42 protein-coding genes and 3 pseudogenes are annotated in these 47,837 nt (G+C 66.4%); 18 read left to right on the top strand and 27 right to left on the bottom strand.

Features of this window, described 5'->3' with window-relative positions:
- Positions 1-130: 130 nt before the first annotated feature.
- The gene (locus ABZS37_RS29885) at positions 131-2,509 is read right to left on the bottom strand and encodes a protein kinase (protein ID WP_355174466.1); all 2,379 of its coding nucleotides are present in this window, start codon (positions 2,507-2,509) and stop codon (positions 131-133) included.
- Between the two features lie 198 nt (positions 2,510-2,707).
- A pseudogene (locus ABZS37_RS29880) lies at positions 2,708-2,896 on the bottom strand (IS3 family transposase); the annotation flags it as partial.
- 148 nt (positions 2,897-3,044) lie between these two features.
- On the opposite strand from ABZS37_RS29880, the gene ABZS37_RS29875 reads away from it, so the two are divergent.
- The 3 genes from ABZS37_RS29875 (at position 3,045) to ABZS37_RS29865 (ending at position 4,257) form a co-directional block, all read left to right on the top strand.
- Positions 3,045-3,377: a hypothetical protein gene (locus tag ABZS37_RS29875; RefSeq protein ID WP_355174456.1), complete on the top strand. Its 333-nt coding sequence runs from the start codon at positions 3,045-3,047 to the stop codon at positions 3,375-3,377.
- Positions 3,378-3,641: 264 nt separating this feature from the next.
- Positions 3,642-3,875 (top strand): hypothetical protein, encoded by a 234-nt coding sequence (locus ABZS37_RS29870; protein WP_355174454.1) that lies wholly within the window; start codon positions 3,642-3,644, stop codon positions 3,873-3,875.
- Positions 3,876-4,065: 190 nt separating this feature from the next.
- Positions 4,066-4,257, top strand: coding sequence for a hypothetical protein (locus tag ABZS37_RS29865; RefSeq protein WP_355174452.1), 192 nt, complete (start codon positions 4,066-4,068; stop codon positions 4,255-4,257).
- Positions 4,258-4,314: 57 nt separating this feature from the next.
- Here ABZS37_RS29865 and ABZS37_RS29860 read toward each other — a convergent pair whose 3' ends face one another.
- On the bottom strand, positions 4,315-4,983 hold the full coding sequence (locus tag ABZS37_RS29860; RefSeq protein WP_355174450.1) for an HNH endonuclease family protein: 669 nt from the start codon (positions 4,981-4,983) through the stop codon (positions 4,315-4,317).
- Positions 4,984-5,380: 397 nt separating this feature from the next.
- On the opposite strand from ABZS37_RS29860, the gene ABZS37_RS29855 reads away from it, so the two are divergent.
- The 4 genes and pseudogenes from ABZS37_RS29855 (at position 5,381) to ABZS37_RS29840 (ending at position 8,574) form a co-directional block, all read left to right on the top strand.
- Entirely contained in the window at positions 5,381-6,283 is a 903-nt protein-coding gene (locus tag ABZS37_RS29855) for an ATP-dependent DNA ligase (protein WP_355174448.1), read from the top strand.
- Between the two features lie 131 nt (positions 6,284-6,414).
- A pseudogene (locus tag ABZS37_RS29850) lies at positions 6,415-6,611 on the top strand (hypothetical protein).
- Complete coding sequence (locus ABZS37_RS29845) at positions 6,608-6,898, top strand: MerR family DNA-binding protein (RefSeq protein ID WP_355174446.1); 291 nt, start codon at positions 6,608-6,610, stop codon at positions 6,896-6,898. Before ABZS37_RS29850 ends, ABZS37_RS29845 begins: the two are co-directional and overlap by 4 nt.
- Positions 6,899-7,068: 170 nt before the next feature.
- Positions 7,069-8,574 (top strand): ISL3 family transposase, encoded by a 1,506-nt coding sequence (locus tag ABZS37_RS29840; RefSeq protein ID WP_355174464.1) that lies wholly within the window; start codon positions 7,069-7,071, stop codon positions 8,572-8,574.
- A gap of 65 nt (positions 8,575-8,639) precedes the next feature.
- Here ABZS37_RS29840 and ABZS37_RS29835 read toward each other — a convergent pair whose 3' ends face one another.
- Positions 8,640-9,926 (bottom strand): IS256 family transposase, encoded by a 1,287-nt coding sequence (locus ABZS37_RS29835; RefSeq protein WP_355174444.1) that lies wholly within the window; start codon positions 9,924-9,926, stop codon positions 8,640-8,642.
- A gap of 446 nt (positions 9,927-10,372) precedes the next feature.
- On the opposite strand from ABZS37_RS29835, the gene ABZS37_RS29830 reads away from it, so the two are divergent.
- Complete coding sequence (locus tag ABZS37_RS29830) at positions 10,373-10,852, top strand: hypothetical protein (RefSeq protein WP_355174442.1); 480 nt, start codon at positions 10,373-10,375, stop codon at positions 10,850-10,852.
- 191 nt (positions 10,853-11,043) lie between these two features.
- On the opposite strand, the gene ABZS37_RS29825 is transcribed toward ABZS37_RS29830, so the two are convergent.
- From ABZS37_RS29825 to ABZS37_RS29795, 7 genes are all read right to left on the bottom strand, one after another.
- Positions 11,044-11,340 (bottom strand): hypothetical protein, encoded by a 297-nt coding sequence (locus tag ABZS37_RS29825; RefSeq protein WP_355174440.1) that lies wholly within the window; start codon positions 11,338-11,340, stop codon positions 11,044-11,046.
- 379 nt (positions 11,341-11,719) lie between these two features.
- The gene (locus tag ABZS37_RS29820) at positions 11,720-12,073 is read right to left on the bottom strand and encodes a hypothetical protein (protein WP_355174438.1); all 354 of its coding nucleotides are present in this window, start codon (positions 12,071-12,073) and stop codon (positions 11,720-11,722) included.
- Between the two features lie 614 nt (positions 12,074-12,687).
- Positions 12,688-15,975 (bottom strand): NACHT domain-containing protein, encoded by a 3,288-nt coding sequence (locus tag ABZS37_RS29815; protein ID WP_355174436.1) that lies wholly within the window; start codon positions 15,973-15,975, stop codon positions 12,688-12,690.
- 640 nt (positions 15,976-16,615) lie between these two features.
- On the bottom strand, positions 16,616-17,263 hold the full coding sequence (locus tag ABZS37_RS29810; RefSeq protein ID WP_355174434.1) for a sigma-70 family RNA polymerase sigma factor: 648 nt from the start codon (positions 17,261-17,263) through the stop codon (positions 16,616-16,618).
- A 318-nt stretch (positions 17,264-17,581) separates the two neighbouring features.
- Positions 17,582-18,391 carry a phosphotransferase gene (locus ABZS37_RS29805; protein WP_355174432.1) on the bottom strand — a complete coding sequence of 270 codons (810 nt, stop codon included), beginning with the start codon at positions 18,389-18,391 and terminating at the stop codon, positions 17,582-17,584.
- 16 nt (positions 18,392-18,407) lie between these two features.
- Complete coding sequence (locus ABZS37_RS29800; protein ID WP_355174430.1) at positions 18,408-18,884, bottom strand: hypothetical protein; 477 nt, start codon at positions 18,882-18,884, stop codon at positions 18,408-18,410.
- 56 nt (positions 18,885-18,940) lie between these two features.
- A complete protein-coding gene (locus ABZS37_RS29795; protein WP_355174428.1) occupies positions 18,941-19,894 on the bottom strand; it encodes a cupin domain-containing protein in 954 nt (317 codons plus the stop codon).
- Between the two features lie 450 nt (positions 19,895-20,344).
- On the opposite strand from ABZS37_RS29795, the gene ABZS37_RS29790 reads away from it, so the two are divergent.
- Positions 20,345-21,727 carry a helix-turn-helix transcriptional regulator gene (locus tag ABZS37_RS29790; RefSeq protein WP_355174426.1) on the top strand — a complete coding sequence of 461 codons (1,383 nt, stop codon included), beginning with the start codon at positions 20,345-20,347 and terminating at the stop codon, positions 21,725-21,727.
- Here the strand turns inward: ABZS37_RS29790 and ABZS37_RS29785 are convergent.
- The 3 genes from ABZS37_RS29785 to ABZS37_RS29775 all read right to left on the bottom strand — a co-directional run bounded on the left by ABZS37_RS29785 (position 21,700) and on the right by ABZS37_RS29775 (position 25,739).
- Positions 21,700-22,887 (bottom strand): prolyl oligopeptidase family serine peptidase, encoded by a 1,188-nt coding sequence (locus ABZS37_RS29785; RefSeq protein ID WP_355174462.1) that lies wholly within the window; start codon positions 22,885-22,887, stop codon positions 21,700-21,702. The two genes, ABZS37_RS29790 and ABZS37_RS29785, sit on opposite strands and share 28 nt — an antisense overlap.
- 898 nt (positions 22,888-23,785) lie before the next feature.
- On the bottom strand, positions 23,786-24,502 hold the full coding sequence (locus tag ABZS37_RS29780) for a creatininase family protein (protein WP_355174424.1): 717 nt from the start codon (positions 24,500-24,502) through the stop codon (positions 23,786-23,788).
- A 10-nt stretch (positions 24,503-24,512) separates the two neighbouring features.
- Positions 24,513-25,739, bottom strand: a complete 1,227-nt coding sequence (locus ABZS37_RS29775; protein ID WP_355174422.1) for a helix-turn-helix transcriptional regulator — start codon at positions 25,737-25,739, stop codon at positions 24,513-24,515.
- A gap of 280 nt (positions 25,740-26,019) precedes the next feature.
- On the opposite strand from ABZS37_RS29775, the gene ABZS37_RS29770 reads away from it, so the two are divergent.
- From ABZS37_RS29770 to ABZS37_RS29750, 5 genes are all read left to right on the top strand, one after another.
- The gene (locus ABZS37_RS29770; RefSeq protein ID WP_355174460.1) at positions 26,020-27,432 is read left to right on the top strand and encodes an APC family permease; all 1,413 of its coding nucleotides are present in this window, start codon (positions 26,020-26,022) and stop codon (positions 27,430-27,432) included.
- 5 nt (positions 27,433-27,437) lie between these two features.
- A complete protein-coding gene (locus tag ABZS37_RS29765; protein ID WP_355174420.1) occupies positions 27,438-28,442 on the top strand; it encodes an acetamidase/formamidase family protein in 1,005 nt (334 codons plus the stop codon).
- A gap of 10 nt (positions 28,443-28,452) precedes the next feature.
- Positions 28,453-29,139, top strand: a complete 687-nt coding sequence (locus ABZS37_RS29760; protein WP_355174418.1) for a GPP34 family phosphoprotein — start codon at positions 28,453-28,455, stop codon at positions 29,137-29,139.
- An 87-nt stretch (positions 29,140-29,226) separates the two neighbouring features.
- Positions 29,227-29,880 (top strand): GNAT family N-acetyltransferase, encoded by a 654-nt coding sequence (locus tag ABZS37_RS29755; protein WP_355174416.1) that lies wholly within the window; start codon positions 29,227-29,229, stop codon positions 29,878-29,880.
- A 664-nt stretch (positions 29,881-30,544) separates the two neighbouring features.
- Positions 30,545-30,760 (top strand): GntR family transcriptional regulator, encoded by a 216-nt coding sequence (locus tag ABZS37_RS29750; RefSeq protein WP_355174414.1) that lies wholly within the window; start codon positions 30,545-30,547, stop codon positions 30,758-30,760.
- A gap of 200 nt (positions 30,761-30,960) precedes the next feature.
- Here the strand turns inward: ABZS37_RS29750 and ABZS37_RS29745 are convergent, their stop codons facing one another.
- Entirely contained in the window at positions 30,961-31,293 is a 333-nt protein-coding gene (locus ABZS37_RS29745) for a hypothetical protein (RefSeq protein WP_355174412.1), read from the bottom strand.
- A gap of 117 nt (positions 31,294-31,410) precedes the next feature.
- On the opposite strand from ABZS37_RS29745, the gene ABZS37_RS29740 reads away from it, so the two are divergent.
- The 3 genes from ABZS37_RS29740 to ABZS37_RS29730 all read left to right on the top strand — a co-directional run bounded on the left by ABZS37_RS29740 (position 31,411) and on the right by ABZS37_RS29730 (position 35,307).
- Entirely contained in the window at positions 31,411-32,652 is a 1,242-nt protein-coding gene (locus ABZS37_RS29740; RefSeq protein ID WP_355174410.1) for an IS701 family transposase, read from the top strand.
- Between the two features lie 716 nt (positions 32,653-33,368).
- Positions 33,369-34,598, top strand: coding sequence for an IS110 family transposase (locus tag ABZS37_RS29735; RefSeq protein WP_355174408.1), 1,230 nt, complete (start codon positions 33,369-33,371; stop codon positions 34,596-34,598).
- Positions 34,599-34,767: 169 nt separating this feature from the next.
- Positions 34,768-35,307: a hypothetical protein gene (locus ABZS37_RS29730; protein WP_355174406.1), complete on the top strand. Its 540-nt coding sequence runs from the start codon at positions 34,768-34,770 to the stop codon at positions 35,305-35,307.
- On the opposite strand, the gene ABZS37_RS29725 is transcribed toward ABZS37_RS29730, so the two are convergent.
- Entirely contained in the window at positions 35,289-36,197 is a 909-nt protein-coding gene (locus ABZS37_RS29725; RefSeq protein WP_355174458.1) for an Hsp70 family protein, read from the bottom strand. The genes ABZS37_RS29730 and ABZS37_RS29725 overlap by 19 nt on opposite strands.
- 287 nt (positions 36,198-36,484) lie before the next feature.
- On the opposite strand from ABZS37_RS29725, the gene ABZS37_RS29720 reads away from it, so the two are divergent.
- Entirely contained in the window at positions 36,485-36,691 is a 207-nt protein-coding gene (locus ABZS37_RS29720) for a hypothetical protein (protein ID WP_355174404.1), read from the top strand.
- 561 nt (positions 36,692-37,252) lie between these two features.
- Here ABZS37_RS29720 and ABZS37_RS29715 read toward each other — a convergent pair.
- From ABZS37_RS29715 to ABZS37_RS29665, 11 genes and pseudogenes are all read right to left on the bottom strand, one after another.
- Positions 37,253-38,077: a hypothetical protein gene (locus tag ABZS37_RS29715; RefSeq protein WP_355174402.1), complete on the bottom strand. Its 825-nt coding sequence runs from the start codon at positions 38,075-38,077 to the stop codon at positions 37,253-37,255.
- A 71-nt stretch (positions 38,078-38,148) separates the two neighbouring features.
- Positions 38,149-38,631 (bottom strand): hypothetical protein, encoded by a 483-nt coding sequence (locus ABZS37_RS29710; protein WP_355174400.1) that lies wholly within the window; start codon positions 38,629-38,631, stop codon positions 38,149-38,151.
- Positions 38,625-39,524: a carbohydrate kinase gene (locus ABZS37_RS29705; protein ID WP_355174398.1), complete on the bottom strand. Its 900-nt coding sequence runs from the start codon at positions 39,522-39,524 to the stop codon at positions 38,625-38,627. Before ABZS37_RS29705 ends, ABZS37_RS29710 begins: the two co-directional genes overlap by 7 nt.
- The gene (locus ABZS37_RS29700; RefSeq protein ID WP_355174396.1) at positions 39,521-40,891 is read right to left on the bottom strand and encodes a hypothetical protein; all 1,371 of its coding nucleotides are present in this window, start codon (positions 40,889-40,891) and stop codon (positions 39,521-39,523) included. Before ABZS37_RS29700 ends, ABZS37_RS29705 begins: the two co-directional genes overlap by 4 nt.
- A gap of 37 nt (positions 40,892-40,928) precedes the next feature.
- The gene (locus ABZS37_RS29695; protein WP_355174394.1) at positions 40,929-41,936 is read right to left on the bottom strand and encodes a LacI family DNA-binding transcriptional regulator; all 1,008 of its coding nucleotides are present in this window, start codon (positions 41,934-41,936) and stop codon (positions 40,929-40,931) included.
- 11 nt (positions 41,937-41,947) lie between these two features.
- On the bottom strand, positions 41,948-42,850 hold the full coding sequence (locus ABZS37_RS29690) for a sugar phosphate isomerase/epimerase family protein (RefSeq protein ID WP_355174392.1): 903 nt from the start codon (positions 42,848-42,850) through the stop codon (positions 41,948-41,950).
- The gene (locus tag ABZS37_RS29685; protein ID WP_355174390.1) at positions 42,847-43,650 is read right to left on the bottom strand and encodes an ATP-binding cassette domain-containing protein; all 804 of its coding nucleotides are present in this window, start codon (positions 43,648-43,650) and stop codon (positions 42,847-42,849) included. The genes ABZS37_RS29690 and ABZS37_RS29685 overlap by 4 nt, the downstream gene beginning before the upstream one ends.
- Entirely contained in the window at positions 43,647-44,684 is a 1,038-nt protein-coding gene (locus ABZS37_RS29680; protein ID WP_355174388.1) for an ABC transporter permease, read from the bottom strand. The genes ABZS37_RS29685 and ABZS37_RS29680 overlap by 4 nt, the downstream gene beginning before the upstream one ends.
- Before the next feature lie 10 nt (positions 44,685-44,694).
- Positions 44,695-45,768, bottom strand: coding sequence for a substrate-binding domain-containing protein (locus ABZS37_RS29675; protein WP_355174386.1), 1,074 nt, complete (start codon positions 45,766-45,768; stop codon positions 44,695-44,697).
- Positions 45,769-46,734: 966 nt separating this feature from the next.
- Positions 46,735-47,214, bottom strand: coding sequence for a DUF2399 domain-containing protein (locus ABZS37_RS29670; protein ID WP_355174384.1), 480 nt, complete (start codon positions 47,212-47,214; stop codon positions 46,735-46,737).
- A gap of 165 nt (positions 47,215-47,379) precedes the next feature.
- Positions 47,380-47,652 (bottom strand): annotated as a pseudogene (locus tag ABZS37_RS29665) (TIGR02679 domain-containing protein); the annotation flags it as partial.
- Positions 47,653-47,837 lie beyond the last annotated feature (185 nt).

Genomic DNA, 47,837 nt, shown 5'->3' with positions numbered 1-47,837 from the left:
CGCCGGCCTGCTATCTGACCACCAACACACCGACCGGACCGAGAACGCCACCAAGCCGCTCAAGGCCCTACCAGCCGCACCTCACCGCCGATGAGCTGACTGACCCTCCCGGCAACCGTGCACCAGGTCGTTAGGTCGATTCCGACGTCGCGGCCAAAGCTGCGTCAAGCTCCGCGGCGTTTTGGAACCGATCGTCGGGTTCACGACTAGTTGCGGTGGCGATGACGTCCCGCAGGTGCGCCGACACCGGAAGCGTCGACGTGTCGATGTCCTCCTGGAGGCGCTTGCTCAGCAGCAGCGCCACGCTGGCTGATTCCCAAGGCACCTTTCCTGCCGCACAGAAATACAGCACGAGGCCCAGGGAGTAGATGTCGGAGCGGTGGTCGGAGGTCCCGCCAGCAATAGTCTCGGGGGCCATGTACATCGGTGTGCCCACGATTTGACCTGCGGCAGTGATATTGCCACGACCCTCCTGTCGTGCGATGCCGAAGTCCACGATGACCGGACCCCGGCGGGGTTCCATAACAATGTTTGATGGCTTTAGGTCGATTCGCGCAATCCGCTTCTCGTTCAGGTACGATAAGGCGCCAGCCAGACGCCGCCCAATCTGCACCACCTCGTCAGGTGGCAAGGCGCCCGATTCGGCGACGACGGATGCCAGATCAGAACCGAGCATAAGCTCCATGATGATCGCCACGCCGCCCTCGTCGATGTCGATGGCGTCGTAGGTGCGAACGATCTGCGGGTGTCGCAGCTGCGCGGCAATGTCGGCCTCGCGGCGGAACCGTACGAGGGCGCCTGGGTCGTCCCTGTCGAAGTAGCCAAGGGTTTTGACCGCGATGACCCGCTGCAACTGCCGGTCAAAACCTCGGTAGACGGTGCCCATGCCGCCGCGTCCGATGGCCTCGCGCAACTCGTATCGGTTCGCGAGAACCCGCACTGGCGGCAGGGCGGCACGTCCGGCGCCGGTAGACGTACCGCCGTCGGCCAAGGCGGAGATCTGCAGGGCCGCGCGCTCGGCTTCGTTCGCGGCGGCGAAGCCGAACAGGGCGCGCCGAATTTCGCTGGACAACTTGAAGATGGCGTCGTTTGCGTCGCCGATGATCGTTGCGGTCGCGTTAGGCCGCCGGACGTATTCGATGATCTGGTGGCGTTGCAGGTGCTCGAGCAGTCGAGCGACGCCCGGCTCCGAGATGCCGAGAGCGGGATCGAAATGCCGGGGCTCGCCCTCGGGGACCAAGTCCTTCGAGGAGAATGGTTCGCCCTCGCTGCGCAGAACCCAGTCCACAACGTAGTAGGCGCTCAGCTTGCGGCGGTCCTCGTCGATGTCGGCGCTGAACAGCTGGTCCCGCCGTTGCTGTTCTTGTTCTAGGTGCTCGCTAAGGAGCACCTCAAGATTGGCGTAGAACTGGACGCGCTTGGCGTCGTGTTCCTGCACGTGCAGCGTCGGGCCGCTCTCTGCCCAGGAGACGAACCCGTTGAACTCCTGCAACAGACGCCGCGGTATGCCCCTTGCCTTGAACTGCAGGTAGTCGCGGAACTGCTTGAGCTCCGCCGGGTACTCGGTAGTGTCGGCACGCACGACGTCGAGGAGACGGTCGACTGCCGACCAACTGCACGGCACGTACAGCCGCCATCCAAAGACACTCTCGTAGATGCTGTTGCCTCGAGCGGCGTCCCTGATGGCATGGTCGTGCAGGTCCGGCCCGGCCACAACGAGAAAGTGAACACCCGGCATGGTCAGGACGTTCTTGACGCCGCCGAGGATTTTTTCGATCACCTCGAGCCCTGCATCGGCGCTGGTCAACTTGTCAGCCTCGTCGAGCACGACAACCAGCCGTATCCGGGCCTTGGTGGGCTTGGACCACGGCCGCAGCCACCCACGCCACCTTGGCGACGGCACGGTCACGGAGCCACTGCGGTGCAGCAGTGACACAATCCTGATGATGTCGTGCTCGACATCGGTCTCCGAGTAAGCGAGAAACTGGGCTTCGGTGGCCAGGGACCGGGTGCGCTTCGCGGACGCCACAACCTTCGGCAGGGGAACCTTCACGATCCGACCGTTTGAAGCCTCGACATTGATGCCCCGCTCGGTTGCTTCCGACCGTGTCTGCTTGAACGCCAGCGACGTGCGCATGTAGGCCACCAGCAGGGACTGCTGCACGTCGGCAGGCAATCGCGACAGCAGGCCACGATCGTGGAGACTTTCGAACACACGCCGGGTCACCGCGAACAGCAGCCGATCAATGTCGGTCGACCGAGCCACGCTCAGCACCACCGGCACCACGAGATCATCTTCGTCGCCCTGCGACAACTCGCTGAGCGCGCGCAGGACCAGTGTCGTCTTGCCAACCCCGCGGAAGCCCGTGATGAGGAAAGCGCCGCCGTGGGAATGGATGATACGAGACCGCAACCCCTCCACCAGGCTCGCGTTGCCCAGCATCGGCAGAGCGTCATCGTCGCCCTGAAGCGGCTCGTGAACGAACCGGAAGGAGGTCGTAAGCGGCATGACCAGCAAGGGCCCACTCCCCGTTAGTGCGTAAGCCGCCGGATGACCTTCGCCGCCGGCACCAGCCACACGCCAACACAGCGCTGGCTCTGGCAGTACACCTCCGGCTACGGCAAGTCGTCAACGATGTGGCGCAGCTTTGACATGGCCCCGCCGCACGTGCTGTGGTGAGGTTCCCCCGGTTTGCCGGAGGGTTGGTTACCTGGCGCCGGTGGGCTCGGGCTGAACGATAGTGGTCTCGTCGTGCTGTGCATGGTGGGTGTGCCAGGCGGTTTCGTACTCGTCTGGGGATCGCCAGCCGAGGTCTTTCTGGATACGGCGGGTGTTGTACCAGCCGTCGATGTAGGTGAAGATCGCGTTTTCCGCCTCGTCGCGGGTCCGCCAGGAGTTGCGGTAGACAGCTCACACCGCGGACCCCGGCGGCGCTCTGGACGATCGCGTAGGTTCTCGCCGACCAAGCCTTCGATGACGTTCGATTGGGTGGACCCGGCCGATGAGTTTCCGAGGGTCGCGTTTGGCCACCACGTTCGGCAGGGTGACCGGAACCGGTGGATCCGCGTTCGGCGGGAACCGCCAATGCGTCATCTCCGGCCGGCCCGCCGGCAGCAACGGCGCGGGAAGCTCGAAGAGGCGGTTCGTCTACTCCGGGCCGTACTCGTCCCAGGTTTCCGTCGCCAGGAGCGACCAGCCACCTGCAGCGAGCGGCTTCACCTCGACGAACGCGCCGGACGCGCCGGACGCGATCAGCACCGCCGACCCGTTCGGCCATTTCGTCGCTGAGCACGGTCAACCAAGCGTTTCGGTCGACGCCGCGCGGCGGATGATCCCAGAAGAACGTGATGATCATGCTGTTATCCACAGGCGCTGAGTTATCCACAGATGGTGCCGCTGCGGGTTGAGCGGCTGAACTGTGCCTGCTGAGGTACTCCGCAGGGGCGACGCGACGTCGCATCGTCTGGTGAGGGAGAGCAGCCATGACTCGGGGTGGACGCAGCCGATCACGACGCACGGACTGGCAGACAGCAGCGGACGACCTCGCCGGTGTTACTGGTCTCGTCGGCGCGGTGGCGGCTCTCGTCGCGGCGGTCGCGGGGCTGCTGACGGCTGCAGCCGCGCTGCTGGTGAATCGCTGATGCCCGCGGTCGAGGCATGGCTGCTCGGCGGACCGGCCGACGGCCGCATCACTTCGATCGAGGTCGACGAGAACGGGTCCCTTCCGCAGCTCATCATCCTGCCGCAGAGCGGCGCCTACCTCGGCACCCGCGAGCACCCCAGCCCACCCGTGCAGTACCGCTATGTTCGTTGTGACGGCGAGGACGATCCGCCAACCTTCCAGTACGACGGGCCGCTCCCCCACGACGAGTGACATCGGCGCAGGCGGCCGCCAGGCCGATGGGTGTGGCCGCTTCGAACCACCGAACGGTCGACACAGCCTCATCCGGGTCAACCCGCTATCCCCCACCAACCCTGATTCGAACGTTTGTACGATGCGTTGGTGGAGGATGTGGCGGGGTCCCTGGTGGAATGGGACCTGAGGGCGTCTGGGCCGTCGGGATGTGTGGTTGACCCGGGAGGTCAGGTGGAAGGTCACCGCCCGGGCCGGCGATAGCGAGACCGGGCGGGTGCTGCGGTGGAAATTCGACACCGAGGACGAGGCCCTCGCCATGGTCAAGCGCCTCCTGGCTGCTGATGCGAGCGGCCAGTGGCGCAAGCAGCAGCCCGACAGCCAGCCGCCACAGCAGGCGTAGGGGCCGGCTTGCGGTCTGTGACCCGAGGGTGCGCGAACCGCAAGCCGGAAATCGTGGTTAGGAACTGCAGGTGTTGAGCATGCTCTGCAGGGCGGACCTCTCCGACGACTGCAGGGTCAGGCTCCAGCTGTACTTCACGGTGATCCACATTTTGCTGTAGGTGCATCGGTACGACGTCAGGGGCGGTTGCCAGGTGGAGGGGTCCTGGTCGCCCTTGGACTGGTTGACGTTGTCGGTCACTGCGATCAACTGTGGGCGGGTGAGGTCGTTGGCGAAGCTCTGCCGGCGGCTGGTCGTCCAGGAGTTGGCGCCGGAGCGCCACGCCTCGGCGAGGGGTACGACGTGGTCGATGTCGACGTCGGAGGCGGCAGTCCAGGTGGCGCCGTCGTAGGGGCTGTACCAGCGGCCGGAGGTGGCGGAGCAGGAGCTGTCGACGACGACGGAGGTGCCGTCGCGCTTGAGGACCTGCTCGCGGGTGTTGCAGCTACCGCTGATGGTGATCCAGTGCGGGAACAGGTCTCGCGAGTAGCCGTTGGTCGAGCCCTGCGCCGCCACGGTAAGGGCGTTGAGCTGCGACTGCGCCGTCGCCTTCGACGGGATCCCGGGAGGCGTGGCCGACGCGGGCTGCGCGCTGACGCCCACCAGGGCGGCAACGGCGGCGAGGATGACTCCGGCGGCGTAGCGCGTGACGTGTGGGAAACGGGCGATGACTGGGGTTACCCGCATAGGGGCCTCCTCGGCACTGGGTGGACGGCAACCGTCTCTGACGATCATGGCCATCGAAGGACGTGTTTGTGAAGGGGTGAGAAAGCAGCCACGAAACTTCAAAGCGCTTCGCTGGCCTGCGGGCACGAGCTGGGCGGACCCGGCGGACCTCGTTCTGCCCTTGCGCCCCATGCCGCCATCGAGGGTTCGGCATCTTCCAACGCCACCCCTGTGCGCCCCTCAACCATGTGAGAGGAGGTGAGTGAAATCCGGGTTCGATGTCATAAGTTGGTTCTGCGGTGACTCCAGCCCGCCGGCGTGCCGGGGCCACGACCGAACTGCGTCCGCCGCTCACGCCGATGCTGGCGACGGCCGTCGACGCTGTCCCTGAGGCCTCGGATCTGGCGTACGAGCCGAAGTGGGACGGCTGGCGGCACTCGCCTTCCGCCGGCCCGACGGCGTGTACCTGCAGTCCCGAGCCGGCCGGGATGTCAGCACCTACTTCCCCGACATCACCCGAACCGTCGCCGAGGCCGTCGGGCCGGGTGCGGTCCTCGACGGTGAGCTGGTGGTGTGGGAAGGCGAGCGAACCAACTTCGCCCATCTGCAGCGCCGAGTCACCGCTGGCGCCCAGCTCCCGGACATGGCCCGCCGCCATCCCGCGCACTACGTCGTCTTCGACCTGCTCAGCGCCCCACCCGGGCGACCACTACTGGACCGGCCCCTGCACGAACGACGTGCCCTACTCACACAACTGCTCGCCGACGCACCCGCCCAACTCACCGTGTCCCCGCAGACCACCGATCTCGACCAGGCCGCCGAATGGTTGACAACCTGGACGGCCGCGGGCATAGAGGGGGTGGTGATTAAACGGCTCGACGGGCGCTACGAACCGGGCCGGCGTGGCTGGCAAAAGGTCCGGGCATACCGCACCACCGAAGCGATCATCGGCGGCGTCACCCCCAGCATCGACAACCCTGAGACCCTGCTGCTGGGTCGCTGCGACCAGCAGGGACGGCTCCGCTACACCGGCCGAACCAGCCCCCTACGGCCGCCACAGCGCGCCGACCTGGCGGCCCTGCTCACGCCCGTCGGCCCGGAGGGGTCGCACCCGTGGCCGCAGCCTCTCCCCGCTGCGTGGACAGGGCAACTCGACCGGCCCCAACCCCTCCCGTACAGCCCCGTGCTCCCCACCATCGTCGCGGAGATCGACGTCGACACCGCCTACGAACATCACCGGTGGCGACACCACGTCCGCTATCTACGCCCCCGCCTCGACCTCACCCCCGCCGACGTGCCACCGGCCAACGGTCAACGTTGAGGCCCGGCGCGAGGACCCGCTGCCCCCGCATGTCGCAGCAGACGAAGACCCTTCCAGGTTCGCAGCCCTCACCTGCGGCAGGCTGACCGCTCCTACCACCAGTTGCACCGGAACCACGTACCGTCGCTCGAGTGGACGTGTTGCTGCGCGGCGGGCAAGTGACGGCCACGTGGTGCGCGGCGGCGGGGAGGACGTCGTGTGGCAGGCGTGCCTGTACGAGGTCACGTCCGAGGTAGCACTCCGTCACGGACGTGATCTGCAGGTGTACCGACACCGCCCCGATTCCTGCGAGCAGCACGGGCGAGGGTCCGAGGACAAATGTGAGTGACGCTATTGACCCGACGCGCGTATGGCCGTGTAGCGGCTCGCGACTTCGACGACGGGACGGTCGCGCGGTTCGACTTCATCCGCTGCGGTCGCGCCGCCGGATTCACCCTCGCCCAGATGCGCGACATCCTTGCCGTCCGCGACGCCGGCACGCCCCCTGCGGACATGTACACGAACTCCTCGCCCAACGGCTCGACGCCATCGACGCCCAGCTGGCCGACCTCACTCCCTACGCTCCACCGTGCTCATCTCCACCAGTCCGCCACCGACGCCGAACCGGACACCTGACCACCGAGCAGGGCTGCCGATACCTGTGGCCGCTCTCACGTCGAGCCTGTCCGGACGTTGACGCTTGTGGGCCTGTCTCGCTAACGGCCCTGTCTCACATTCGGTGGTGACGGAGGGTGGTGGGGTTCGTTGCCTCCTATGTGGAGAATTTCTACGGACTTGTGCAGGTGGTGTTCTCGGGGTTGTCCCCGCTGGTCATCGAGGACGTGGTCGACGAGGGTGAGCGGATTGTGCTGCGGGCCCGGACGCCGCAGGACACCGCGGTCTGTCCGGTGTGCGGGGCCTCGTCGGGACGGGTCCACGGCTATCACTGGCGGACGGTGGCGGACGTTCCGGTCGACGGGCGCCGGGTGGTGGTCCGTGTGCGGGTGCGGCGTCTGGTGTGCCCCACGCGTGGCTGCCGCCACACCTTCCGCGAGCAGGTTCCTGGGGTGCTGGAGCGATATCAGCGCCGCACGGCCCGTTTGAACAGGCAGGTCAAAGCCGTGGTCAAGGAATTGGCGGGCCGGGCAGGGTCGCGTTTGCTGGCGATACTGGCCATGGGCCTGTCCCGTCACACGGCCCTGCGCGCCCTGCTGCGCATTCCGTTGCCCACCGGGCGGACGCCTCGGGTGATCGGCGTTGACGATTTTGCTCTGCGCCGGCGGCACCGCTATGCCACGGTGGTGATCGACGCCGAGACTCATGAGCGGATCGAGGTGCTGCCCGACCGCACCGTCGACACCCTTGAAGCGTGGCTGCGCGAGCAGACCGGCATCGAGGTTGTGTGCCGCGACGGCTCGGCCACTTACGCCGAGGCCATCCGCCGCGCTCTGCCCAACGCGGTGCAGGTCGCGGACAGGTGGCACCTGTGGCACAACCTGTGCCAAGCGGTCCTGAGCGAGGTGAAGGCGCACAGCACCTGCTGGGCCCCCGTACTGGACGCGCCCATCTACGACGGGCCCCGCGCGCAGACGACCCTGCAACGCTGGCACCAGGTCCATGCCCTGCGCGGCCAGGGCGTCGGCCTGCTCGAATCCGCCCGCCGCCTGCAGTTGTCTCTGAACACCGTCAAGCGCTACGCGCGAGCCGACCGGCCCGAGCGGATGCTCCGCGTCCCCAAGTACCGTGCCAGCCTCGTCGACCCCTACCGCGAACACCTGCGCAAACGTCGGGCCGAGGACCCCGGCGTCGGCGTCAAGCACCTCTTCGAAGAGATCAAAGCCCTCGGCTTCACCGGCTGCCTCAACCTCCTACACAAATACATCAACCAAGGCCGCGCGGACGCCGACCGCAGCCACATCTCCCCACGCCGGCTCGCCCGGATGATCCTCACCAGACCCGACAACCTCAAGCCCGAGTATCGAGATCTACTGGCACGGCTCACCGCAGCCTGCCCAGAGATAACCCAACTGGCCGCCGTTATCGGGGGCTTCGCCGAACTCCTGACACCTCAGCCGGGAAACGCCGACCGGCTCTCGCACTGGATGGTCCAGGTCCGCGCGGCCGACCTACCTCATCTGCACGCCTTCACCCGCGGCCTGGAACGAGACCGCGACGCCGTGAACGCCGCGCTCACGCTTCCCTACAACAACGGCCCCACCGAAGGCGTCAACACCAAGACCAAACGGATCGCATGTCAAATGCACGGACGAGCGGGCTTCACCCTGCTTCGCCACCGCATCCTCCTCGGATAGCAGCACCCTCCGTCACCACCGAATATGAGACAGGGCCTCGCTAACGGTGTTTCCGGCGATCTTGGTTAGTAGGTTTCAGCTGCTGGGAAGCGGTCGCTGAAGGTGATGGCGAAGGCGTTCAACGCGGGTTTCCAGCGCATCGTCCATCGGGTTCGGCCTGCTCCGGTGGGGTCCAACGATCGGGTGACCAGGTACAGACACTTCAACGCGGCCAGCTCGTTCGGGAAGTGGCCGCGGGCTTTCACCGCCCGTCGGTAGCGGGCGTTGAGCGACTCGATCGCGTTCGTGGAGCAGATGACCTTGCGGATGTCGAGGTCGTAGTCGAGGAACGGGATGAACTCCGCCCACGCGTTGTCCCACAGGCGGATCACCGCCGGATACCGCCCGCCCCACTTCTCCGCTAAGTCGTCGAACGCCGCCCGGGCGGCGGTGGCGTTGACGGCGGTGTAGATCGGCTTGATGTCGTGTTTGAGCGTGTCCCAGTACTTGCGGGAGGTGAGCCGGAACGTGTTGCGGATCAGATGGATGATGCAGGTCTGCACGATCGTGGCCGGCCACACGTTCGTGACGACCTCGGGCAGACCTTTGAGGCCGTCGCAGACGAGGAAGAACACGTCCTTCACGCCCCGGTTACGCAGGTCGGTCAGCACACTCATCCAAAACTTCGCACCCTCACCACCCGTGCCAGCCCACAGCCCGAGGATGTCCTTCTCCCCGTCGAGGGTGACCCCGATCGCGGCGTAGAACGGCCGGTTCGCGACCTGACCGTCCCTGACCTTGACCACGATCGCGTCGATGAACACGGCGGCGTAAATCTCGTCAAGGGGCCGGTGGGACCAGTCGGTCATCTCCTCGATCACCTTGTCGGTGATCCGCGAGACCGTCTCCTTGCTGACCGAGGCGCCGTAGATCTCGGCGAAATGCGCTGAGATCTCGCCGGTCGTCAAACCCTTGGCATACAACGACAACACGACCTCGTCGACGCCCGACAACCGGCGCTGCCGCTTGCGGACGATCTGGGGCTCGAACGTGCCAGCCCGATCCCGCGGCACATCGATGGGCACCGGCCCGGATGCATCGGTCAGCACCGTCTTCGGCCTGGTGCCGTTGCGGATGTTGCCCGCGCCCGCGCCAGCCGGGTCGTTCTTCTCGTAGCCGAGGTGCTCGGTCATCTCCTCGTTCAGCGCGGTCTCCAGGACCGTCTTGGTCAACTGCTTCAGCAGCCCGTCAGGGCCCGTCAGTGACAGTCCCTGCTCCTTCGCGGCCCGCACCAACTCGGCTGCGGCTTTCGCCTCGGCCGACGGCTCGGGCCGCTTCTTACGTCCGGTCTGGCCGTTCAGTGTCGCGGTCATCACGGCACCCTCCTCACCAGGCACAACGCCCGGCAGGTCAGGCCGGAAACACCTTTAGATCCACAGACCCCAGCCTGCCTGACTGGAAGCTGTCCTCACGGGCGCCCTAACGGAGCAGGCTGACGCTCGACTTACATATGGGTCACTATGGTGTTTCCCCGGCGGACTGCCACCGCCAGACCTTGACCGTCGTTGTCCGTCCGCGACCGCAGGATCGGGCACGCAACGGGCACGGGGGCCGGCTCCGTCGTGACGTCTCGCTTGCAAGCCTCTCAGCGCGCCGCCGTCATGCATGGTTGCTGTCAGCGCTGCTGTCGAACGGCGTCCCGCCGCCGCCCAGAGCGACCCCCGCTGGGCCAGCCCGCTTGTGGTTGTCAGCCGTACGGGGAACCGATCAAGGCCAGCGTCGACTATGCATTCACCGCGCTCTGTGCGAGGGTGATCCGGTGTTGCCGACCTGGCTTCAGGATCTCGCCGGCCTACTCTCAGGCCTCGGGGCGCTTGCTGCTGCCTTCATAGCAGTCTTCGCCATACGTCGCCAGGAGGCAGCTAGCGAACGTGCCTTAGCGGCACAAGCGCAAGCTACCCGCGACGCCAGAGAACACGAGCGCCGGCTAGCTGCGGAAGATCGGCTATGGGCAAGGAGGGCGGATCTCTACGCCCGCACCACCCTCGCCATGCGCGAATACCTCAACCGACCGATCGATGAATTGGGCAAAGAGACGCCTCTCGCCGACGTGCCCCTCATGGCAAGCCTCGCAGGCGAGGCTGAGATCCTGGCTTCGACTCAGGCCAAAGATGAAATCAACGATTTCGTCTACGACGACCCCGGGTACGACGAGAAGGTCAACATCTGGGCTAAGTTCCAGATTCTCGCTCGCCGCGAGTTGATGGGCTCAGAAGATCCAACGCTACGGTCGGGGTGACGCCGCGGCGGCTACCAGGCCATCGGCCCCTCCCCGCAAGCGACTAGATCTGCGCATTACGAGTCGGTGGCCCGGTCCTGTTCCGCCGCCCCGTCCTCGTGCCCAACATGGTGCCCCGGTCCGCGATCGTCCGCTGATGCTCGCCGGTTTGGCTGCTCGCTTGGCTGCTCGGCGGGACCCGACGGCTCGCGCTACTTTTGGCTGAGACCGCGCAGCTTGTCCATCACCCCGCGATCTACGGTGACCAGATCGTCGGCGCGGGGACTGACACTCCTCAGCTCCGCGACCTCCGGATCAGGGGTTACGCGGATGAAGACATGGGCACCTCCGGCTCGGTTGAGCACTTCGGTCACCGCCAGGCTTCTGTCGTACCCACCGACCTTCATCGTGCCGTTCTCGTAGAGCAGCAGCCACATGCCGTTGGGTAGCACGACGCGCTGAGCCGGGTTGTGGGGTCCTTTGGCCATGTTCGCCTCTTCCTTGTACAAGCCTTGCTGCGTTATGTACATAGCTCTAGTTGCCTTGTACAACGGCGTCAACATGCATGCCAGGGGAACGCGAGGGGCCACGGAAGGGCCGTCAAGTCCCCCGTCGCGGAGCGCCGGAGGCAACACCCCTACGCAAGCTCCCCCTCGGCCGCGGGCATGACCCCCGTCGGGGGGGAAAGTGACCTGACGTAGCAGCGAGTGTGATCAAGTGCCGTACCGCGTGGTCAGACGTAGCGGTCGTGCCGCCGAGCATGATCGAGTGTCGCCCCGCGGTACGGCGTTCGCTGACGATCCGCTGACTTTCGGATGACGCGCCGCGGGCGCCCGAGGACGGCCGGCGGCCGCCCGCAGGGCAGTCCGCGAGGGCGGAGACCTCCGCCTAATCGTCGTGCACTGGCCGCAGATGCTCCGACTGTGGGTCGTAGCAGACAAGTCCATGCTCGGCGGCCAGGCGGGCGGCCTCGACCGACAACTCTCCGGCCAGTCCGTAGGGCATCGTCAGGTAGATCATCGGTCCGGAAGCATCGTCAAGCAGCGAGCCCCAACCAGAGGCTCTACCTTCGGTCAGGACGGCCCAGCGCTCAGCTAGCGCTTCGGTGTAGGCAAGAATGCCCGGAGTGGGGGCAATCTCCTCACCCTCCATGTACTCCTCGTAGAGCTGTTCGTAGACAGCGCCGCCCTCCCCATCGTGCGCAGGCTGCATGCCCTCCCACACCGCCAGGTCGTAACTCATCGCCGAAGTCTGCCAGCCCCTGACCGGGGAGACGGTCGACGGCTTGCGCCTGGTGCAGCTCCTCGCGAACCCTGGCCTTGCAAAGATCAAGACTCTTGTTGGCCAACGTCGGTCACTGCCGCTGACCTGCCCGCCGTGTTGCCTGCCGTCGGGCTCGGATCGTGCCCGTCGGTAGGCTTGGCTGTACGGATGGCTGTAAAGCCCAGCTGCCCCTCTTGCCCCCCGGTCCCGACGTCGATGCCCGGCATCAGCGTCAGGACCGCCGCACCGATTGCGGCTTGGCGAAACCCATAGGGACACCCCCGGGACGACAACTCGTCCTTGCCGGCGCTGTCGCGCCTCGGGTAAACGCCTTCGCCACCACTGCAACTTTTACCCGCCAATCACCAGCAAACCTTCCGGCTCAACCTGCAGCTCCAGCTCCAGACGTCCCCTGAAGTACTAAGTGCCGATGCGCCAGTCGCCAATAATCGACCACAAACGACACAGTTGATCACCTCGCCATCGCCCTGGGCAACCATCCCTGGCAAACGTCCTGGCTTTTGGCCACCAACTCCGGCGAATCGCAGAGCACGCCAGACCCGCATATGGTAGCCACTGATACGATTTGATCACTACTCAATATGAACGGAGGAGTATTGGCCCAATCCTTCAGCCCCGCGGATCGGCACACCAGCGGGCACCCGAACCTGCAGAAACCGAACTCCAGAGAGCGGAGTCAGGTCAATTTCAGAGTTCGCTCGAAAGCTGAGCGTTAGCTCCTTAAGAGAATTCCTTCCTCTAAGAACTGTCAAATCAGGAACACGGGCTGGACGGTAGTAGATAAGACGCAATTCGCGCACCGCATCTGCCTCCAGTAGCAATTCGAGACCGTCTACGTATTCAATTTGATTAAGGACAATATTTAGCCTCTTCTTGGTATTTGCGAGAGGAGTCAGGTCAACCTCGGGCATTTCCCGGAACACTAAAGTACTGAGTGAGTTCTTCCACTGGGCCAGAGCGGACCAGGCAGCCTTATGTACCCGACTCTCCTGAATGGTCAGGTGTGACACTTTCGGGGCAAACGATAGATAGTCGAGGTCCCCGTCTTCAACACTTGCTCGGCCAAACCCGAGAGACTCCAGCTTGGGCAGAGCAGGGATTTCTTGCACCCTCCCTAGAAAGCCTACCGATAAATCGGATATATCAGGCAGCGCTTGGAGAACCGACAACAAGTTAGTGACCCTACGTGGCCATACGTGCAGGCGCGTCAAGCGAGAAGCCCTTGCGAGAGGGAAGAGGTCTAGAGGTTCCTCTTCAAACCTGTCAATCCCATAGATCCCCAAACCTTCGATCGCACTATCAGCCAAGGCTTCTAGTGTCGATAACCCAGCTCCAACAATGTGAAGTTCAGCCAACTTCGGTAGGTCATGAATAAAGCTTAAGTCGGACCGATCGTCCTCAAGGAAGCAAGTTAAGCTACTCAGATTTCCAAGGTGCTTAAGAGCAGGAATATACCTGCGACCCACAATCTCCAGACTGCCCGCGTCAAGTGGTGACCTACTCAGCACACGCTCGGCATACTCCACTGGATCGAAGTTCGCCCAAGCCCGAAGCAGCTCTCGATTGACAGCGATTCGCCTGTCGCCGTTAAATTGACTTAAAAACGAGATAACGCTCGGATCATCCAGATCTGATACCGTCCGCACGGTGGCTGCCACCTCGGCTCCGGTCCTAGGCGAAGCTTGCCGGAGGAGATCAAACGCTATTGGCCCGAGGCGAGAAAGAGATCTCGCCGTAGCCATTGTTTTCGGCGGCAGAATCGACCTGGCTGCTTTTTCAATGGTCGACCTAGCATCCTGCGCCAAGTCAGCAGAAGTTTCCAGGCTGGCAACCGCTACCAGCTTCAGCGCGTCCGCAATTTCCTTGGGAACTTGGTCTGCTCGACCGAGTAGACCAAGCAGCAATTCACGCCGTTCCCTAGGAGAAGCATGTCCGGCGGCCAAGATAATAACGTCGCTCCATTGATCAAGGTGAGCGTGATCAACAAGAATACCGATGTCGCCAGCGTCTATAGCTTCGGCGCCTGCCAAATACTCCTGGAAAGATCGATGGACGAAGTCGATCTGCCCCTCGATGGGCTCCCTTAGGAGGCCGCTGCGTTCAAGCAAAACCTTACAGACCTTCTCCGCCCAAACGCTTGAAAGCCCTGACATCGACTTCAGCTTTACACGAATCCTATCAATAACCTGATCTTTGGTTGCGTAGGACCAGCCATTTCTGATAAGCCAGTAAGCAATACTCTGCAAGAGAATCGTTTTCTCGGTACGCGACAAGACAACGCCAGATTTAATTTGGCGCTCCCGGTCCCGTCGCTCAAGGAGCATCTGGAGCGCGATATCGTATAGCTCCATGCGATTATTTGGTAACTGCGCTCGACTGTCCTTGTTCAAGGCGCATAACAAGGCGCAAAGAAGCGGATACCCGGCGAGTTGACGCAGGTGCCGACTTCCCTGCAACGACTCCAGCAGAATTTTTTCGTATTCGTTCAGGTCGTCACACTCATCTTGACGCGTACATTGATCGCGCATCGCGTCGTGCCACCGTTTGACAAAGGTTGGAATGTCCACAGCTTCCATAGGCTCAAGCTCAGCCACTTGGAATTCGTCTCGCCCGAGCCAGTCTGCTGGTGTCGCGGCCGGACGTGTAGTGATGATGAATCGTGCGGCGGGAAAGGTAACCATAAGTTCCCTTAACCAGGTTCGAGCCTCGTCGCGCCTGCCCTCTGCGAATTCATCCACCCCATCGATTAAGACGACCGCCCGGCCTGTCCTAAGCTGTTCCTGCACCCAGCCGGTCGGCATCTCTTCTGCGATGTGCCGTCCCACGCTCTCAATGAATCGGTCGGCAGGCGGTAGCGGCTCGGACGAGTACCGACGGAGAGGAATGAAGAATGGGACCGTCGCATTCCAATCTTGCATTTCTCCGGCAAAGCCTCGTCGCGCACTTTGTACAGCTATCCATTGCAGGAGCGTGGTTTTCCCTAGACCCGCCTGCCCTCTGATAAACAAACGCTTGGACGCTGATAGTACTTCAGTAACGCGGACCGGCCCTAGCATCGACTTGGGAGCAGTGCCGGGTATTGCGCCTTCGACTCTCGTCAAGACAAAATTCCCAGACACTTTTAGGCTTAGATAGGCGATAGAGAGAGGGTAGCGGCGGGTGACATCGGAAACAGTCGCGCCATAGAACTCAATGTGATCGAGTTGATTTGCGACAAGTTGCCGATAGTCACTCTCGAAGTCGTCAACGCCACGACGGGCAGGAAGTCGTTCCAACATCTCCCGCATGTCGTCGACGATCTGCCGTTCGCGCCGAAGGATCTCCGTCAAAGCGGTAATTTCGGCTTGCGGCAGCGTTCGAACGATCTCGATTATGTACGCAGACCCCTCGCGGAGGAGTAGGTCGTACAGGCTTGAGCCAGCCTCAGATAGACCAGCAAGACTAGCCCGGTTTGGGTCCTGCCTGCGAAGCTGCTTATCTAGGTAGGCGGCATCAAGGTCGTGAGCAAACAGGTCTTCTTCTCGTATGATCTGCCGATCAAAGGTGGCGGTTACGGCCTCTATAGCTGCCACCTTCTCGTTCTCGGCAAGATCTCTGAACTCACGGTCAACGAAGGGTGCAATTCGGTCAGCCACGATTTCAGCAGTCTGGTCCCAGAGTCGCCGATACTGGCGCTTTTCTTTGGGACTCATCAGCCAATATGAACCTACGTCGAGAGCGTTGGTTGAGGCACCTTCGATGGCGTTGTTTGAACCGAGCCAGATGTTGCAGGCAGTCTTAGCTACTGCGGTTCCTAGGGTAATGGCCAGTCCTTCTAAAGCGGGCATATTGCACCTGGCTCCAATCAGCAGCTTGACCACCAACGGGCCATGGTACGCGGTATGTGGAACGGCGGTCCACATTGGAACCGCTGCCCCCTGGGGCAGGTTGGCCGGACGTCACGCAGTCTCGTCCATCCATGCATCCGAACGCATAGACGATCAGGCCCGCGACCCACCCCACCATCCTCACTGTCTGCCGCCCAGTCCGATGGCCTCGATCCCCGCGTCCACGGATCCTGGTGGTCGATCGTCCCAGACACTGTGACGTACAGAGCGCCGCTTCGAGGCTCGAAAATTTCCACGTCGCAGGTTCCACTGTCAGGTCGGGCGACCTCGATGACGTCCCCCGTCGTGGGATCAATTTGACTCCGTACCCACAGGGTAAACAGTTGATCCGGAGGTGGACCAACGATCTCAGCCAGGCCCGCCTCGATGTCGAACTTGCCTGGCAGCACCTCGATAGCTCGGTTGTAGTGCTCCGCGCGCAGGATCTCCTGAAGCCCCGCGTCTAGGTTCCAAGTTCGGTCAAGCCCTCGCTGGATCTCATCGAGAGCCGCAGTGCCAGCGGTGTCCAGCGCCTCGTCGCTCCAACGCTGCGCGGCCGACTTAGGGCCGGAGGTTCCGGGACGGTTGCTCAGTGTTCCTGCGGTTTGGTCGTTCATGTCGTTCACCCCCTCACTCACTGGTCATCCGGCCCGTGTGCCTGCATGATCGTGGCGAGTTTGCGTCTGGCCTTCCACAAGCTGCTCCGGACCGCCTCTGGCGTCACATTGAGCTCTGCGGCGATCTCGGCGGGCTCGTACTCTTCGTAGGCCCACAGGAGCATCTGCCGCTGGCGAGGCGGGAGCTGCTGCAGGGCAGCCATGAAGTCCTGCAGAGTGTCCGACGCAGCGAAGTCGGAGCCGTCCTTGCGCGGGATCCGGTCCTCAATGTCTTCCACCGGGAGCATCTCGCCCTTGGCCAGTCGCTTGACGCACAGGCGGGAGGCGGTACGCCGAGCCCAGGCCTTGGGGTGCTCGATGGTGGTCCATTTCTCGTACGCGAGGCGCATTGTCTCCTGCGCGATGTCGAAGGCGTCGGCCTCCGAGGCCCAACCGTGCAGGAGCAGCCAGCCTCCCAGGCGGGTCATGAATTCCCTGTAGAAGGCGCTGAACTCCTCACGGACCCGATCTCGCTCGCTCAGGGCCTCGGCCAGGGCGTCCAGTGGCATGTTCAAGACCGGGTCGATCTCGGCCCGGAAGGAAGCCTCGATCAGCGGGCCGTCCGGCGGCGGCGCGTTTCCTCGTTGCGTCTGCGGTTCGGTCCGCTCGGTGGTCTTGTCATCCACGGTGGTTGCCGCTCCCGGCCGCGGCGGGCACTGTCAAAGTGATGCATGATCCATCGGCGCGCTGATCCCGCAGCCGGCCGCCGCCGGGCAGCGCTTCGGCGATCGCGATCAGCGACGAGGTGCTGGATCGCGCGGTACCCGCACCGGCCCTGGCCGAGCTCGTCGCGCCCAATCCGTGGTGCGATCGCCTGTAGGTCGACGGTCGGCAGCACGCGAGGTTTCGGCTCCACTACTCAGGTAGCGGGGCCGAGGAACTTCGAAGCGCAACCTAGTGCTGGTCAACACGCCCCCGAAGACCGTGCGCTCCGACGGTCAGGGTCAGTGGTGAGAGTTAGTCCGTTGCGCGGTCTTGCCGGTTTGGCACCGATAGGCCGCCCATTGGGACGTCCAGGCCGCGAGGTCATGCATCCAAGCCGCGGTGGACCCGGCCGACTTCGACGCCCACTTCTTCGCGTTCTTCGTCGCGAAGCAGTCCAATACCTCTGGATCAGTCAGCCCCCAGGCGGGGTGCCGCGCTAGCCACTGTTCGGCCCCTTCGGGGGTGTGTCTGGCGCTGATCAGCCACTGGGTAAGCATGGCCAGCTCAACCCACGGCGCGGCCTTGGTCGCCATCGCCCAATCGACAATCCGCAGGCCGTGCGGGGTCACGATCAGGTTAGCCGGGCCGAGGTCGGTATGAACGAGCGTGTCGCCGTCCATCGTCGGATGCTCGAACCCGAGCCGCGCCTTCGGACTGAACAGCGGCACATCGGGTGCTGGTGTCTTACCTAGCATCGTCAGTGCCTCACCGAGAAGATCCAGATCAGGGCTTCCCGGGGACAGGTCAGCGTGCGGGCCGTCGCAGTGCTCGAAGCCCACCACCAGCCAACCAGCAGCCTCGAAGTGCCACTCGACAGCGGGTGAGTGAGCCCCGCTGAGGGCCTCACTCACCCGCAGCTCGAAGCGCAGTGACCGGACACCGAAGTCGGTATGGGCCGCTTTGACGAACACCTTCCCGTTCGGTCCGGTGATGGTTGCGGCTATCTCTGCGTGGTCACCGGTCGTGGCAGGAATGATGTGAGTTCCGCCGGCCCGGTCGGCTACCTCTTTGCTGACGGCCTCGGGTAGCGCGGTCCAGTCAATGCGCATCGGTCAGATGGCCCTTTCAGACTCCCGGGTTAGGCGGGCAGCAGGACTTCGCCTCGCCGTCCCAGAACTCGGGGTCGATGTAGTAGCCGGTCGCCTTCAGTGCCTGGCGGGTGTACTCCATGGAGGAGCCGTCCGCCATGCCCTCCGTCAGGATCGGCACGTGGTGCACGAAGCCTCCCGCAACCTGCTCGCAGGCGGCGTGGTAGGGCTCGGTGTGTTGCAGCGAAACGTGCCAGGCGGCGTCGACGGGCTCGGTCGGGACGACCCGATAAGACCGGCCGGCGGGCAGCAGCCGGCCGAAGTCGGGATCGTGCTGCGAGTCGGAGTGCGCCTTCAGCATGAGCAGCATCTGCCCGACGGCCCGCCGGGCGTAAGTCTTGGTGACCTCCTGCTCGGCGGCGAAGTGCAGGGCCAGCTTGTCGAAGGTCTCCGGGTCGATGAGGGTCTGGGGGTCTTTGTCGGCCTGAACCAACACTGTGGTCGCGAGGGTCACGGCTCCTCCTTGGATGTATGGATCGCCGGCGCCTGATGCGCCGGGGAAATCCCGAATCAGCGGGCCGACTGGGGGCCGGTGGGGCGGGGTCGCGGTGCGTGGGAGATGTAGTCGACGTTTGGCTCGGTGCGTGCTACCTGGAGCAACTCGACGGCCAGCGCGCTGACGTCGGCGCTAGCCAGCCACTGCGTCAGCTGGTCGCGCGCCTCGGCGACCTGTCCGGCGAAGGCAGCGGCGTCGACAACGCTGGCGGGCGGGATTACGCGCCGCAGCGGGGTTGAGGTGAGCGCGGCCTGGACCAGCTTTCCGACGATCCAGTAGCCGGTGAGCTCGCGGGCCACGAAGGTCACGTGGACGCTGTCCTCCGTCTGGCCACGAGCGTGCGGGTTGTGCATCCACCCTCGCGGCAGCACCAAGATTTGGCCGGGGACGAGGTCAAACTCGAAGTCGGGGTGCATCGATTTCATGCGGTCGATGACGCCGCTGCCCGGTGAGGTGTTAGACGCGAACTGCTCATTGTGAGGTTCATCGACTCCTGGCTCCCAGATCTGCCAGGTCTTGCGACCGGCTATCTGGTAGATCAGGCCCATGTTCTGGTCCCAGTGGTGATACAGACCCTGCCCCCCTGCCGGGGTGGCGAAGCCGGTGGCGTAGCAGCCGTAACCGGTCTCGTCCTGGATCGCGGAGCAGATCGCGTGCACCGCGGGACACCAGCGGTTCAGGTTGCGCAGTTGGACGGTGTAGCCCCGGCCGCGCCATTTCGCGATTTTGCCAGGGTCAACGTAGCCGCCCGTCGTGTATGCCCGGGGGTGGAGCGCTGCCCCGTCCTTGATTACGATGAGCTGCTCTGCGGGTGCAGTACCGGTGTCGAGGTAGCCGTTGATGAGTTCCGCGTTGACGACATTGAGGACGCTGCTGTCGTTGGGCAGCTTGTGAAGCTCCGGCTTGGTCGGCCAGGCGGTCATCATCTCCCTGACCGTGACCTCGTCGAACAACGTCGTGAGGGACATTTCATCCTCCGGGATGTGGGAGAGGTCAGGTCCGAGCTGCTGGTGGCTCCTTCAACCCACTGGCAAGTGGATGCCCCAGCCCTATGCACGGATGCCGATCCGCGTGACCGCTCGCGTAGCGGCAAGGCCGAGGATGCGGCCGACGTTTATCAAGATCACGGCGGCGGAACGGTCTCCTGCTCCACTGCAACCTCCCGCGCTCGTTCAAGTCAGGGGCGGATCTGACGAGTAGCCAGGTCCGTCTCCACACTCGCCCATCGAGTCGGTGGAGTGAATGCCAAGCATGCGGACGAAGCGGTTGTCCGCATGTGCGTCACCGATGAGCTTGGCCCGCATCTACGCATCTCAGTGTTCTTGCTTGCGCCGCGCTGAACACTGAGTGACCCTATGTGCGCGATATCCATGCGGCTCATCGCCATGGTGGTGGGATCAGCCAGAGGAGGCGGTGCTATGGGCCAGATCCCGCGAACGCTCCAGCCGTCGCTGTCTGAGCGCCATTTCTTCGGAGCCGAGCTGCGTCGGCTGCGGGAGAGGGCCAACTTCTCGCAGGCGCAACTCGGCGCGATGATTCGGTTCAGTGCCGACCTCGTGCGTCGGGTCGAGACAGCAGACCGTTTCCCCTCCCGGGAATTCGTTGAAGCCTGCGACAAGGCGTTGGCAACCGGAGGGGCGTTGATCCGCCTGCTACCGCTTGTCGAGGGAAGTCGCGCCAACGAGGGTATGCGGACGGCTTCCGCGAGCGGTCCCACCAACGCCGGAACCCTGCTGGCCCTAGCGGAGGAGGCGCCCGGGGTGGCGGACATGGTTGTCCGTGTTCCCTTCCAGCCCGGTGTTCTTGACCGCGCCGCACAGGACTGGCTGAACGCCTCAGCGGCACCACGCCTGTTCGTGGCCGGACGACTCGGCTCACCTGACCAGGTTGACGAAGAGGATCTTCATTCGGCGGAGACCGCTCTGGGGATGTTCCGGCAGTTGGACCACACCCACGGCGCTGGACGAGTCCACGCGCAGGTGCAGCGGTACGTCGAAGGCGAACTGAACCGGCTGTTGGCGAATACTCCAACCTCTGAGGCTGTTGGTCGCCATCTCTACGCGCTGGCGGCGGGATTCTTCGAGCTCTGCGGATACCAGGCGGTCGACACCGGCGCCCACGGCCTCGCCCAGCGCCGCTACCTTCGCGCTCTACGTCTGACGGAAGCTGCCGACGACCGCCTGTACGGCAGCTACCTGCTCGCCGTGAGCATCGGCCACCTCGCGCTGCACTGCGGGCACCCCGAGCCGGCACGCAGGATGGTGCTGACGGCGGTGAAAGGAAGCGAGACCCGGACGACGCCCGCTGTGGCAGCCGCTCTGCACGCGGTGGTGGCGCGCACGCACGCCCGCCTTGGACGCGAAGGCGAATGCCTGACCCGCCTCGACATCGCGGAGAAGCAACTGGCCCGCAGCAAGCCCGAGGACGAGCCTCCTTGGATCCGGTACTTCGACGCGGCATACCTCGCCGACGAGATCGCCCACTGCTTCCACGACCTGGGCCGACCGCAGCACACCCAACGGCACCTGGGCGACGCCCTTACCGTGTTGAGTCCAACGCATGTCCGGCGACTCGCCATCGACACCGCGCTCCTGGCCTCGTCGCTGGCCGCCACCGGCCGCATCGACGAAGCCTGCGCCACCGCACGCGAGGCAGTCGACTACGCCGCACGAACCACCTCACACCGCTGCCTGCAGCGCATCGTCGAGGTACAGGCTGACCTCGAGCCCTATCGGTGTGAGCCCGAGGTCCGCGAGTTCGGCGAGTATGTGCGTCACCAACTACCGCTGGCGGCTGTGTAACCCCGTTGATCGTCGGCCGCACCCGCCATCACCGAGCGGTAGTGAGCCAGCTCCGCCTCCAGCGCCGCGCCTGCTCGACGGGACGACGCCACATAGTGGCCGACATCAGCAAGAAGCAACACCTCGGGCGCCATGCCGAGAGACGCCAACTCGTCGGCGAGTTCGCGGACATCTTCGACCACGGCCACCTCGTCGGCGGTGCCATGAATGAGCAGCACCGGCTGTTGGACAGCGGCGGCATGGACCCGGCCGGCGCCCCCGCGCAGCCGCATCGCGTGCGCCCGCTGGAACCGGGGCACCGTCTGCGCCCACCGGTCAGGATCCACGATCGCCGATACGGCGGTGGCAGCGGCGAACGGGCCGTCCTGTGCCACCGCGTGCAACGCGGTGTACCCGCCGGCGCTGGCACCACGGATGAACACCTGCCCCGGCACCGCCCGCCCCGTCGACAGCAGGTGCACCGCCACAGCCGCGCAGTCATCGACATCGTCCAGGCCCCACCGGCCGTACAGCGATTCCCGGTACACCCGGCCGTACCCGGTGCTACCCAGGTAGTCGACATCCACGACGGCGAACCCGCGACTGGTGAAGAACTGCGCCTGCCAGTCCAGGCGCAGCAGGCAGGAGGCGGTAGGCCCAGGATGCGCCCGAACGATCATCGGTGCCCGCCAGTCCGCCGCCGCGCCTGTCGGCGGATACACCAGGGCAAGTACCTCCCGACCACTGGCCACTCGAACGCGCAGCTCCGTCGGCGTCGATACTCGCGCGCCGTCGAGTCCGGCATGCTCCGACCTGGCAAGCACCTCCACCTGCGGATCGGCGTCAGCCAGGTCGATCAGCGCGACCTGCGGGGCCGCGGTCGGTGACGATCCAATCAACGCCACCGTCGCCCCGCGAACAGCCAGGTACGGCTTGATCGACGTGAACGGAAGGTCGACCGGGCGGACAGTGCCGTCGGGCTCGACGATGACAAGGCGGTGTCGCGGCCCCTCCTGCACCGCCACGACGATCCGACCGCCATCGAGGAAGCCGTACGACGCGTAACCCAGCTCCCACGGCTCCGCGGCGCACTCACCCGCGATCGGCGCCACCGCCTCCACCCGGTGGCCGTCCCACCGGTAGAGGTTCCACCAGCCACTGCGGTCCGACACGAAGTACAACGCCCCGTCAGGCCCCCACCGCGGCTCCACCGCAGACTCATCCGGACCGCCGGCCAGTCTCACTGCGCCCTCGACCGAACCACGCGGCGAGTAGGAGGCCATCCACACCTCACACGTATCCCAGGGCATGTCCCGCTCGCTCCAGGCGGTCCAGGCCAACAACCCTGGACCCGGCCGAGGCGCAGCGAGGAACCCACGGGACGAGGCGAGAATCCGCACCTGCGGAGCCCCGGTGAGCGACACCGTAACGAGTTCGTCACCCTGCTCCGACTCCCGCACAGCCAACAACTCGCCGTCGCCGATCGTTAGGTCACCGAAGGATCCTTGGCTGACCAATTCGAGTTCCTCGCCGTGACGGCGCCTCCGGTAGAGACCATCTCCGCCGACGCACCACAACGTCCCCTCGACGACAGCGAACGATCCGCCCCCGTACGCGTGAAGCCCGTTTGCGATATCGAAGCCCACCGGACTGAAATCACGCTGGCCCTCGCCGGGCCGCCAACGTGTGACCGTCGCACTTCCGTCGACGTCGGGGCGAGTCTCCAGCCAGTACAGGCCGTCATCACCGGTACGCAGTTGGTCATAGCTCACGGAGGCGCGGACGGCGTCGCCCACTGACACTTCAGCGATCCTGTCCCCCAGCCTCACGGATCCTCCTCGAACAGCTTCCACGCGAGTCGGACGACGGCGGTCTCGTGAACCGGTCGCCCAGGGCGCCAGCGCCGTCAGCGGCAGGACTCGGTCCTCCGGGCCGGCGTGACGGCCTAGACGTGGCCGACTCTACGTCTGAGCACCTTGTCCCTGCCGCTGCATCACCTCGCAAACTGCCGCCGCCCGGTCGCTCTCCCGGGGGCGATGTCGATGCGAACAACAGCTCCTGTCCAGCATCATCTCCTGATCATGCTTTGGGTCTCGACAGGAGGCCGTAATGGTCAGCGAAGGAGCGAACAAGGTCTTCGAGTACGGCTTTGCCCTTGGCCGCAGTGGCCTGGGACGGCAGACCGATGACGCCGCTGGCGGTGTATCCACTCATGCCCCGCGTCAGGAGGTGACGTCGGTCGTCCGCTACGTGGTCGGCATGCTGGAAGCCATCACGCACCACCTCCGGCGCAACATGTAGGAGCAGCGAAACCTCGAGCTCGCCAGCGTGCATGTCCTGGTGGGCGGTGCTGTGCAGGCCGGCGGCCAGCCGAGCCTCGTCCCAGTCGGCCCGAGCAGGGAACAGAGTCATCCGCGATCCGGCGACGTTGGCTTCCTGAACGACGTTGGCAAGCGCGTAGTTCCCGCCGTGTCCGTTGATCACGGCGAGCTGATCGATGCCCGACTCGTGCAGGGAGGCGGCGATGTCGACGACCACGGCGGCGAGGGTGGTGGCGCTGATACTGACCGTTCCACGCCACGCCGCGTGCTCGTGGGAGCAGGAGACAGTAACGGGCGGAAGCAGGAAGAGGCGGTAGCGCTCGGCGACTGCCTTCGCGATCGCGCATGCCACGATGGTGTCCGTCAGCAGCGGCAGGTGGGTGCCGTGCTGTTCGAAACTCCCGACTGGGAGGACCGCGATGGACGCCGCTCGCTCGGACTCGTCGGTGCTTGTTGCTGTGGTGATCAGGTCCACGGGCTAATGGTTACACGCTTTCGAGAGTCGCCTGCCGATAGGCGAGCACGAAGGCCGCCGCCTCGGGAACGGCTGGCTGCTGTCGAAGGGCCACCGCCGTGGGGTTCAACCAGCGCAGAGCCCGTGCGGAGGAGGTACCAGCGGCCAAGGTAAGGGCCTTGGTGGCCTCGGTCGCAGCGCGTTCGACGTTGCCATTGTTGACGTAGGCGGTGGACAGGACCGATCGCCACAGGGCCTCGTCGACGCGCCACTGAGCTGGCCAGTGCTGGAGGAGTTGCTCGTAGAGATTGGCTGCGGCCGCCGGTTGGCCGAGCAGCAGACGGCACTGCGCTTCGTGGGCAGCCACGTACACCGGGTTGCAGTGGGCGCCAACATCGACCGGCAGCTCTGAGTCCCAGTCGGCGCTGCCCGCGACCCTCTGCGCCTTGTCAATGCTGGCTACACAGGCGCTCTGGTCACCTCCCATCGCGTAAGCCTGGGCCTGGCGGACCAGCAGAAGAGCGCGGATGCGGCCTGGTAGCCGAACCTCGTCCAGCGCCTGCCGCGCCAGGACAGCGGCCCTACGCGGGTCGAATCGCTCGAGGGCGCGTTGGCTCTGCCTCATCAGGACGTAGCTTGCCAGCACCGGCGCGTTAGCCTCGACGGCGTGTTGCTGGGCGCGTCGCAGCCATGCGTCCGCCTCAGCGGCATCGCTCTGCTCGTCGATCCAGCTGAGGAACTCGGCCCACAGTGCCTGGGCGATGAGTACGTCTCGACGGGCGGTTGAGCTGCTCCGCCGCCCGATGGTGGCTGCGGCGCTGATCTGCGCATGGGCGGTGGACGCCATCCCCGCATACCCGATGCGATTTCCGGCAGTGGCGAGGCCGACGAGTTGCTCGTGCCACGGTGGGAGCAGGTCAGTCTCCTCGGGATGATCCATGACTCCCCCGAGCAGGCCGTCCACACCGCCGGCCGAGCGGTGATCGAGGACGGTCAGCCGACGCTCGCGTTCGAGGTCTGGCAGGAAGCGGAGCAACTCACCACCCGTCTGCAGTGCGGCCTCACACGAATCGACGAGGCGGGCGGACGGCCAACGATCGGCCTTCTCCACCTTGCCGATGAGGTCCCCACTGACGTGCACCAGCCTGCCTAGAGCGCGCTGAGACAGCCCGCGGCACTCGCGCCATTGTCGCAGCACGGCACCGAACCCATGCAGCACTGATCGATGCGGGGTCAGCCGTCGTGGAACCTGAGCCACCGGTACTCCTGGATGCCGTTGCCCGTCGCTGCCGCAGTCAGACGGTCCTGACCATACGTGGTCGAACGCTACGCGGACAGTTGCATGCGGACAACGCCCTATGTCCGCATCACCGCTATCGACTCGTCTGACCCGGTGCGCAATTCTCGTTGTTGAGATACCCGTCCGGGCGCCAGGCGAACTATTCGCGGCGATTCGGGCCGACGGGCAGATGCCCTCCCTAACAGGCCAGCTGCAGAAGTCGTCAAATCAGCCAGGCGTCAACTATTTGAGGAGTCTAATGAGTCTCCAGAATGAGCTGTCCCGATATGGATATCGGCAGGAGTTGAGCCGCCAACTGCGGTTCCGGGATCTACTTGCCTACGGCTTGGTGTACATGGTGCCGATCGCGCCGATGGCGATCTTCGGCAGCGTGTACGTCGGCTCGGGCGGGATGGTGGCCCTGGCGTATGCGATCGGTGTGGTGGCACTGGTGTTCACCGCGTTCTCGTACGCGCAGATGGTGAGGGCGTTCCCGATGTCCGGCAGCGTCTACAACTACGCCGGCCGAGGAATCAGCCCACCGGTGGGCTTCCTCGCCGGCTGGGTGATCCTCCTCGACTACGTCCTGGTTCCAGGGTTGTTGTATCTGGTGGCCTCGGTGGCGATGCACGCGACGGTGCCGGCGGTGCCGGTGTGGCTGTGGCTGGTCGGGTTCGTCGCGGTCAACACGGTCGTCAACTCGGTGGGGATCCGGATGACCGCGCTCGTCACGCGGGTCATGCTCGTTGGTGAGCTGATCGTCCTGGCGGTCTTCCTGGCCATCGCCGGGTGGGCGCTGGCCACGGGTCGGGGTCGGTTCAGTTGGGAGGCGTTCTACAATTCCGACACCTTCACTTGGTCGGTTGTCGCGGGGGCGGTGTCGATCGCGGTGCTGTCGTTCCTCGGTTTTGACGGCATCAGCATGCTGGCCGAGGAGACCCGGGGCGGCGCCCGTCAGATCGGCCGGGCGATGGCCGCCGTCCTGGCGTTGGCGGGGGTGTTGTTCATCGCGCAGACGTGGCTCGCCGCGATGCTCCTCCCCGACCCGGCATCACTGCTCAGCGACGGGGATCCGAACGGCACCGCTTTCTACGACGCCGCCGCCGTGGCTGGCGGAGGGTGGCTGGCGACGGTGTGCGCGGTGGCGACGGCGATCGCGTGGGGGTTGCCGAACTCGATGGTCGCGCAGGTCGCCACGTCTCGGCTGCTGTTTGCGATGGCGCGGGACCGGCAGCTGCCGGCGTTTCTGGCGAAGGTGTCGATCCGCCGGAACGTGCCGATCAACGCGACCCTGCTCACCGGGTTCGTGTCTCTCGCCTTGGGCCTGTACATGGCCACGCGTGCGGATGGGATCACCCTGTTGTCGTCGTTGATCAATTTCGGGGCGATGGTGGCGTTCCTGGTCCTACACGTCTCCGTGGTCGTGCATCACCTCATCCGGGGTCGCAGCACCAACGTGTGGGCGCACCTGGTCATGCCGGCGGTCGGCTTCGCGATCCTCACCTGGGTGGTGATCAACGCCAACATCGCCGCGCAGCGCCTCGGCCTGGCATGGCTCACCCTCGGCATCCTCGTCCTGGCCGGCCTGTACCTGTCCGGGCGGCGACCGACGCTGTCCGGATTGGCGCCTGCGCAGCCGCAGCCGCGCCGGCCGCATGCGGAGCGGGTGTGATCGGCATGGACGGCATCGTGTACTCCCCCGGCCCCGACGAGATGGCCTACACCTTCGGCGCCCGGATGCCGGTCGCGCATGTGCGCTCGGGTGACGTGCTGCAGGTCTTCACCGAAGACTGCTTCGGCGGCCTCGTGCGCGGCCCCGGTGATCTGCCGTCGCAGGTGTGCCGCATGCCCTACCTCAACCCCGTCTCCGGGCCGTTCTTCATCGACGACGCCGAACCAGGCGACACCCTCGCCGTCCACATCGCCTCGATCGTGCCCGCCCGCACGTGGGGTGTGTCGGCCACATTCCCGCACTTCGGCGCGCTCACCTCCACCAGCCACACCCCCACGCTCCAGCCACCGCTTCAGGAGCGGGTGTGGGTGTACGGAATCGACCAGCGGGGCGGGACAGTCCGGTTCCAGGCAACAGGCAGCGACCACACGGTGGATCTGCCCTTGGACCCGATGATCGGCACGATCGGCGTCGCACCCGGCGGGTTCCAGGCGCTCTCCACCATCATCCCCGGCACCCACGGCGGGAACCTCGACACACCCGAGCTGCGCGCCGGCACCACCCTCTACCTCGGGGTGAATGTGCACGGGGCGATGCTCGCCCTCGGCGACGGCCACGCCCGCCAAGGCGAGGGCGAGGCCTGCGGAGTGGGCGTGGAGATCGCGACCACCACCACTTTGATCGTCGAGCTGCTCAAAGGCATGTCCACGCCCTGGCCCCGGGTGGAGACCGACACCTCGATCATGTCGGTCGGCTGTGCACGCCCCCTGGAGGACGCCTACCGCATCGCCCACCACGACCTCGTCGGCTGGGCCAGCACCCTCACCGGCCTGGACACCCTCGACGCCTACCAACTGGTGTCCCAGGCAGGCCGGGCGCCGATCGGCAACGTGTGCGACCCCAACTACACCGTCCTCGCCGCCGTCGACAAAACCCTCCTACCCGCCCCGCGCGCCGCGTACGACGGGGTACACCGCCGGCTGCGACAGCTCGCGGCCGGACCGCGGTAGGAACCGGTTGATGACCGCGTCGATCCCCCAACTGCCGCTACGCGACGAGCTGTTCCTCCTCGGCCACGACGACGACACCGGCCACCCCCATGTGCACCGCCGAACCCTCGCCCTCGGCATGGCCGGCGCGGTCCTGATCGACCTGTTCCTGGCCGGGCGGGTCACCCTCGACCCGAACGAGACCACCCGCCCGGCCTCCACCCCGCAGCTTCGACTGCGCATCGACCGGCCCGTCGGCGACCTGATCGCCGACACCGCGCTCGCCTCGATCCGCTACGCCCACCCCACCGGCGCCGGGGTAAAGCCCTGGCTGCGCGACTTCGCCGACGACCTCTACGAACGCACCCGCGCCGGCCTGCTCGCCGCCGGGATCCTGCACCACCACACCCGACGCCGCCTCGCCGGACTCATCCGCGCCGACACCTACCTGCCCACCGACACCAAGTGGACCGTGGTCCCCCGCGCCCGGCTGCGCTACCTCGCCGCCGGACGGGAACCACCCAATGACCGCACGGCAGCCCTCGCCGGCCTGGTCGCCGTCCTCGGCCTCACCCCACACCTCTACCTCGACGAGGACACCACCGCACTCACCGCCCACCTCACGGCAATCGCCGACCAGCACTATCGGCCCGTCCGTGACATCACGGCCGCCGTCGACGCCGTCGTCGGTGATCTCGCCACCGCCGCTTACCGCTGAATCTCACCGCCGGCGAGCAGCCCCGGCCATGTCCGCAACGCCCACGCCCACTGCCAGCCCGATCAGTACGCCCGGAGGCTCCCCACCATGCAGGACGTTCCCCGTATCCGCGCCGCCCGCTGGACAGACAACGGCCCCGTCGCCGCCCTGATCGCCGACGCACTCCACGACAGCAACGTCGCCGAATGGCTCATCCCCGACCCACGGCAACGACGCCAAATCCTCGCCGACGTCCTCGAGATCTGGGTCGAGCACGCCATGTTCTACGGCGACATCCACGTCACCGACGACCTCAGCGCCGCGACCGTCGGCTTCCACCGCTACCGCGCTATCCCACCACCGGCCAGCTACCCGGTCCGGCTCGCAGACACCGCCGGCTCCCACGCGCACCGCTTCGACATCCTCAACCAGATCCTCACCAACCAGCGACCCACCGAACCGCACTACGACCTGGCCTTCGTCGCCGTCGCAAAGCATGCCCAGCGCACCGGGCGCGGCAGCGCAATCCTCAACCACCATCGCAGCCGCCTCGACCGCATTGACCTGCCCTCCTGGACCGCGACGATCACCGAGTCCCAGCACCTGTACACCCGCTACGGATACATCTCCCGACCGGAGATCACGTTGCCCGACGGCCCGGTGATCTGCCCAATGCGCCGCAACCCCGACCGCCGCACTGACGCACGGCCGGCTACCAAGGCCCAACCAGCGATATCTCACTCACGACACCACAACGTCTAACCCTCAGCCGGAGAGCGGTCAACCGGATCGCGCCAGCAGTAACCCGACCGGGACCCCACCTCCGCCGCTGCTCCCAATCTGCTCCAGATGTAAGCTGCATATACGGCAACGCCCGTTACCGATGACTCCGGCAACGGGCTTCCGACGCCGGGTCTGGCATGGCCACTCCCCCGCGCAACCGCCGCACGTCCAAGCCGGCTTGATCGGATGGTGAGTGGTCACGGCGGGCCTTCCTGGCTGGGCCAGTGGCCGCGGCTGATCGGGATGCGGTGACGGATCCGGCATGGCAGATCGCCCCCGCAGCGGCATATGCGCCGCCAGTGTCGCCAGGACCAGACGGGCCGGTGCCGGCGAGCGAGAGTCAGCGCTACCGCCAGCACGTACTCGTCGTACGAAACTCGCTTCACCGGCTCGCCGCTCCAGCTCGTGCCATGGTCTGCCGTGCTGCCCAAGCCGAAGGGAGCACTGCCGCCTCCTTATGCCGCAGCTATCTGGAGGCGTGGATGCCCGAACGCGGGGGACGCGCCGAACATCCACGCCGGCGAGGACGGCCCACAGCGCCAACCGAGGGGATCGACCTCCTCGGCAACCTCCCATAGGTACCGTTGGGTAGTCAAGGGCTGACGTAGGTGGTCTACTCGTGTTGCCAACCGAGGAGAACCACGTGCCACCGCGTTACCGCTACGAGCAGATAGCCGACGACCTCGCCGAACGCATCAAGTCCGGCGAGTTCCAGCCCGGCTCCAAGCTGCCCAGTCGGCGTGAGCTGATCGAGCACTACAGTGTCACCGAGCCGGTGATCGACCGCGCCATGCAGGTACTACGCATCAAAGGGATGACCGAAACGCTTCCCGGCGTTGGCGTCTTCGTCGCCGAGTAAATCCCTCCGCAGGAGCCAGCCGCCGCGACCGCGATCGGTCGCTTACAGCTTCTGGGCGCTCCGTCCGGGCCGGCCCGCGTCTGTCTCCGAGCTCGGGCGGCAATCCGCGGCTGTCCGCCCACACCCATACCCCGTCTGGCCTCGTTGCTGTCGCCGTTGCTGTCGACAGCACCAGGGCAAACCGCTCAGGAGCAGAGGGGTCAGGGAAGGCTCTCTTCCTGCCCAGCCTCCAAACGGTCTGCTCGACGGTGGAGTTCCCCAGCTACGGCGTCCCAGTCGGGACCGAAGGCATGTAGATCGTTGGCCGCCACACGCAACAGCTCGACATCCTCCGGCCGTTGTAAGCAGGCCAGCCGGAACGCGAGATTTCGCGCCCAGACCGGAAGGCCTATCCAGTCCTCCTCCAGCATCACCTCCAGCATCGCCACGATCTCGTCAGCCGATGCGAAGGTCACCACCTCGACATATGCACTGGCAACTCTCTCGCTGTACCCCCGACCAGCAAGCAACCGGGCCAACTCAAGCAGCGACATATGCTCCGGTGCGAAGGGGTCGGCATCAGAGGACTGTTCGAGACGATCCCTAGTAGTGCTTTGTTAGGTCGGTGTGTCGTGGGGTCATCGGGGCGGTCTCAGTAGTTCGATGGTGCGGTGACTCCTGACGAGCTTTCGGTTGTGCGGCAACGGCTTGAGGCGTTCGCCGTGGATGTGTTCACCCCTTTGGTGCGTTCAGATCAGCGGGCCAAGGGTGAGACGTATCTGCGTGGGCTGTTGCTGGACGGGCGGCGTAAGTCGATGCAGCCGATGGCGGATCGGCTCGGGGTGGATCATCAGAGGTTGCAGCAGTTCGTGACGACCTCGACCTGGGACACCAAGGCGGTGCGGATGCGGCTTGCCCGTCGGGCCGTCGGCGTGGTCGGGCCGGTGGCGTGGGTGGTCGATGACACCGGTTTCCCGAAGGACGGCAAGGGCTCACCGGGTGTGGCCAGGCAGTACTCCGGCACGTTGGGCAAAGTCGCGAACTGCCAGATCGGGGTGAGCGTCCACGCCGTCACCGACACCGCGTCGTGTCCTCTGGACTGGCGGCTGTTCTTGCCGACGTCGTGGGACGACCAAGCCGTTGACGAGGCTGACCGCCCTGATGTGCTCGCCCGCCGGGCCCGGTGCGGGATACCTCCCGATGAGCATCACCGGCCGAAGTGGTCGCTGGTCGTGGAGATGCTCGATGATCTGGCCGAGCACGGACTACGCCCGCCGTTGCTGGCAGCCGACGCCGGTTACGGCGACAACAGCCAGTTCCGCAGCGCTCTGGACGAGCGGTCAATCAGCTACATCATGCAGGTCAAAGGCGACGCCCTCGCCCACACACCAGACGTGCAGCCGGTGGCGCGGGTGTGGTCCGGGCGGGGCCGCCCACCGACGCGCACCGACCCGCGCTACCCGAAGACCGCGCTCAGCCTGGTCGAGCACATTCGCGCCGCCGGACGCGCCGCCACGGAAACGATCACCTGGCGGGAAGGCTCGAAGGGCACGATGAGTTCCCAGTTCGTCTTCCTTCGGGTGCGTCCGGGCGGGCATCGCGTCGCCCGTGACGCCGACGGCCTCCTGCCCGAACGGTGGTTGATCGCCCAATGGCCCGACGACCAGCCTGAGCCGGTCAAGTACTGGCTGTCCAGCCTGCCTGCCACCACCGGCCTTGCCGACCTGATCCGCTACGGCAAAATCCGCTGGCGCATCGAACACGACTACCGCGAACTCAAGACCGGCCTCGGCCTGGACCACTTCGAAGGCCGCTCCTGGATCGGCTGGCACCGCCACGTCACCCTCGTCACCGCCGCGCACCTGTTCATCACCGAAATGCGCCTGGACCCAAAAGCGGCTGCGCCGGCCTGACCCTCTACACGGTCATCCGCGAGCTGCAACGCCTCCTCGCGACCTGGACCGGCGCCTGCATCACCTGCCACCAACCCGTGAAACCGTTACACCGCAACAAACGCCACAGAACCTAACAAAGCACTACTAGTAGCCCTATCCAGCAACGCCCGCAGCCAACCCGTCGTCTTCACAACTTAGAAGCTAAACGCTCCCCACGTGGCGAACCGGACACGGCACAGACGCCCGGCGACGGTTCGACGCAGATGAGTTGAAGCGGAACTTAGAGCCGCTGTCCCGCTACCCGGGGAAACAGCGCCCGACGCCGGCTCACACGCCGTCTCGGGCTGCCACCGTTGGTGGCTAGTTGACGACGTTTGACGGTGTCTAGTGCCCCGGGTGTGCCCCCGCGCCGCCGGAGGTGCCAGCCGGACAGTCATAGCCAAGCGGGTCGCATCCGCTCACTGCGCAGACTCTTCCTGTCGGCGGTCTTGTCGGGCATCGTGCCTGGTGCCGGCGATTTCGGGTCGTCGGCGCACCTGGTCTCCACCGGGCCACCGCCTCGTCCGCTCGACCCTGAGAGGTCCGGCATGAGTTCCGCGGGGCCCGGTGGTCCCAGGACACGTATGACTGGCGACAGGGCTGCGCGCCGTTGAGCGCCGATCAGTGAGCGACCGGCTTTCGTGTCCTGAGACCACCAGCTGCCCACCTGCTGCTGCAACAGCAAGGAGGACACCATGAGTGTCAAACACGACCCCTCGACGCGTCGACCAACTGCGGGCATCGACTGGGCCAGCACCGAACACGCCCTTGCAGTCGTTGACCCCGACGGTGTCGAGGTTCAACGGATGCTCGTCGAGCACACCGCTGCGGGGCTGAGGAAGCTGCTGCGCTGCCTGCAGCAGGCCGCGGTGCTCGAGGTCGGTATCGAACGCCCTGACGGACCCGTCGTCGATTCCCTTCTCGAGGCAGGACTCACGGTCTTCGTGATCGCCCCGAACCAGATCAGGCACCTGCGCCGCCGCTACGGGGCGGCCGGCAACAAGGACGACCGCTTCGACGCCTACGTCCTGGCCGACACCGTCCGCACCGATCACCACCGCCTGCGTCCCCTCACCCTCGACTCGCCCGCGACAGTCACGCTGCGGATGACCGTCCGCGCCCGCAAGGACCTCATCGCCGCCCGGATCGCGATGGCCAACCAACTCCGCGCCCACCTCGAACACGTTTTGCCCGGCGTGATCGGGCTGTTCCGCGACATCGACTCCGCCATCACCCTGAGCTTCCTCACCCGGTTCCCGACTCAGGACAAGGTCGACTGGCTGTCGCCACGCCGACTGCAGAGTTGGCTGCGCAGTGTCTCCTACCCCAACCCGGCACGAGCCGGGCTGCTGCACGCACATCTGCTCGCGGCTACCCGCGGAACCACGGGCCCTGAAGCCACCGCCCGGGCGCACGTCACCGCCGCATTGGTGGTTGGGCTTACTGCCCTGCGAGAGCAGATCAACGCCCTTGAGGAGCAGATCGAAATCCAACTGCTGCAGCATCCCGACGCGGCGGTGTTCACGTCTCTGCCCCGGGCGGGGATCGTGCGAGCGGCCCGCCTTCTGGCTGAAATCGGTGACGCCCGCGGCCGCTTCCCGACACCGGAGGCACTCACCTGCCTGGCCGGTGCCGCACCCTCGACCAGACAATCCGGGAAAGTGAAAGTCGTTGGCTTCCGATGGGCCGTCGACAAACAACTCCGTGGAGCGGTCATCGACTTCGCCGGCGACTCCCACCGCGCCAACCCCTGGGCTGCCGACCTCTATCAACGAGCCCGAGCGCGGGGCCACGACCACCCCCACGCCACCCGAATCCTCGCCCGTGCCTGGTTGCACGTTATCTGGCGCTGCTGGCAAGACGGCGTCGCCTATGACCCCACCCGCCACCGAGCTCTGCAGGCCGTCCTCGCGCCCGTCGCTTGACACAGGGCTACTCATGCCGCGATGCGCGCGTTGCGGCGTTCAGCGCCCGGGCCACGACCAGCAGGCCAGGATGAAACGAAACTGATTGGCGCGGGCGGATGTGGCTGGCATGATCATGCGACCCGGACGGCGACCGGCCCGGACGCCGCGGTTACCAAAGGTGATGCGAGTGGGACTCTTCAGACGGCGACCGTTGACTCCCGTCGGGCGGCTCATGGCCGCCGCCGGGCTGCCCACTGCGGGTGGTGAGATCCCGGTGCGGGACGTCGTCATGGACGTGGTGCAGCGTAGGAGCGGGCGGGTCAGGGCAACTCTTGCCATCGTCGAGGAGTTGCTGGTTGAGGAGGGCGACGCGTCGCGTATCGCGCTGGACTTTCTCGAGGATCTCCAGAACGCGGCGTCGCACGGGACGGAGGGACTGTTCACCACGAAGGAGCTGCTGCCGTTGCGCGGACCCCGGACGGTGGAGGGCTGGGAGACGGTGGACCGGTTCTGGGCCGCTGTCGTCGCCTGGTGCGACGAGAGCGGGGTGGAGCTGGAGTCGAGTGAGTCGCTCCGCGCCGTCGAGCATCCTGGACTGCGGTCGATCATGTGGCCCTCGTGCCGGAGCCTCGCAGACGGGCGACGGGTAGGTCTCAGCAATGTGGTGCTGTACGAGAAGGCGGTTGGCGTGCCGTTGGCCGGCTTCGGTCACCACCCGACGGCATGACCGGACGGGCGGCGGCGCGACCAGCACCCCGCCCCGCCGGAACCCGAATCATGTGCCGGGAGCCGCGATCGCGGCTCGGCCGGGCGGTAACCGGGTGTAGCCCGGGAGGCGGCCTGGCATGCGACGGCGAGGCTTGCTCGACCGACGTCGTCGACCCTTCTGACACGTCGGTCTCTGTACGCTCCGGCGTACCTACCTACGTACGGAACCCGTACGCCGACATCGCCCTCCGCCGCGTACGGGCAGGCTGTCGTGCCCACGGCGGCCCATCGGGTCTCCCACCGGCCTGACAGCGGCGCCGGCGGGTCGTTGAGTCGGCGGCTGTGAGACCCCGACGCCGCCGCCGTCGGCGGGGCAGGAAGGGCAGTCACCGCCGCCAGCGCGGCCGAAACGGCGCCATCGATCGCGGTCCCACCCGCGTCCGGATCCGACAAGGTGGCCAGCACCTCGAAACCGGCCGGACCGCGGCGCAGGACACTGACCTCCGCACCCCCACCGACGTCACAGACCGCGACGAGCGATCCCACCGGCAGCTGCGTACCCGTCGCGAGGAGGAATCCGGCCACCGCGACCGGCGCCTCCACCAGCCGGGGCTGCGGCAACCCGGCGCGGTGAGCGGCATGCCGCATCCACGTCCGCCGCCGCGGACCCCACCCGGCCGGAACCACCAGCCGCACATCCTCGACCGGGCCCCCGACGACCCGCTGCACCTCACCACCGACCCGACGCAACGGCGCGGCTACCAGGTCCAGCGGGTCGACCTGCACACCAGCGACCGTCACCGACTGCTCCGGCGACCGCCGCGGAGCGGGAACGAAACGCCCCGGATCGGCACCCGCGGCCCGCAGCGCCGCATGCCCGGTCAGAACGGTCCCGTCCGAGGCCAGCATCACGCCACTGGGGAACCCGGGCTCACCATCGAACAGCAGCGGAACCCACCGACCATCCGGCCACGCCACCACCGCCGACGTGTTCACACCTCCGCAGTCGATCGCCAACCGCGCCCCGCTCAAGCTCATAGACCACAGTCAAACACGCAAATCATGGGTCCGTCACTGACCAATTACTCAGCGCGGCTGCGGACGCGGCTCGGTGGAGACGACGGGGGCCGGTCACCGACTGGGAAGCCGCAGTGCCGCTGCCACACGATTACACGGCGCGCCCCGATGGGCTGGGCATGCTCATCGACGACCTCGGCGACCCGCGGCGGACCGCGACATCAGCCGAAGCTGCCGGCGCGGCCGGCTGGGTCCACGCCGTTGTCCTCACCCCCGGGCTGCCGACCGTCGAACAGGCGGGATTGGCGCGCCTGCCGAGACAAGCCCTCGATGCGGGACATCGTCGGCCATGGCTCAAGCAGACACTTGGCGGCGGCGCCTATTGAGGCGGTGGGGTCGCGGCGTCCCCGGTTTGCTCGCGCCACTGGCCGCCGCCGCTGGCGGTCATCAAGCGTCGGACCATCGCACGGGCGTCGTCTTCGCTGGCGAACTCCCAACGCAGTACCCGTCCGGTCTCGGAGTCGCCGGCGCGGGCGACGACATGCCAGAGGGTCTCGCGGCTGAGCCACACGTCTCGCCGGGTCAGTCGTCCCCAACCCCGTTCCACCAACGCCCGACCAACTCGACCACCATTAGGTCATCGTACATATGTACGATGACCTGGTGTGAGGTTGGCTCGGATCCGCGAACGACGGGTGGCTGCCTTCAGATGGACAACGTCATTGGCGATTGTGTTCGTAGAGGGCGGGGCCTGGATGGGTTCTCACCGGCGGGTACCACCAGGTGCAACTGTGGGGTGAGGAGTGCAGCCCGCCGCTGTGGTGCTGCGGGCCGCGGCTGAGGTGTGTCAGTAGGCGTAGGTGACGGTGAGGGTGACGTTGCTGCAGGAGTTGGCGCCGCCGCCGGGTCAGCCGGGAGGTGCCCCCCGGGGCTGCCACTGCGCTGCGTCAACTGCGGCAGCCCGGTCCACGGACGGGCTGGCACGGCCGGTCGCCGACGGGACACCGCCTGGTACATCCACTGCCCCGCCTGCGCGGACCTCGCCGCCCGGCAGATGGAGGCCCTCGATCTTCTTTCTCGCTGTTGGTGCCCCAGTTGGACCACCCGGACTCGCGGCGCTGCTGGATGCCGAAGCCGCCGGACGGCTTCGAAGTCCACCAGACCATCCCGTAACCGGTCTTGGTGTTGAGGGCCGCGCTGCGGTCCGCCGGACCGACGAAGATCGTCGACTGAACCGCCGCCGGGACGTCCACCCCGAGCGGGTCGACGGTCACCTTCCAGAAGCGATCCGCCGCGTCGGACGCGCGATGGGCCTCCGCACGGACGGCGGCCAGCTCGCTGCGGATCCGGTCGTGCGGGAGGAAGTCCTCCCACGCGCTGAACAGCCGCCAGTACCAGTCCCAGTTGGCGGCCGTGATGTCGCCGGCGATCGCGTCCCGGTACGCCCGCAACTCGGCGGGCGAGTCGTCGGAAATCTGGGCCACGATACGCCGCACCGAGCGCGCAAGAATGGCCGAGTAGGGCGCGCCCTCGCGGAAGGTCGTGGCGCCCCAGGTCGCGAACCTGTCGAACACGAGCGCGCCCACGCCTGCCTCGAACTCGTCGCCGACGGTCAGCTTGTCCACGACCGACCGGCCATCGACCTCGGTTGCGACCTCGCTCAGCCGGTAGTGGCGCTCGAACCAGGGGGTGCCAAGCGTGAACGTCCAGTCGATCGTGATCCACTTCCCATGCAGCTCCGGAAGCAGTCCGTCCGGGATGCGGACGGTCATGCGGTACATGTGCAGGAGCGGTCCGACCTCGACGGGAACGACGTCCGCGATTGCGTGCTCCGGCGGATTGATCAGCCCGTTCTCGGGGTGAAGAACGGCGCGTACACGCCGCCGATGGCATTGTCGCCGCCCGGGATCAAATCGACGCCCTGGACGCTGTCCATGAAATGGCGGATGCCCCACTTGCTGTCGGTCGTGCCGCGGGCGGTGCCGCGGCACAACTCAAGCTCGAACGCTCCGGTGTCCAGTCGCACGACCCCGTCGGCCTCGACGACCGGCCGTGCCGCGATGGCCTTGCCGGCGTCCGGCGCCGCCGCATCCGCGAACAGCCGCATCGTCTGCCGCGGGACGCCGTCCAGGTCCATGATCGCGACGCCCCGGCCCGGGTCGGCGGCGAGCAGCTGCACGGGGCGCGGAGGGCCGTCGCCGAGGGCCGCCGAGTACTCGCGGTGGCCGGTCGCGGGCAGCTCGAACGTCAGCGGCTCGGCAGTGCGGGGGCGCCCGAGCGAGCCGACGACCTCGTACTCCGCGGTCGGGCGGGGGACATTCACCATGACGGCACCTCTCCGAGGCGCGGCGGGTCGGCGCCCTCTCTCCGAACGGTGACGCCCGCGCACGCGAGCGCGGCGCCGACGGCGTCGGCGATCGTCTCCTCGTCGATCCGGAGACCGTCTCGGCCGCTCGTCGCGAGGAGCCGCCAGATCAGCGCGGCCATGAATGAGTCGCCCGCGCCGATTGTGTCGCGGACGTCAACGCGCGCCGCCGGGGCTGCGATCTCCCCGCCATCGAACACGGCGTGTGCTCCCTCCTCGCCGCAGGTCATCAAGGCCAGGCGCGCGCCGCCGGCTTGCCATGCCCGCACGGTCTCCAGGGGGTCGCGGTCCGGGTACAGCAGCTCGGCATCTTCGTCGCTCGCCTTCACGACGTCGCTCCGGGAGACATACCACTCGATCTCGGCGCGACGATCCCGGGGGTCGCCGACCACGTCGGGCCGGATATTGGGGTCGAATGAGCGGATGACTCCCGCTCCCGCGTCGTCGAACGCCCTCCGCACGCTGCTCGCGCCCGGTTCGAGCAGTGCCGCGATCGATCCGGCGTGGATCCAGCGGACGTCCCGGGCCGCCTCGCCGACCGGGGCGAGAGAGGCGTCGAGGTCGAACTCGTACTCGGCCGCACCACTCAGGTGGATGTTCGCTCGCGCCGTGCTCGTCGGGGCGTCGACCACCGACACCGCGGTCAGCTCCACGCCGCTCGCGCGCAGGTGGTCAAGGATTGCGCGTCCGTGCTCGTCGCTTCCGATCCGCGTGTGCAGCGCGGTGGGGACGCCGAGGCGTGCCACGCCGACCGCGACGTTGAGCGGGCTCCCGCCGGGGCGGTGGGACGGGTCCGCCCCGGCGGTGCGGACGATGTCGACGAGGGACTCGCCGACGACGAGCAGGTCGGTCATCGATCGGCGCCGGCTTCGAGCCGTACCGGGTTCTCGAGCGAGGCTGCCACCGTCCGCCAGGAATCGGCGAAGCGGCCGTACGCGGCGCGGATGGTTACATCCGTCGGCAGCTCCGGGCACTCGTTCTCGCCGTTCGTCCCCCAGTTGCTCCAGCCCGACTCGCGGCGCTGGACGATCTGGAACCGGCCGACCGGCTTCGACGTCCACCAGGTCATGGCGTACCCGGTGCCGGCGTTGATCGCCGCGGTCTTGCTGGAGGGGCCGACGAAGACCGTGGCCTCCTCCGTGGTGGGCACCTCGACCCCAAGGGCGGCGTCCGTCGTCTTCCACTCGCGCGCGGGCGAGTCTGCGGCACGGTGGGCCTCGGCGCGCACCTCGGACAGGTGCGCCCGGATCTCGTCGTGCGTGAGGAACGACTCCCACGCGCTGAACAGCCGCCAGTACCAGTCCCAGTTGGCGGACTCGATGTCGCCGCCGATCGCCTGGTGGTACGCGTGCAGCGACGGGGAGGACTCCTCCGAGATCCCGCTCGTGATCTGGTGGACGCGGTTCGCGAGGATGCCGGCGTAGGGGTCGCCTTCGCGATAGGTCGTGCCGGCCCAGGACGCGAAGTGGTCGAAGAGCACGTCGCCGGGGCCCGCCTCGAACTCGTCGCCGACGGTGAACTTGTTCACCGCGGCGCGGCCGTCGACCTCCGTCGCAAAGTCGGAGATGTCGTAGTGCCGCTCGAACCAGGCGGAGCCGGCCGTGAACTGCCAGTCGATCGTGAACCACTTGCTGCGCAGCTCCGGCAGGAGCCCGTCGGGGATGCGGCCGGTCAGACGGTATTTGTGCAGGAGCGGGCCGCGCTCCAGGACCTCGACGTCCGCGATGACGTGCTCGGGCGGGTTGATGAGCCCGTTCTCCGGCGTGAAGAACGGCGCGTAGAAGCCGCCGATGCAGTTGTCCCCGCCCGGGATGAGGTCGACGCCCTGCTCCTTGGCGAGCAGGTGCCGGATGCCCCACTTGGAGCTCGTCGTGCCCTTGCCCGTGCCTCGGCACAGCTCGATCTCGAAGGGGCCGGTGTCGAGGCGCACGACGGCATCCTGCTCGCGGGCGGGCACCTCGGTGATCGCGGAGCCGTCCGACTCGGGAGCCGCCGCGACCACCGTGAGGGGGAAGGGGCCAGTACCCTCCGGGATGTCGAGGATCGTGACCAGCCCGCCGGAAGCGAGCCGCTGCACCGGCGCGAGCGGACCGTCCCCGAGGCGGACGGAGATGACGGAGTCCGCATCGACCTCGTCGAGGAACACCGGCTCGCTCGCGCGGGGCGTGCCGGTTGGGTTGGTGAGTCGGTACTCGGCGAGCACCGTTGGGCCGTCGTTCAAGGTTTTCCCCTCTCGATGAGGAATTGGGATGGATGGCTCAGGTGATGCAGAGGTTGTCGGGGCACCCGCAGCTGCCTCGACGGATCAGGGCGACGGGCAGGACGACGCGCCTGGGCGGCACGTCCGAGTCGACCATCGCCATGAGGAGGTCGACCGCCTCCTGTGCGATCCGCGCGAAGGGTTGGCCGATCGTGGAGAGTCCGGGAGCAGTGAAGGCGGCTTCCGGGATTCCGTCGAAGGAGACGAGGGCGAGATCCTCAGGTACGCGCAGCCCCGCGTCCGCCGCTGCGCGGAGCACGCCGACCGCGAGCTCGTCCGCAATGGTGAAGACGGCGGACGGGCGGTCGTCCGTAGCGAGGATCTCGCGAGCGGCCGCGTACGCCGCGCTTCGGGCGATACGGACGTAACTCGTCTGGCGGACCGTGACATCGTCCCGTCCGGCCACAGCCTCGAGCGCGCCCTCCATGCGCTCGTCGGACTCGGCCGACGGGCCCACCATAACCGTGATGTTCCGGTGGCCGTGTTCGAGGAGGTGCGCCATGGCCTCGCGTCCGCCGGCCCGGTTATCCACCTCTATCGCGCTGTGCTGGTTGCCCACCGGCGATCGGTCCACGAACACGGAGGGCAGTCCCGACTCCTCGAGGAGATCGATGATGTCAGGCGACCGGCTAGAGCTGACGACGAGGATGCCGTCGACCCGTCCATTGAGGAAGGTACTGAGGTAGGCGAGTTCTCGAGCGGGATCCTCTGCGGAGTTGCCGAGCAGCAGCGTCATCCCCTGCGCATGCGCAGCCTCCTCGATGGCGCGCGCAAGCTCCGCGAAGTAAGGGTTGCTGCTGTCGGGCACCACGATCCCGAGGACCGCGGTGCGCTGCAGCTTCAGCGCGCGGGCGAGGCCGTTCGGGCGGTACCCGAGCTCGCGCACCGCAGCCACCACCTTCGCCCGCGCCTCCTCGGAGACGACCCGCGGTCCACCGTTCATGACGTAGCTAACGACGGCGGTGCTCACCCCGGCGAGACGCGCGACGTCATTTCGATTGACCACGTGAGCCCCTCTTACTGAAACCGGACGGCGGACGCGCCCTCGATCTGCGTCTGCATGTAGGTCCGGGCGTGGCGGGCCAGGTCGTCCGAGTCGCGCCACAGATTCCGCCAGATCGCGAGCGTGTTCGACAGCACGGGATCCACGACGGTCGAGGAGAAGGACTCGAACGTGATCGGCCCGGTGTAGCCAGAGCTCGCCAGTGCCGCGAAGAAGCTGCGGAAGTCGATCGTGCCCGACCCGAGATAGCCGCGGTGACTCTCCCCCACGTGCACGTAGCCCAGGCGATCGCCGCACACAGCGATGGGGGAGGCCATGTCCGGCTCCTCGATGTTCATGTGGTAGGTGTCGAGGTGGACATAGACGTTATCGCGGTCCACGGCGCCGAGGAAGTCCATCGCTTGCCGCGCTGTGTTCAGGAGGTTCGACTCGTAGCGGTTGACGACCTCGAGCCCGAGCCGGATGTCCGACGCAGCGCCCGTGTCCGCGAGGCGCTGGATGCTCTCCACGCTGTTCGCGTACGACCGCGGGGACGCGGGCCCCAGGTGCTTGCTCATGCTCCCGTAGATCACCCCACACAGGTAGTCGCCGCCGAGGTCCCGGACCACTGCGGCGGCCCGGTGCAGCAGGTCCTCGCCGCGCCGTCGGATCTCCTCGTCCTCGCTGGAGATGTCCGTGGCGGGCGAGAGCCCGAGCGAGGCGACCATCGACAGCCCGTGCCGGTCCAGGGATCTCCTCGTCGCGTCGACGTCGATCGAATAAGGATCAAGCAGCGCCAGCTCGATGAGGTCGTAGCCGGCTGCGGCCGTCCGCCGGATCGCGTCGTCGGCCGTCTCCGGCGTCCACTCGCCGGTCCAAACGAGGGCATGAATGCCGTAGCGGTGCGAGGTCGACGCGGCGAGGGAGTCAGAGGTCATGAACGAGCTTCTTTCGATAGGGCGTTGGCGCCGGCGTCGGGCGTCGGGGCGGCACCGGTCATGATCGCGACGGCCTCCGCCGGCGTGTGCGACTCGGGCGAGATCGTGGCGATCCTCCGCCCGAGGCGCTGGATGTGGATCCGGTTGGCGACCTGGAACACGTTGGGCATGTTGTGGCTGATGAGAATGACGCCCAGGCCCGCGTCGCGCAGACCCGTCACGACATCGAGCACCTGCGCCGTCTCCCGCACGCCGAGCGCAGCCGTCGGCTCGTCGAGCACGACGATGCGGCTGCCGAACGCGACGGCCCGGGCGATCGCGACCGCCTGCCGCTGGCCGCCGGACAGCGTCTCGACGACCTGGGTGATGTCCTGGAGGGTGCGGATGCCGAGCTTCGACACGTTCTCGGCCGCGAGCTGGCGCATCCGCTTGTGGTCGAGCATCCGGAGGACCCCGCCGAGCGGACCGCGGCGACGGATCTCCCGGCCGAGGAACATGTTGGAGGCGATGTCGAGGTCGGGCGCGAGTGAGAGCGTCTGGTAGACGGTCTCGATGCCTGCGGCGTGAGCGTCCTGCGGACGGCGGAAGGATACCTCGCTCCCCGCGACCTCGAGGGTCCCGACATCCGGGATCTCAGCTCCTGTCAGGCATTTGATGAGAGTCGACTTCCCGGCGCCGTTGTCGCCGATCACGGCGAGGATCTCGCCCGCGTTCAGATCCAGATCTACGCCGTCGAGGGCGACGACTGGACCGTAGGTCTTGACGAGTCCGCGCGCGCGCAGGATTTGCTCGGCGCTCATCCCTTCACCCCCGCCCGGCGGATCCACTGGTCGAGGGCGACCGCGACGAGGATCAGGATGCCGATCGCGAGCGTCTGGTACAGCACGTCCACGCGGGCGAGCGAGAGGCCGTTGCGGAAGACCGCGACGGTGATCGCCCCGAGGAACGTGCCGAGCAGGGTGCCACGGCCACCGAAGAGGCTCGTGCCGCCGATGACGACCGCGGTGATGGAGTCGAGGTTGACGTCGACGGCCGCGCTGGTCGTGGCGGCGTTGTTGCGGCCAATGAGGATCCACGCGGACAGGGTCACGAGGAAGCCCGCGACCGCGTACACGCTCATTAGCACGCGGCGGGTGTTGATGCCGGACAGCCGGGCGGCGAGGGGGTCGCTGCCGACGGCGTACAAGTGCCGGCCCCACCCGGTCTGACGCAGCACGAAGCCCATCCCGAGGTACATCAGCAGCATGAGGATCACGCCGACCGTGAAGTTGAACGGCCCGACGCTGAAAGCCGCCGCCGTCCAGAGGAGGAATCCGCCGAGCTTCTCGCCCTGGATCGCGACGCCGTTGCTCATGAGGAGCGCGAGAGCCATGAAGATGCTCAGGGTGCCGAGCGTCGTGATGAACGGTGGCAGCCGGAGCACCGAGACCAGCACACCGTTCAGGAGGCCGGCAAGGACGCCGACCAGGATGCCGATCGCGAAGGCGATGGGCCCTGGCAGGCCGGCGAGGCCCACCAGGGATCCCATTACCATCGAGACGAGGATCATCAGCGCGCCGACCGAGAGGTCGATGCCAGCGGTCAGGATGACCAGCGTCTGGGCGACCGAAAGCGACCCGACCACCGCGACCTGCAGGAGGATCAGCGAGATGTTACCCGGGCTGAGGAAGCGATCGTTCGCCAGCCCGAACGCGAGCATCGCCACGAGCAGCACGATCAACGGGCTGATCTCGGGATGCAGGTGCAGCATGCGATGCACCCTCTGGAGCGGGGTCAGCGGGCGGGTCTTGAAGGCCTCGGCCGCGGACAGTTCGGTGTTGCTTATAGTCGTCATCATCATACCCTCAGGAGGTGCAGGCCTTCATCGCCTCGGCGCCGGTGACGCTCTCGAGGCCGGCGACGGTCTGGTCGGTGACGAGCTCGACGCCGGTGTCGATGAAGCCGTCGGCGTTGTCCGTCTTGGGCTTGGCGCCGGTGCGTACGTACTCGACCGCCGCCTTGACGCCCTCGGCGCCCATCTTGCCCGGGAACTGCTGCGAGCCCGCGCCGAACTTGCCGCCGATGACCGTGTTGATGTCCTCGCACGCGCCGTTGATCGACGTCAGGAGGGCGTTGACGTTCGCCGCCTTCAGTGCCTGGTATGCGCCGAGGCCCGGTGCCGTGTTCGACGTGTAGACGACGTTGATTTTCGGGTTGAGCGAGAGGCACTTCTCCATCGCCGTGCGGCCGCCGTCTTGCGCGCCGTCGCTGTACTCGTGGCACGCGATCTCGTACTCGCCACCAGAGTAGGTGCCGGTCTCCGCCTCGTCGCCGATCTTCTTCGGGTCGCCGAGGGCGATGCCCATGCCGTCAAGGAAGCCCTGGTCGCGCTGGTAGTCGACCGAGACGACCTTGTCCGCGAACAGGTCGAGCATCGCGATGACCGCCTTCTGGCCCTTGAGCGAGCCCGCCGCCCACTTCCCGATGGCCTGGCCCGCGGCGAAGTTGTCGGTGGCGTAGGTCGCGGTCGCGAGGTTCGCCGGGCTGAAGGGGGTGTCCAGGGCGAGCACCAGGACCCCGGCATCCTGCGCCTTCTTGACCGCGTCGTTGACCGCGGGGCCGTTGTTCGCAATGAGGATCGCGTCGTCGCCGCGAGCCGTGGCGTTTTCGATTGCCTGGATTTGGCCGTCGCTGTCGGTCTGGTCTTTGCCAGCCGCGACGGTGATCTCGACGTTCTGGCTCTTGGCCTCCTTCTTCGCGCCGTCGATCATGGCTACCCAGAACGGGTCGCTGGGGTCCTTCGTGATGATGCTCACGTGGATCGTGTCCCCGCTCGCCGATCCCGACTGACCCGAGCAACCGGAGAGCAGTAGGCCCAGTCCGGCGAACGTCGCGGCGGCCGACAGCAGGGGCCCGCGGCGTGACAGGTTTCGATGCATCCCGACTCCGTTGGTGAGTGACGCCATACGTGGCGTGTTCGATGAGCTATCTACAGCAGTAGCTACAGCAGTAGATTGGCACCTCGAAGAGAACGGTGTCAACAACCCAGCGACACCGTTTTGACACCCCACAGCCGGCACTGCCCTCGATGTGGAAAGACCCAGCAACACGGGCGTCGGGACTACCTCACGGTCGTCGGCCAACTCGCCCCATCAGGGGCACCTGCCAGCACAACGGCGACGCTTCCAGCGCGACCGGCGACCGGCGACCAACCCACCGAGCAGAATCCTCGTGATTGCGACCCGACTTCAGCCACAGAAGTAAGTGGATCAGCAGGTCAGGCCACTGCCATCCATCGAGGGCCGTCGGTTTAGGAAACCGATGCTCTATCCCCTGAGCTACGGGGGCGCGAGTGGTCAGTCTAACGACCTCCGGGTCGACCCGCGTTGGCAGGGAGTGACCCACCTTGACCTGCCTTGACCTGGCGGGGTGTCCCGACCGACGACCACACGGCGACCACACCGGGCCGGTCGACGACCATGATCATTAAACCCAGCTGGCCTGGAGTGGCACGGATTGACCCGGGGTGACCCCCGCTGGAGACCACACGGCGAACACATCAGCAAGATCAGTAAGGAACATCAGTGACGCCCTGACTTCGCACTGTACACGCCCCATCACCGAGCAGGCACTCTCCCTACTCAAGGGCCCTACTCACACCCGCGCCGAGGACCCTCACCACGACGCTGCTGTCGGGGCAGGCGGACACTAGCTCCCACGCCAGGGTCGGCGAACCTGCCGCCCCGCGAGATGAGTAGTGATCAAAGATGGTGACGTGATGGACGCCAACACGCGCCGCCGCAAAGCCCTGCGCATCCCGGTGGGCCGAAGAAGTGAGGCAGTGGCAAGCCGATCTGGCGCGCCTCCCCCGCCTGCGGCCGGGACCCGCTCGGCACCCGGTGAACCTAGGTGAGATCAGCAATGAGGTCCTCCATGACATGCTCCTCTTCCACCCGCGTGGCCTGCTGGATCATCGCGTCGACGAGGCCGGGCGCCCAGGGGTACTCATAGAAGGGAAAGTCCGGTCTGTTCAGCGCTGAGCGTCTTGTGGCACGGGTTGCAGCTGCGAGGTAGCTGTCGCGGTCCATGCGCCATGGGTGCGCCCCCATCTGCATCATTTGATCGGCGATCGCCAGCCCTTCCCAATCGAAGTCGCCGTGGTAGGCGATGTCGGCACCGTGGTTGAGTAGGTGTTGCAGTAGCAAGGTCGCGGCATGGCTTGGCCAGCCCTCGACGCAGATCAGTGGCGGACAGTCGCGCCCAAGAGCATTAGTCGCCTCGGCAACGACCGCGACGTTCTCGCACACCCAGACGCGCGTCTCAGGAGGCAGCAGTGGTGCGGGCTGTTCGCTGACAAAGTTGTCGACCTGGCGCAGAGTGATCACGGCAGGTTCGCCGCACCGGGCATGAGCGCGGAGCACGGTTTCGAAAGATGTGGTGCCAGTCGCCTTGAAGCCGGCGAGGAGGACTCTGCTTGACAGGTCGTCCGGGCGGAGACCCGCAAGCCTCCACAGTGTTCGTGGGTACGCGGATGCGATCGGATCTTGGCCTTACTGAAGGCCGAGGGCCCGCAGTACAAGGTTGGCCAGTGGGCCTTTGTCGAGGGCGTGCGCCGACCCGAGGATGTTGGCGGCGAGGCGGGTGACGCTAATGCCATCGGCGGGTAGGGCGTCGAGCACGGTGAGGGCGTCTGCTAGCAGCGGTTGCCGTTTGCTGATCTCGGCGGGGAGCGCGCCGAGTGATATTTCGGCGGCCACCCATCGCTGTAGTTCCGGGCTTGCGTTGACGCGCGGGTGTTGTGCCGCAGAGGCCCACAGCTCATCGGCGGCATTTCGTAGCTGTTTTTAACGTGCGGCCCGGTCGTCGAGCGGTCCGTCGAGGGCTTCCATTGACATCCTCTCCGCCCTAAAGGGCGGAGATTCCCTCCACGCTGCGCGTGGAAGACGCGGCGTCCGGGTGGGTTACCGCTTCTCTGCGCGGTGCCAGCATCGCTGCTGGTCTTACCTGC

It is taken from the genome of Micromonospora sp. NPDC005413 (assembly GCF_040606435.1).
GTDB lineage: Bacteria > Actinomycetota > Actinomycetes > Mycobacteriales > Micromonosporaceae > Micromonospora.
The sequence above is the reverse complement of the archived record's forward strand: the minus strand, read 5'-3'. Positions and strand labels throughout refer to the sequence as shown.

Bases quoted from the DNA above. Each gene is read 5' to 3' on its own strand.
- ABZS37_RS29885 (WP_355174466.1), bottom strand. From the start codon at position 2,509: ATGCCGCTTACGACCTCCTTCCGGTTCGTTCACGAGCCGCTTCAGGGC.
- ABZS37_RS29870 (WP_355174454.1), top strand. From the start codon at position 3,642: ATGCCCGCGGTCGAGGCATGGCTGCTCGGCGGACCGGCCGACGGCCGC.
- ABZS37_RS29860 (WP_355174450.1), bottom strand. From the start codon at position 4,983: ATGCGGGTAACCCCAGTCATCGCCCGTTTCCCACACGTCACGCGCTAC.
- ABZS37_RS29835 (WP_355174444.1), bottom strand. From the start codon at position 9,926: ATGACCGCGACACTGAACGGCCAGACCGGACGTAAGAAGCGGCCCGAG.
- ABZS37_RS29820 (WP_355174438.1), bottom strand. From the start codon at position 12,073: ATGAGTTACGACCTGGCGGTGTGGGAGGGCATGCAGCCTGCGCACGAT.
- ABZS37_RS29805 (WP_355174432.1), bottom strand. From the start codon at position 18,391: ATGCGCATTGACTGGACCGCGCTACCCGAGGCCGTCAGCAAAGAGGTA.
- ABZS37_RS29795 (WP_355174428.1), bottom strand. From the start codon at position 19,894: ATGTCCCTCACGACGTTGTTCGACGAGGTCACGGTCAGGGAGATGATG.
- ABZS37_RS29790 (WP_355174426.1), top strand. From the start codon at position 20,345: ATGGGCCAGATCCCGCGAACGCTCCAGCCGTCGCTGTCTGAGCGCCAT.
- ABZS37_RS29770 (WP_355174460.1), top strand. From the start codon at position 26,020: ATGAGTCTCCAGAATGAGCTGTCCCGATATGGATATCGGCAGGAGTTG.
- ABZS37_RS29765 (WP_355174420.1), top strand. From the start codon at position 27,438: ATGGACGGCATCGTGTACTCCCCCGGCCCCGACGAGATGGCCTACACC.
- ABZS37_RS29760 (WP_355174418.1), top strand. From the start codon at position 28,453: ATGACCGCGTCGATCCCCCAACTGCCGCTACGCGACGAGCTGTTCCTC.
- ABZS37_RS29755 (WP_355174416.1), top strand. From the start codon at position 29,227: ATGCAGGACGTTCCCCGTATCCGCGCCGCCCGCTGGACAGACAACGGC.
- ABZS37_RS29745 (WP_355174412.1), bottom strand. From the start codon at position 31,293: ATGTCGCTGCTTGAGTTGGCCCGGTTGCTTGCTGGTCGGGGGTACAGC.
- ABZS37_RS29735 (WP_355174408.1), top strand. From the start codon at position 33,369: ATGAGTGTCAAACACGACCCCTCGACGCGTCGACCAACTGCGGGCATC.
- ABZS37_RS29725 (WP_355174458.1), bottom strand. From the start codon at position 36,197: ATGCTGGCCTCGGACGGGACCGTTCTGACCGGGCATGCGGCGCTGCGG.
- ABZS37_RS29720 (WP_355174404.1), top strand. From the start codon at position 36,485: ATGCTCATCGACGACCTCGGCGACCCGCGGCGGACCGCGACATCAGCC.
- ABZS37_RS29715 (WP_355174402.1), bottom strand. From the start codon at position 38,077: ATGACCGTCCGCATCCCGGACGGACTGCTTCCGGAGCTGCATGGGAAG.
- ABZS37_RS29710 (WP_355174400.1), bottom strand. From the start codon at position 38,631: ATGGTGAATGTCCCCCGCCCGACCGCGGAGTACGAGGTCGTCGGCTCG.
- ABZS37_RS29705 (WP_355174398.1), bottom strand. From the start codon at position 39,524: ATGACCGACCTGCTCGTCGTCGGCGAGTCCCTCGTCGACATCGTCCGC.
- ABZS37_RS29690 (WP_355174392.1), bottom strand. From the start codon at position 42,850: ATGACCTCTGACTCCCTCGCCGCGTCGACCTCGCACCGCTACGGCATT.
- ABZS37_RS29685 (WP_355174390.1), bottom strand. From the start codon at position 43,650: ATGAGCGCCGAGCAAATCCTGCGCGCGCGCGGACTCGTCAAGACCTAC.
- ABZS37_RS29680 (WP_355174388.1), bottom strand. From the start codon at position 44,684: ATGACGACTATAAGCAACACCGAACTGTCCGCGGCCGAGGCCTTCAAG.
- ABZS37_RS29675 (WP_355174386.1), bottom strand. From the start codon at position 45,768: ATGCATCGAAACCTGTCACGCCGCGGGCCCCTGCTGTCGGCCGCCGCG.